This window comes from Pseudenemella bisphenolivorans, from assembly GCF_051133435.1.
Classification (GTDB): Bacteria; Actinomycetota; Actinomycetes; order Propionibacteriales; family Propionibacteriaceae; genus JAAYAO01.
Genome location: NZ_JBPGNY010000002.1, coordinates 285687 through 343357, shown reverse-complemented (window position 1 = coordinate 343357; position 57671 = coordinate 285687). Strand labels below are relative to the sequence as shown.

Annotated in this window: 47 protein-coding genes, 1 tRNA gene and 1 pseudogene (2 of these 49 cut by a window edge); 14 read left to right on the top strand and 35 right to left on the bottom strand. The window is 67.7% G+C overall.

What is annotated here, in order from left to right; translation table 11 throughout:
- Together ACR4XW_RS06435 and ACR4XW_RS06430 are read right to left on the bottom strand one after the other, a co-directional pair.
- Positions 1-210, bottom strand: partial view of an ABC transporter substrate-binding protein gene (locus ACR4XW_RS06435; RefSeq protein ID WP_434759708.1) — the start only. Its footprint begins 1392 nt before the window's first position; the window shows 210 of its 1602 coding nt (coding positions 1-210); it begins with the start codon at positions 208-210; its stop codon lies off the left edge, out of view.
- A gap of 22 nt (positions 211-232) precedes the next feature.
- Positions 233-1411: a hypothetical protein gene (locus ACR4XW_RS06430; protein WP_434759707.1), complete on the bottom strand. Its 1179-nt coding sequence runs from the start codon at positions 1409-1411 to the stop codon at positions 233-235.
- Between the two features lie 160 nt (positions 1412-1571).
- Between ACR4XW_RS06430 and ACR4XW_RS06425 the strand changes: the two genes are divergently transcribed.
- The gene (locus tag ACR4XW_RS06425) at positions 1572-2165 is read left to right on the top strand and encodes a contact-dependent growth inhibition system immunity protein (RefSeq protein ID WP_434759706.1); all 594 of its coding nucleotides are present in this window, start codon (positions 1572-1574) and stop codon (positions 2163-2165) included.
- A gap of 120 nt (positions 2166-2285) precedes the next feature.
- Here ACR4XW_RS06425 and ACR4XW_RS06420 read toward each other — a convergent pair whose 3' ends face one another.
- From ACR4XW_RS06420 to ACR4XW_RS06400, 5 genes are read right to left on the bottom strand one after another with little or no spacing between them, the layout of a single operon-like run.
- Positions 2286-3089, bottom strand: coding sequence for a uracil-DNA glycosylase (locus ACR4XW_RS06420; protein WP_434759705.1), 804 nt, complete (start codon positions 3087-3089; stop codon positions 2286-2288).
- 32 nt (positions 3090-3121) lie between these two features.
- A complete protein-coding gene (locus ACR4XW_RS06415; protein ID WP_434759704.1) occupies positions 3122-4153 on the bottom strand; it encodes a dihydroorotate dehydrogenase-like protein in 1032 nt (343 codons plus the stop codon).
- Between the two features lies 1 nt (position 4154).
- Positions 4155-7721 (bottom strand): pyruvate:ferredoxin (flavodoxin) oxidoreductase, encoded by a 3567-nt coding sequence (nifJ, locus tag ACR4XW_RS06410; RefSeq protein ID WP_434759703.1) that lies wholly within the window; start codon positions 7719-7721, stop codon positions 4155-4157.
- Positions 7718-9346, bottom strand: a complete 1629-nt coding sequence (locus tag ACR4XW_RS06405; protein WP_434759702.1) for an NAD(P)-binding protein — start codon at positions 9344-9346, stop codon at positions 7718-7720. Before ACR4XW_RS06405 ends, nifJ begins: the two co-directional genes overlap by 4 nt.
- A gap of 34 nt (positions 9347-9380) precedes the next feature.
- Entirely contained in the window at positions 9381-9950 is a 570-nt protein-coding gene (locus ACR4XW_RS06400) for a GNAT family N-acetyltransferase (RefSeq protein ID WP_434759701.1), read from the bottom strand.
- Between the two features lie 108 nt (positions 9951-10058).
- Between ACR4XW_RS06400 and ACR4XW_RS06395 the strand changes: the two genes are divergently transcribed.
- Positions 10059-10235 (top strand): DUF5302 domain-containing protein, encoded by a 177-nt coding sequence (locus tag ACR4XW_RS06395; protein ID WP_434759700.1) that lies wholly within the window; start codon positions 10059-10061, stop codon positions 10233-10235.
- 397 nt (positions 10236-10632) lie between these two features.
- Here the strand turns inward: ACR4XW_RS06395 and ACR4XW_RS06390 are convergent, their stop codons facing one another.
- Complete coding sequence (locus ACR4XW_RS06390) at positions 10633-11673, bottom strand: YeiH family protein (RefSeq protein ID WP_434759699.1); 1041 nt, start codon at positions 11671-11673, stop codon at positions 10633-10635.
- Positions 11674-11835: 162 nt separating this feature from the next.
- Between ACR4XW_RS06390 and ACR4XW_RS06385 the strand changes: the two genes are divergently transcribed.
- Positions 11836-13029: an outer membrane protein assembly factor BamB family protein gene (locus tag ACR4XW_RS06385; RefSeq protein ID WP_434759698.1), complete on the top strand. Its 1194-nt coding sequence runs from the start codon at positions 11836-11838 to the stop codon at positions 13027-13029.
- Positions 13030-13043: 14 nt separating this feature from the next.
- Here the strand turns inward: ACR4XW_RS06385 and ACR4XW_RS06380 are convergent, their stop codons facing one another.
- The 5 genes from ACR4XW_RS06380 to ACR4XW_RS06360 are packed head-to-tail and all read right to left on the bottom strand — an operon-like array spanning position 13044 to position 20391.
- Complete coding sequence (locus ACR4XW_RS06380) at positions 13044-15113, bottom strand: CocE/NonD family hydrolase (RefSeq protein WP_434759697.1); 2070 nt, start codon at positions 15111-15113, stop codon at positions 13044-13046.
- Positions 15110-16957 carry an ABC transporter ATP-binding protein gene (locus ACR4XW_RS06375; RefSeq protein WP_434759696.1) on the bottom strand — a complete coding sequence of 616 codons (1848 nt, stop codon included), beginning with the start codon at positions 16955-16957 and terminating at the stop codon, positions 15110-15112. Before ACR4XW_RS06375 ends, ACR4XW_RS06380 begins: the two co-directional genes overlap by 4 nt.
- Complete coding sequence (locus tag ACR4XW_RS06370; RefSeq protein ID WP_434759695.1) at positions 16954-17868, bottom strand: ABC transporter permease; 915 nt, start codon at positions 17866-17868, stop codon at positions 16954-16956. Before ACR4XW_RS06370 ends, ACR4XW_RS06375 begins: the two co-directional genes overlap by 4 nt.
- Positions 17868-18821, bottom strand: coding sequence for an ABC transporter permease (locus ACR4XW_RS06365; RefSeq protein ID WP_434759694.1), 954 nt, complete (start codon positions 18819-18821; stop codon positions 17868-17870). The genes ACR4XW_RS06370 and ACR4XW_RS06365 overlap by 1 nt, the downstream gene beginning before the upstream one ends.
- Before the next feature lie 4 nt (positions 18822-18825).
- Positions 18826-20391 (bottom strand): ABC transporter substrate-binding protein, encoded by a 1566-nt coding sequence (locus ACR4XW_RS06360; RefSeq protein WP_434759693.1) that lies wholly within the window; start codon positions 20389-20391, stop codon positions 18826-18828.
- Between the two features lie 188 nt (positions 20392-20579).
- On the opposite strand from ACR4XW_RS06360, the gene ACR4XW_RS06355 reads away from it, so the two are divergent.
- From ACR4XW_RS06355 to ACR4XW_RS06340, 4 genes are all read left to right on the top strand, one after another.
- Positions 20580-20912 carry a hypothetical protein gene (locus ACR4XW_RS06355; RefSeq protein ID WP_434759692.1) on the top strand — a complete coding sequence of 111 codons (333 nt, stop codon included), beginning with the start codon at positions 20580-20582 and terminating at the stop codon, positions 20910-20912.
- Positions 20913-21019: 107 nt separating this feature from the next.
- Positions 21020-21646: a PaaI family thioesterase gene (locus ACR4XW_RS06350; protein ID WP_434759691.1), complete on the top strand. Its 627-nt coding sequence runs from the start codon at positions 21020-21022 to the stop codon at positions 21644-21646.
- Positions 21643-22266, top strand: coding sequence for a PaaI family thioesterase (locus ACR4XW_RS06345; protein ID WP_434759690.1), 624 nt, complete (start codon positions 21643-21645; stop codon positions 22264-22266). Before ACR4XW_RS06350 ends, ACR4XW_RS06345 begins: the two co-directional genes overlap by 4 nt.
- Complete coding sequence (locus ACR4XW_RS06340; RefSeq protein WP_434759689.1) at positions 22266-22928, top strand: dihydrofolate reductase family protein; 663 nt, start codon at positions 22266-22268, stop codon at positions 22926-22928. Before ACR4XW_RS06345 ends, ACR4XW_RS06340 begins: the two co-directional genes overlap by 1 nt.
- Before the next feature lie 27 nt (positions 22929-22955).
- Here the strand turns inward: ACR4XW_RS06340 and ACR4XW_RS06335 are convergent, their stop codons facing one another.
- Genes ACR4XW_RS06335 through ACR4XW_RS06315 form a run of 5 tightly spaced genes read right to left on the bottom strand, consistent with a single transcriptional unit; the run spans position 22956 to position 31430 of the window.
- Positions 22956-25556 carry a PEP/pyruvate-binding domain-containing protein gene (locus ACR4XW_RS06335; protein ID WP_434759688.1) on the bottom strand — a complete coding sequence of 867 codons (2601 nt, stop codon included), beginning with the start codon at positions 25554-25556 and terminating at the stop codon, positions 22956-22958.
- 47 nt (positions 25557-25603) lie between these two features.
- Positions 25604-27169: a thiol reductant ABC exporter subunit CydC gene (cydC, locus tag ACR4XW_RS06330; RefSeq protein ID WP_434759687.1), complete on the bottom strand. Its 1566-nt coding sequence runs from the start codon at positions 27167-27169 to the stop codon at positions 25604-25606.
- Positions 27166-28881: a thiol reductant ABC exporter subunit CydD gene (gene cydD / locus ACR4XW_RS06325; protein ID WP_434759686.1), complete on the bottom strand. Its 1716-nt coding sequence runs from the start codon at positions 28879-28881 to the stop codon at positions 27166-27168. The genes cydC and cydD overlap by 4 nt, the downstream gene beginning before the upstream one ends.
- Positions 28881-29915, bottom strand: coding sequence for a cytochrome d ubiquinol oxidase subunit II (gene cydB / locus ACR4XW_RS06320; protein WP_434759685.1), 1035 nt, complete (start codon positions 29913-29915; stop codon positions 28881-28883). Before cydB ends, cydD begins: the two co-directional genes overlap by 1 nt.
- Positions 29916-29933: 18 nt before the next feature.
- Positions 29934-31430 carry a cytochrome ubiquinol oxidase subunit I gene (locus ACR4XW_RS06315; RefSeq protein ID WP_434759684.1) on the bottom strand — a complete coding sequence of 499 codons (1497 nt, stop codon included), beginning with the start codon at positions 31428-31430 and terminating at the stop codon, positions 29934-29936.
- Between the two features lie 119 nt (positions 31431-31549).
- Here ACR4XW_RS06315 and ACR4XW_RS06310 point away from each other — a divergent pair, with 119 nt between their 5' ends.
- Positions 31550-31933: a BlaI/MecI/CopY family transcriptional regulator gene (locus tag ACR4XW_RS06310; RefSeq protein WP_434759683.1), complete on the top strand. Its 384-nt coding sequence runs from the start codon at positions 31550-31552 to the stop codon at positions 31931-31933.
- Positions 31934-31966: 33 nt separating this feature from the next.
- Here the strand turns inward: ACR4XW_RS06310 and ACR4XW_RS06305 are convergent, their stop codons facing one another.
- The 5 genes from ACR4XW_RS06305 to ACR4XW_RS06285 all read right to left on the bottom strand — a co-directional run bounded on the left by ACR4XW_RS06305 (position 31967) and on the right by ACR4XW_RS06285 (position 37407).
- Positions 31967-33388 carry a MinD/ParA family ATP-binding protein gene (locus ACR4XW_RS06305; RefSeq protein ID WP_434759682.1) on the bottom strand — a complete coding sequence of 474 codons (1422 nt, stop codon included), beginning with the start codon at positions 33386-33388 and terminating at the stop codon, positions 31967-31969.
- Positions 33389-33505: 117 nt separating this feature from the next.
- Entirely contained in the window at positions 33506-34162 is a 657-nt protein-coding gene (locus ACR4XW_RS06300; protein ID WP_434759681.1) for an HAD-IA family hydrolase, read from the bottom strand.
- Positions 34159-35370 carry a YbjQ family protein gene (locus tag ACR4XW_RS06295; protein ID WP_434759680.1) on the bottom strand — a complete coding sequence of 404 codons (1212 nt, stop codon included), beginning with the start codon at positions 35368-35370 and terminating at the stop codon, positions 34159-34161. Before ACR4XW_RS06295 ends, ACR4XW_RS06300 begins: the two co-directional genes overlap by 4 nt.
- Positions 35371-35446: 76 nt before the next feature.
- A complete protein-coding gene (locus ACR4XW_RS06290) occupies positions 35447-35614 on the bottom strand; it encodes a hypothetical protein (RefSeq protein ID WP_434759679.1) in 168 nt (55 codons plus the stop codon).
- An 83-nt stretch (positions 35615-35697) separates the two neighbouring features.
- Positions 35698-37407, bottom strand: coding sequence for a DUF885 domain-containing protein (locus tag ACR4XW_RS06285; protein ID WP_434759678.1), 1710 nt, complete (start codon positions 37405-37407; stop codon positions 35698-35700).
- Positions 37408-37735: 328 nt separating this feature from the next.
- Between ACR4XW_RS06285 and ACR4XW_RS06280 the strand changes: the two genes are divergently transcribed.
- Positions 37736-39472, top strand: coding sequence for a hypothetical protein (locus ACR4XW_RS06280; protein WP_434759677.1), 1737 nt, complete (start codon positions 37736-37738; stop codon positions 39470-39472).
- Positions 39473-39690: 218 nt separating this feature from the next.
- Here ACR4XW_RS06280 and lysS read toward each other — a convergent pair whose 3' ends face one another.
- Both lysS and ACR4XW_RS06270 read right to left on the bottom strand, forming a co-directional pair.
- Complete coding sequence (lysS, locus tag ACR4XW_RS06275) at positions 39691-41193, bottom strand: lysine--tRNA ligase (RefSeq protein ID WP_434759676.1); 1503 nt, start codon at positions 41191-41193, stop codon at positions 39691-39693.
- Positions 41194-41270: 77 nt separating this feature from the next.
- Positions 41271-41954 carry a DUF881 domain-containing protein gene (locus tag ACR4XW_RS06270; RefSeq protein ID WP_434759675.1) on the bottom strand — a complete coding sequence of 228 codons (684 nt, stop codon included), beginning with the start codon at positions 41952-41954 and terminating at the stop codon, positions 41271-41273.
- Between the two features lie 130 nt (positions 41955-42084).
- Here ACR4XW_RS06270 and ACR4XW_RS06265 point away from each other — a divergent pair, with 130 nt between their 5' ends.
- Positions 42085-42375: a cell division protein CrgA gene (locus ACR4XW_RS06265; RefSeq protein ID WP_434759674.1), complete on the top strand. Its 291-nt coding sequence runs from the start codon at positions 42085-42087 to the stop codon at positions 42373-42375.
- 22 nt (positions 42376-42397) lie between these two features.
- Here ACR4XW_RS06265 and ACR4XW_RS06260 read toward each other — a convergent pair whose 3' ends face one another.
- The 7 genes and pseudogenes from ACR4XW_RS06260 to ACR4XW_RS06230 form a co-directional block, all read right to left on the bottom strand.
- Entirely contained in the window at positions 42398-43042 is a 645-nt protein-coding gene (locus ACR4XW_RS06260; RefSeq protein ID WP_434759673.1) for an anthranilate synthase component II, read from the bottom strand.
- Between the two features lie 12 nt (positions 43043-43054).
- Positions 43055-45037 (bottom strand): Stk1 family PASTA domain-containing Ser/Thr kinase, encoded by a 1983-nt coding sequence (gene pknB / locus ACR4XW_RS06255; protein ID WP_434759672.1) that lies wholly within the window; start codon positions 45035-45037, stop codon positions 43055-43057.
- Between the two features lie 49 nt (positions 45038-45086).
- Positions 45087-46523: a peptidoglycan D,D-transpeptidase FtsI family protein gene (locus ACR4XW_RS06250; RefSeq protein WP_434759671.1), complete on the bottom strand. Its 1437-nt coding sequence runs from the start codon at positions 46521-46523 to the stop codon at positions 45087-45089.
- Positions 46520-47911: an FtsW/RodA/SpoVE family cell cycle protein gene (locus ACR4XW_RS06245; RefSeq protein WP_434759670.1), complete on the bottom strand. Its 1392-nt coding sequence runs from the start codon at positions 47909-47911 to the stop codon at positions 46520-46522. The genes ACR4XW_RS06250 and ACR4XW_RS06245 overlap by 4 nt, the downstream gene beginning before the upstream one ends.
- A 968-nt stretch (positions 47912-48879) precedes the next feature.
- Positions 48880-49608, bottom strand: a pseudogene (locus ACR4XW_RS06240) (PP2C family protein-serine/threonine phosphatase); the annotation flags it as partial.
- A 1-nt stretch (position 49609) separates the two neighbouring features.
- A complete protein-coding gene (locus ACR4XW_RS06235) occupies positions 49610-50083 on the bottom strand; it encodes an FHA domain-containing protein FhaB/FipA (RefSeq protein ID WP_434759669.1) in 474 nt (157 codons plus the stop codon).
- Positions 50083-50784, bottom strand: a complete 702-nt coding sequence (locus ACR4XW_RS06230) for an FHA domain-containing protein (protein ID WP_434759668.1) — start codon at positions 50782-50784, stop codon at positions 50083-50085. The genes ACR4XW_RS06235 and ACR4XW_RS06230 overlap by 1 nt, the downstream gene beginning before the upstream one ends.
- Positions 50785-51035: 251 nt before the next feature.
- Here ACR4XW_RS06230 and ACR4XW_RS06225 point away from each other — a divergent pair, with 251 nt between their 5' ends.
- Both ACR4XW_RS06225 and ACR4XW_RS06220 read left to right on the top strand, forming a co-directional pair.
- Entirely contained in the window at positions 51036-52109 is a 1074-nt protein-coding gene (locus ACR4XW_RS06225) for a zinc ribbon domain-containing protein (RefSeq protein WP_434759667.1), read from the top strand.
- A 78-nt stretch (positions 52110-52187) separates the two neighbouring features.
- A tRNA-Leu gene (locus ACR4XW_RS06220) sits at positions 52188-52270 on the top strand.
- A 36-nt stretch (positions 52271-52306) separates the two neighbouring features.
- On the opposite strand, the gene ACR4XW_RS06215 is transcribed toward ACR4XW_RS06220, so the two are convergent.
- The 3 genes from ACR4XW_RS06215 to ACR4XW_RS06205 form a co-directional block, all read right to left on the bottom strand.
- Complete coding sequence (locus ACR4XW_RS06215) at positions 52307-53503, bottom strand: IS481 family transposase (protein ID WP_434759666.1); 1197 nt, start codon at positions 53501-53503, stop codon at positions 52307-52309.
- A gap of 226 nt (positions 53504-53729) precedes the next feature.
- Complete coding sequence (locus tag ACR4XW_RS06210) at positions 53730-54236, bottom strand: hypothetical protein (protein WP_434759665.1); 507 nt, start codon at positions 54234-54236, stop codon at positions 53730-53732.
- A gap of 151 nt (positions 54237-54387) precedes the next feature.
- Positions 54388-55227, bottom strand: coding sequence for an SDR family oxidoreductase (locus ACR4XW_RS06205; RefSeq protein WP_434759664.1), 840 nt, complete (start codon positions 55225-55227; stop codon positions 54388-54390).
- Positions 55228-55374: 147 nt separating this feature from the next.
- On the opposite strand from ACR4XW_RS06205, the gene ACR4XW_RS06200 reads away from it, so the two are divergent.
- A complete protein-coding gene (locus ACR4XW_RS06200; protein ID WP_434759663.1) occupies positions 55375-56574 on the top strand; it encodes an MFS transporter in 1200 nt (399 codons plus the stop codon).
- Positions 56575-56614: 40 nt separating this feature from the next.
- Positions 56615-57671, top strand: the 5' portion of a protein-coding gene (locus tag ACR4XW_RS06195; RefSeq protein WP_434759662.1) for a serine hydrolase domain-containing protein. It continues 272 nt past the right edge of the window; only the first 1057 of its 1329 coding nucleotides appear in the window; its start codon is at positions 56615-56617; its stop codon lies off the right edge, out of view.

The following is a 57671-nucleotide window of genomic DNA, read 5'->3' as shown; positions in this document are numbered from 1 at the left end:
GCGACTCTCCGCGAAGTCGGCCAACGTCAACGTGCCGCCGCTGACGGGCTCGCCCGGGTCCTGCTGTCGGAAGACGCCGGGAGCCAAGACCGCGTTCTTGTCCGGATTCTCCGTCGGCTCATCCCGGTCTTCACGCGATACCCCGCAGGCCGACAGGGCCAATGCGGCGACAGCGGTGAGCGAAATGAGCTTGGCCAAACGATGTTTCATGGTGCCTCCGGGTATCCGCTGATCAGCAGCCGTATCGACGTTGTACATGCGCCCGGCGTCGAGCGATCTGGGCGGCGCGTTCCTCATCGCTCACCGTGGGGCTGTCGGCCGGCAACTCCTCGGCGAGTTCACCGAGCGTGGTCTTGACCATCCGCGGCGAATGGTCGTCCGGAAGGGGCCCCGATGTTCCGTCCCAGCGCAGCAGGATGTCACCGGTGCGCAGTCCGCACGTGTCGAGCCAGTTCGGATGCCCCGGGTCCTCGGCGCAGATGACGAAGCGGTACAGGCCGTCCTGATCGGCGACCGCTTGATCGGAGGTGAGGCTGCTCTGGCGGTTGGCGTACTCGAGTGAGGAGAACCAGTTGTCGGACAGTTGGATGCCGAAGTAGTGGGCATCCGCCGCGCCGAGCGTGACCACCAGACACTCGTCATCGCGAAGGTCGAAGTTCGCCCGGCACATCCATCGTCCGGGCACTCCACCCAACGACCCGGGATCCATCGGCACACCCATCTCATTCGGCGCTCGCCGCTGGGAGCTCTGCAGGGTACTGGCCGGCCACGCCCGAGCCTGGACGAGCAAGTCCTGGGCGGCCGCATTCAAACGCTCCGCCAGTTCGTCCGCGCTCACCTCGGGTTTCAGCTCGCCGGCAGCCCCGACCCGGTCGATGTGCACTTCGCCCGGATCCCGCATGGTGTCCCAGTCGCTGTAGACCTGCCGCACGAGAATCTTGGTCGAGTCGGTGGGGTTCTGCAGCCAGTTGGCCCTGGCGGGTCCATCGTCAACAAAGACCTCGAAGGTGCCGTCGGGGTTGACTTCCAGGTCCTCGAAGCTGAGGTAGGACGCCATCCGACCGTTCAGATAGGGGTCGCCGGCATACACCTGGAATTCGAGCCGATGCGCGTCCCCGAGACGCCCCCAGACCTTGTAGGCCACCCCGGGCAGCAATTGGCTGATCAGATAGCGCTGATCGGGGTTGTCCCCGCCCTCCCGAACTCGGTGATCGAGCACCCGGAAATAGGGGAATGCGGGATCGAAGATGACGTGTTCCTCGAGCCGGGCAATGAGCATGGAGGTGAGGAACATGTGGCCTCGGGCCCGGTTCTGCTCATCTTCGTAGTACTCATGGCCGCGCATTTCGCCCGTCGCCCGACGGATGCTGTCCAGCAGGCCGTCGAAAGCCTTTTCGAGGTTGTTCGTCATCAGTTCCTCCGGTACCGGTTTGGTCAACTGTGGACGAGGTACCCGCGGCCCGGGGGATCGACTTCCGCTGTTCGGGAGCACCTCGGAGTACGCTGTGGCGGCACGACAATGCCGCGTGGTCACCGGATCCTCCCACCCGTCACCATCAGAAAGAGGGCAGGTGCAACTCACCTCAGCGTTCCCCGAGCTCGCCCAACTCGTCGGCGGGGGCTTCAACCAGGACTACGAGGATGTCTTCGGCACACCCCATGAGGTCATCTCGCAGTTCACCTCGAGCCCGGTGTTCTGCGCCCGGCTGCCGCAGGAGGTGGAGCGGCTCGAGGCCGAACACTCCGACGACATCGACGAGGTGTTGGCGGCGCTCGGCAACGGCTATGACTACGAGGCGGCCGGGCTCAGCGCGAAGGAGTGGCTCGACGAGGTGCTGGCCCAGGTGCGCAGCGAGGCCCCGCCGGTCGATCAGCGGTATTCCGGGCTGCTGGGGCAGCAGGTGCTGGGGGTCAGCAGCGATTCGGTGCCGACGCTCGTCCTGGAGCGCGATGTCGTGGAGTTCCCCCTCGGCGTGAGCTGCGCGGCTCCCGGCGGAGTCGATGAAATCCGCCCGCATGGCGCCCCGGCGCTGCTGCGCGAGCTCGTCGGTGAGCGGGTCGTGTGCGCAGTCGAAACCCGGGGCCGGCTCACCGTGGCGACGCCCCACGTGCGGGTGTACTCCCTGACCGGCGAGGGCGAAGGATTCATCGTCCGCCCGGCGTGAGCGCCGATCGCGCCCCCAACGCCACCCAACCAGCGCGAAGTCGTTTCCTGTGCCGACGCCACGTCGGCCACTGGGGAGGCCCGCAGGATGGGCACAACATCGGTCAATACTCGGTCCGGCTCAGAGCCGGGCGATCACCTCGTCCAGCATCTGCTCGGTGAGCCGGCCGGTGAAGGTGTTCTGCTGCGACACGTGGTAGCTGCCGACCAGCCGCAGCACCGAGCCGTCGGGCCGGGTGAAGGCGGTTTCGGCGCCGTGGCCGAACTTGGCGCGGGGACGGGGTACCTGCCAACCGATCCGGACGGCCGCGGCGTGTGCGGCCTGCCAGGCGATCGTGCCCAGGGCCAGCGCCGACTCCGCACGGTCGGCCAGCACCAGTTCGCGATCCAGCCAGGTGCCGCAGGTGGCGAGTTCTGCGGGGGTGGGCTTGTTGTCCGGTGGGGCGCAGTGCACCGGGGCGACGATCCGTACCTCGCTCAGTTCGGCGACCAGCGCATCGGGGTGGTCGGCATAGCCGGCCCGGTGCAGGGCGCCGATGATCCAGGTGCCGGAGTTGTCCCCGGAGAACATCAACCCGGTGCGATTACCACCATGGGCCGCCGGGGCCAGCCCGATCACCAGAATCCGCGGATCGGCCACCCCGCGGCTGGGCACCGCACGACCCCAGTACGGCTGCTCGGCGAATTGCCTCCGCTTCTCGACCGCCACCTTCTCCCGCCACCGCACCAGCCGCGGACAGGCTCGGCAGACACTGACGTACTCGTCCACTTCGGGCAAGGACTTCGACCGGGCCGCGAACCGGCGCACCCCACCCGCCGACGCCGCGCGCGGAGTTCCGGCATCGGCCGGGTCACCCGGCCAACCGGTACCCGGCGGTGCGGGGGAGTCGAAGGGCTGCCCGGTGACCGGATGCGGAAACTGCATACCGGCCAGTCAAACAGACCGCGCAACCGGGCTCAGAGCCAGGTTTCCCGGGCCAGCGGGCCGTAGGTCTGCTTCGCCTGCTCCAAAGCAGCGACGTACCCGGCCCGTTCGTAGGCCGAGGCATCGGCATCGGCCGGGACGGCAAGCATGCCCCGCGCCTGATCCAGAGAGGTGAACTGGCGACGTTCCAGCCAATCGCGGAACCCGTCCAGCAGCATCCGGGTGTGCCCGGCCCCGTGCCGCACCAGGGCCGAGGTGGTACCGACCACGTCGGCGCCGGCCAGGATGTAGCGGGCCACGTCCTCCCAGGTCTCCACCCCACCGGAGGCACACAGCGAGGTCGTGCCGAGTTTGCCGTGCAGGGCCGCGATCCAGGTGCGCGGCAGCCGTCCGTCGGAGGAGTGCGAGAGCCCGATCCCGGGTTCGACGGTCAACCGTTCCACGTCCACCTCCGGCTGCAGGAAGCGGTTGAACAGCACCAGCCCGTCGGCATCGGCCTGCGACAGGGTCAGCGCGAAGGCACCGAAGGACGAGAAATAGGGGCTCAGCTTCACCGCCACCGGAATGGTCACCGCATCCTTCACCGCGGCCAGGATCTCGCGGTGGGTGTCCTCGACCCAGCGGGCGTCGGTGCTGATCTCGCCGGGCACCTGGTAGATGTTCAACTCCACCGCGGCCGCCCCGGCGTTCTGCAGATCGCGGGCCACCCCGGTCCAGCCACCCATCGTGGAACCGTTGATCGACCCGATCACCGGCACCGACACCGCCTCGGCGGCCTTCTCCACCAGCGACAGGTAGGTCTTGGTCGGGCTGATATTGGACGTCGGCACCTGCGGGAAATAACTCAGCGCCTCACCGTACGACTCGGCCGGCTCCTCGGTGAGCATCGCGTCGTGGAACTCCTCGTGACGCACCTGCTCCTCGAACAGCGAATACATCACCACCGCCGCCGCACCACCGTCGGCCAGTGCCCGCACGCCGTCCACGGTCTGCGACAGGGGCCCGGCCGAGGCGATGATCGGGTGGGCCAGTTCCAGGCCCAGGTAGTTCGTCGTGAGGTCCATCTCAGGAATCCCTTCTTGCGTCGGCGGCGAACTCCTCGGCGCCCCGACTGGCCATTTCCTCGTAGTCCTGCCACCGCTGCAGCACCTGTTCCTGGGCCAACATCACCAACCGGTCGGCCTCGTCGGGGTCGGCATTGCGCAGCATCCGGTACCGCAGCTCCTGGTAGATGTACTCGTGCAACGGCACCCGCGGACGGGGCGAGTCGAGCAGGAACGGGTTGCCGCCGGCACTGCGCAGCACCGGGTTGTACCGCATCAGCGGGAAGTGCCCGGAGTTCACCGCCAGGTATTGCTGCCGGTTGCCCTGCCGCATGTCGATGCCGTGGGCGATGCAGTGCGAGTAGGCGATGATCAGCGACGGCCCGTCATAGGCCTCGGCCTCGCGGAAGGCGTCGATGGTCTGCTGCGGGTCGGCGCCCATCGCCACCCGGGCGACATAGACGTTGCCGTAGGCGATCGCCTGCATCGCCAGGTCTTTCTTGTTGGTGGTCTTGCCGGCCGCGGCGAACTTCGCCACCGCGCCCAGCGGCGTCGACTTCGACGACTGGCCACCGGTGTTGGAGTACACCTCGGTGTCGAGCACCAGAATGTTCACGTCGCGGCCCGAGGCCAGCACATGGTCCAACCCGCCCGAGCCGATGTCGTAGGCCCAACCGTCACCACCGACGATCCACACCGAGCGGCGCAACAGATGGTCCATCACCGAGCGCAGATCCTTCGCCCGGGCCCCGTCGAGCTGGTCGAGCTTCTCGGCAAGCTTCTCGATCCGGGCGTGCTGGGCGGCCAACTCCGATTCGGCAACCTGCGGGGCGTCCAGAATCGAGTCGACCAGGTCGTCGCCGACCTCGGCACGCAACTGCGACAGCCGCTCCCGGGCCATCTCGGTGTGCAGGTCGGCGGCCATTCGCAGCCCCAGCCCGAACTCGGCGTTGTCCTCGAACAACGAGTTCGACCAGGCCGGGCCGCGTCCCAGTTCGTTCTTCGCCCACGGGGTGGTCGGCAGGTTGCCGCCGTAGATGGACGAGCAGCCGGTGGCGTTGGCGATGGTCAGCCGGTCACCGAAGAGCTGGCTGAGCAGCTTCAGGTACGGGGTCTCACCGCATCCGGAGCAGGCCCCCGAGAACTCGAACAGCGGCAGCAGGAACTGGGTGCCGCGCACGGTGCCGAAGTCGACCCGGGTGCGGTCGTTGTTGGGCAACTGATGGAAGAAGTCGACATTGGCCTTCTCCTGTTCCAGCCGCTCGGCGACCGGGGACAGGTTGATCGCCTTCAGATGCGGGCTCAGCGGCGGCGACACCGGGCAGGCCTCCACGCACAGACCACAGCCGGTGCAGTCCTCGGCATAGATCTGCAGGGTGAACCGGGTGTTCGGCACCCCCGCGGCGTTCAACGGGGCGGACGCGAAACCCTCCGGCGCACCGTCCAGAGCCTCGGGGGAGTAGAACTTCGACCGGATCACCGCATGGGGGCACACCAATGAACAGTTGCCGCACTGGATGCAGGTGTCGGGATCCCATTCGGCGACGATCTCGGAGATATTGCGCTTCTCGTACTGGGTGGTCGCCGACGGATACGTCCCGTCGATCGGCAGGGCACTGACCGGCAGGTTGTCGCCGTGGCCCGACATCATCGCCGCGGTGACCGTGCGGACGAACTCGGGGGCGTGGTCGGGTACCGGGGCGCGCAGCCCGTGGTCGGCGGTCACCGACCCGGGCACCTCGACCTGATGCAGCTCGTCGATCGAGGCGTCCACCGCATTCTGGTTGCGGCGCACCACCTCGTCACCCTTGCGGGCGTAGGTCTTGCGGATCGAGTCCTTGACCGCGGCGATCGCCTCATCGCGGGGCAGCACCCCGGAAATCGCGAAGAAGCAGGTCTGCAGGATCGTGTTGGTGCGATTGCCCATGCCGGACGAGCGGGCCACCGCGGTCGCATCGATCACCCACAACTTGATGTCGAGTTCCAGGATCCGTTCCTGCAGCGGTTTCGGCAGGTGCTCCCAAACCTCGTCCGGCCCGTGCGGGGAGTTCAACAACAAGGTGGCGCCGGCACCGGCGAACTCGGTGATGTCGACCTGTTCCAGGATCGACCAGTGGTGGCAGCCGATGAAATCGGCCCGGCCGACCAGATAGGGCGCCTCGATCGGGTTCGGTCCGAACCGCAGGTGCGACACGGTGCGCGAACCGGACTTCTTCGAGTCGTAGACGAAGTAGCCCTGGGCATTGCGGTCGGCGCCGATGATCTTGATGGTGTTCTTGTTCGCCCCGACGGTGCCGTCGGAGCCGAGCCCGTAGAAGACCGCGCTGTGGGTCTGCGGGTCGGTGATGTCGATGCTCGGGTCGTAATCCAGCGACAGGTGGGTGACGTCGTCGGTGATGCCGACGGTGAACCGCGGACGGGGTGAGTCGGTGGCCAGTTCGTCGTAGATCGCGATCGCCATCGCCGGGGTGAACTCCTTCGACGACAGCCCGTAGCGTCCACCGATGATCAGCGGCAGCCGGTCGCGGGTGCCGCGGGCGTAGGCCTCCGACATCGCCGAGGTGATGTCCAGGAACAGCGGTTCACCACCGGCGCCGGGTTCCTTGGTGCGGTCCAACACCGCGACCCGTTCGGCCGTGGTGGGGATCGCCGCGACCAGGTCTTCGACCGGCAGCGGACGGTACAACCGCACCTGCACCATGCCGACTCGCTGCCCCTGGGCGTTGAGGTGGTCGACGGTGGCCCGGACGGTTTCGGCCCCCGAGCCCATCACCACGATCACCCGGTCGGCGTCGGCCGCACCGTGGTAATCGACCAGCCGGTAGCGCCGTCCGGTGAGGTCGGCGAACTGGTCCATCACCTCGGCGACGATGCCGGGGGTGGCGTTGTAGAAGGAGTTCACGGTCTCGCGGGACTGGAAATAGGTGTCGGGGTTCTGCGCGGTACCGCGGATGAACGGGTTGGCCGGCGACAGTGCCCGGGAGCGGTGTTCCAGAATCAGATCGGTCGGAATGAAGGAACGCAGTTCCTCGTCCGACAGTCGGTGCACCACGTTCAGTTCGTGGCTGGTGCGGAAACCGTCGAAGAAGTGGACGAACGGCACCCGGGAACGCAGGGTCGCCAACTGGGCGATCGCGGCGAAGTCGTGGGCCTCCTGTACCGAGGCGCTCGACAGCAGGGCGAAACCGGTTTGGCGTACCGCCATCACGTCCTGATGGTCGCCGAAAATCGACAGCCCCTGGGCGGCCAGCGAGCGGGCCGCGACATGGAAGACCGTCGAGGTCAACTCACCGGCGATCTTGTACATGTTCGGGATCATCAGCAGCAGACCCTGGGAGGCGGTGAAGGTGGTGCTCAGCGCGCCACCTTGCAGGGCGCCGTGCATCGCACCGGCCGCACCACCCTCGGACTGCATCTCGATCACCGTCGGGACGGTGCCCCACACGTTCTGGATCGCATGGGCCGACCACTCGTCGGCCAGTTCGGCCATCGTCGAACTCGGGGTGATCGGGTAGATCGAGCAGAGTTCGTTCAGCCGGTAGGCCACCGACGCCGCGGCGGTGTTGCCGTCGATGATCTGGCGGGTCATTCGTGCTCCTTGATCATTTCGATCGCGTGCACCGGGCATTGCTCGTAGCAGGTACCGCATCCGGTGCATTTGGTGTAGTCGTAGCGGTAGCCACGACCGGGGCCGAGTTTGATGATCGCGTCCTCGGGGCAGGAGCCCAGGCAGCCGTCGCATTCGAAGCAGTTGCCGCACGACAGGCACCGTTGGGCCTCGAAGTTGGCCTGATCGGTGTCGAAGCCGCCGACCACCTCGCCGAAGTCGAGGACCCGTTCGCTGGGCAACAGTTCGGGTTGGTCGCGGCGGGAGTGGTCACCGAAGTACCAGGGGTTGAGCTTGTCGAAGGTTGCCAGCGGGTTCTTCTCCCGATCGACCAGCGGCACCTGGCTGAGGTAGGCGTCGATCGAGCGGGCCGCCTTCTTGCCGTGACCGACGCCGATGGTGACGGTGCGCTCGGAGGGCACCGCGTCGCCGCCGGCGAAGATGCCCGGCACGGCACTCATCAGGGTGCGCGGGTCGACCTGCAGCACGTCGTCGACGAACTCCAACCCCCGGATATTGCGCAGGAACTCGGTTTCGGGTTTCTGACCCACGGCCATGATCACGGTGTCGGCCTCGAGTTTCTCGAACCGTCCGGTGCCGCGGGGTTTGCCGTCCTCGTCCAGTTCCATCACCTCGACGGTCAGCTCGTCGGAGACTTCGGTGATGGTGCGCAGCCAGTTGAGTTTCACGCCCTCGCGTTCGGCGTCGGAGGCCTCGATCTCGTGGGCCGGCATCTGTTCGCGGGTGCGCCGGTACACCACCAGGGCTTCCTCGGCACCCAGCCGACGGGCGGTGCGGGCGGCGTCCATCGCGGTGTTGCCGCCACCGTAGACCGCGACCCGCCGTCCGATCACCGGTTTGTCACCGGAGGCGACATCGCGCAGGAAGTCGACCGCGTCCACGATCTTGGACGCGTCGGAGGCCGGGATGTCGACCTTCTTCGACAGGTGCGCGCCGATCGCGATGAACACCGCATCGAAATTGCCGCGTGCGCGTTCGGCCTGCAGATCCTTGATCGGGTGCTTGCAGTGGATGATCACGTCCAGGTCCTGCAGGCGGTTGATCTCGGCATCGAGCACATCGCGGGGCAGGCGGTACTCGGGGATGCCGTACCGCATCATGCCGCCGGGGGCGTCGGAGGCGTCGAAGATCTCGACGTGATGGCCGTGCCGGGCCAGGTGGTAGGCCGCCGAGAGTCCGGACGGGCCGGCGCCGATGATCATCACCCGGCGTCCCGAAGCACCCCGGGCGGGACGTTCGAAGCGCCAGCCCTGTTTGATCGCCTCGTCGCCGAGCCAGCGTTCGACACCGTGGATGGACACGGCCGAATCGAGCTCGGCCCGGTTACAGACCGACTCGCAGGGGTGATAGCAGACCCGGCCGTGGATCGCCGGGAACGGATTGTCCAAGGTGAGCTGGCGCCAAGCGTCCTCGGCCCGGCCGGCCTTGATCAGCCGCAGCCATTCCTGGATGTTCTCGCCGGCGGGGCAGCCGGCATTGCACGGTGGCAACAGGTTGACGTACACCGGCATTCGAGTTCTGGTGGCACCCGCCCGGCCCAGGCTGCTGGCGAGGTCGGGCAGGGGCGTGACATCACGGCGGGCCATGGAATCTCCTTGCGGGCAGGCGTTGCCATAGATACTACGACTCGTCGTCGGATTCCGCTCGTCGGTGCATCCGGAACATTCGGCGGTGGAACCACATCGGGCCGCAGGTCACCTCGGTGCCCTCGTCCACGAAGCCGTGTTTGCGGTAGAAGGCTTCGGCCCTCGGGTTGTTGCGCAGGATCCACAGATGCGCGTCGCGATCGCCGATCGCGGCTTCGAGCAGGGCGGCCCCCACCCCGGTGCCGTGTACCCCGGGCAGGGCGTAAAGGTGTTGCAGTTGGTAGGGCACGATCGGCGGCGGAAAGCCGAGTTCACGTTCCCAATCGGCAATGCCCGGCCCGGACGCGGCCACCGCGATGATCTCGCCGGCCTGGTCCACCGCCACCCAATGCCGCCGGAAGGGTTCGACCCCGGCGGCTTCGTCGGCCTCGGCCCGGGTGATTGCCTCGGCCAGGGCCGCGGCCCGTTCGTCCACCTCGGCCAGCCGGGCCTCGGCGAACTCCGGCGGCATGATGTGGGTGTAGGTGGCCGCGACCGCCCGGGCATGGGTGAGCGCGGCGGCCGGGGCGTCATCAACCGTGGTGCGGCGGATGGTGAACTCCATGGCGGGAAAGCTACCAAGCTCGACCGCCGGAGTCGTCCGAAAACCAATGGCGTCGCGTGGTTCTGAAGCGCACAGTGGAGGCACTGTTCCCAACAGAAGGGAGACGCCATGACTGACGACACGTTGGGCGCGTCGGAGGACACCAAGCGCAAGATGCGCGAGGCCCTGGAGCGCAAGCAGGCCCACGCCGGGCCGGATGTGTCCGATCACAGCCGGCACGGCAAGGTCGACGGTGCCCAGCGCTCGGAGACCGGCCCCCAGATGTTCCGCCGCAAGAGCGGTTGACCACGGCGACGCATCGAAATCCGCGCCCATGATGAAGGCTCGGCCTCACTGCGGGGTCGGGTCTTCATCTTTTGGGGCATCGCGCCGCGCCGCTCCGGCCCCCGAGGGATGCCGGTGGCGGGTACCCACATCTCAGCTCAGCCGCCCGATGGCCGAAAACGCATCCAGGAGCTCCCGATAGCGCCCGAACGCACCGGATAGGCCCTTCCGGGGTGCGTTTTCATCCATCCCGCGCCGAGACCGGCTCCGCTGAGCACCAGCTTCCCGAGCTGGATACCTGCGTCGGGTGCGGGCCAGCCCTTGGCGAGATCGGACCCGCCTCGCGGGACCCCGGGGCCCGGTGCAGAGCTGGCCGGCACCTTTCAGCTCGGCGGTCAGGTCGGCGAGGAGGACGGGGTCAGCCGAGCATGTTCCATTGGCCGGTGGCCCACTGCAATGCGATCGAGGCCGCGATGATCGCCAGCCACAAAATCCCACCCAGGGCCAGCGGACGCCACCCGGCGTCGCGGATCTGCCGGAAGGAGCTCGACATACCCACTGCGGTCATCGCCACGGTGGTGCCGTAGTGGGCGATGAACTTGATCACCGGGGCGGCCGATTCGGGTATCACCCCGAGCGAGTTGATCGCGGCGGCAATCAGGAACAGCACCAGGAAGGGCGGCACCAGCCGGTACCACTTCGTGTTGGGGTGGGCGTCGGGGTTGCGGCGGCGGGTGAGCCACTGCTCGAACAGTGACAGCGGAATCAGCCCCAGGGTTCGGGTCAGCTTGACCACCACCGCGGTACCGGCGGCGACCCCGCCACCGATGCCCATGTGCAACAGGATCTGGTCGTAGCTGGTCGAGGCGGCAACCACCGAGGAGGTGTCGTTGACCGCGGTACCGGCCCACAGGCCGAAGCTCTCCGGGCTCAGCCCGATCAGATGACCCAGATAGGGAAAGAGGATCGCCGCCGCCACGTTGTAGACCACGATCACCGCGATCGACACCGCCACCGCGGTGGGGGCGGCCCCCATCACCTGGCTCATCGTGGCGATGGCCGAGGCGCCACAGATCGAGGTGCCGTAGGTGACCAGCTTGCCGGTCTCCTCCTCGACCTTCAGCAGGCGGGTGAGCGGCAGCCCGAGTCCGACGACCACGATGATCGTGCCGATCAGCACCGGCAACCCGGCCAGCCCGACCCGGGCGATCACCGGCAGCGACAGGCCGGCGCCGAGCAGCACGATCGAGGCCTGCAGGACGCGCTTGGCACAGAACTTGGTGCCGGTGGCGATGGCTGCGGGCTGACCCAGAAACTGCCCGATGATGAGACCGAGGATGATCCCGACCACCGGCGCACCCAGGGTTGGCGCCACCCGTCCAACCCCGGTGGCGACCAGGCCGATGACGAACGGCGGCAGTAGTCCGAGCCAGAAAGCACGGTCGCGGAGAATTTTCACGTCGGCACACTACGCCTCAATTCCACCGGAGTCCCAATGGAGCCGAGAGAGCGCGGCACCCCGCGTTCTGCGGGGGTTCTCAGCGGGGCGGCGCGGACATGATGGTCGTGCCGTTGCGCTCAGCCCCCGCCCGGGACACGGCCGGCCCGTACAGTGAGCCGCATGTCCCGACTTCGTCTTGGCGCGATCGCCCTCATTGCGGCGTTGATCTCGACCGGGTGCACTTCGACCCCGGAAGACGAACCGGAGAAGTACGGGCCGGTGAAGCTGGCTGTGGCACACACCCCGGACACCTGGCTCAGCGACGACTACGAGCACGGTTTCGGTGAGGTGTGGAAGCTCGATCGCTCGGAGGAAGTCTGCGGTATCCACGACGATGTGGTGTTGCTCGGCCGGGACGGTGACCTGGTGGCGGTGCGGATGGCGGACAAGTCGACCGTGTGGCAGAGCGAGGGCCAGGGGTGCATCTCGAACAGCGTTGTCGATGGGGACGTCTACATCTCCACCAAGACCGGCGCATCCGAACAACGTTGGGAGCGGGTGGAGATCAGCACCGGTGAGCGAACCCCCGTCACCGGTGAGATCCCCGCGGTGGGCAGGTTCCGACCGGTGGCCCATGCCGACGGCAGGTCCTGGGTACTGATGTTGTCGCAAACAGGCGGTATGCAACTGCGGGCCAGTGACGCCGATGGACGGGAGCTCTGGCGGGCCGACACCGATGACCTCAGTTACTGCAAGGTGCTCGACGGCGGCGCTGCCGGCACGCCGAAGCGCTTCGGTTGCTGGTCGCGCACCGACAAGTTCGTGTTGATCGACGCCGAGACCGGCCGGGTGGTCACCGAGCTGGAGGTGGCCCCGCCCACCGCGAAACAGGGTTCGGTGGTGCTCGCGGCCCGAGATGGCTACATCGTGATTCCGCGTGATCCGGAGCCCGGTATCGAAGCGCTCGAACAATTCGATCTGGACGGCGAACCGGCCGGCACGAACACGGTCACCGAGTATCCCCGGGTACCGGATGGGGTGATGTTCACCTTGGCCGACCTGCAGATCGCCACCGACCGCAGGGTGGAGACGGTGTCGGCCGACGGACGGTGGGTCACCCGGCGCGAGGACGGTCGACGCTCGGTGCTGGTCGGCGAGGAGGCCCACCCCGTGGACGGCACCCCCCGGTTCGTCACCGAATCGGGTGGTGCGCTGGTGATCAGCCCCGACGCCAAGGGGCTGCTGTTGCTGAGCACCGAGGACGCCTCACAGCTCGGCAGCATCGATCGGTCGGCCCATGACCTGGAGGTGATGGGCGGGTACCTCGTCCGACCCGACCGGGGCGAGGCCGAAATCCACCTTCCCGGACGGTGACGCGAGCCCGAGGATCAGCCGCCGTTGCGGGGAATCCGTTCCTCCCAGCTGCGCTGGGCGAGCACCTCGGCATCCGACTGACCGTCGGCGCTCAACACCACGGCCTGGACGTGGGCCCGCACCAGGAAGTCGTCGGCATCGCACTGCACCTGTTGTTCGGTGCGCACCTCGACCTGCCATTCGCCGCGGGCCAGTCCGACCCGCCACCTGGAGGTCGCCAACGGTGACAGCGGATCGTCCTCGGTGATCGCGTAGGTCTCGAAGGCTTCCTCGTCGTAGACCAGGCCGTTCGGGTAGGTGCGCGAACCGCCGTAGGCGGGGTCGACCAACAGCGTCCACCGCTTCGCCCCGACATCGTGACGCACCTCGCGTTCGGCCATGTTCAACCCCTGCGGACCCCGCGCCCGGGTCTGGTGAAAGGTGACCGGTTCGAGCTGCAGTGCCTGTTCCGGGTCGGCCCAGGTGGTCTCGTCGGCCGACGGGACGCGGCCGGGGTCGAGCACCGGCAGCTCCACCGAACTCGACGGCAGATGTACCCGCAGGAAGCCGTTGTCGGCCTGCGGCCAGACCCATGGCCAGTAGGTTGACGACAACACCAGCCGCAATGCATGCCCGGGGGCCAGCCGCACCCCCAGGCCGGTCATCCTGATCTCCACCTGCTCGGGTGAACCCGGCACGAAGTCGTCGTTGCGGTCGCGTCCGTGCCTGGTCGACAGGTTCAACACCCCACGCGAGATCAGTCGGGACGAGCCGTCCGGGCCGACATCACACAGCCGGGCGATCACCTGCCCGCGGGGGGTGGAACTGTCCAGCTGTAGCCGTACCTTCGGCCAGCCCACCACGGTGAGCGGTTCCTCGGCGACATGGAGGGTGAACGACACCCCGCGGCCGTCCTCGGCCCGTTGGTCGGGCGGCAGGTCGGTGATATTGCCGTAGGGGAAGAACTTGCCCGAATCCGCACCCAGATGTTGTGGGGTATCGACGATCACCCAGCCGTCGCGCGCCGGCACCGATGCGGCCGGCAGTTCGTACTCCACCTCGGCGACCTCGGGTGCCGGCCAGTCGGTGGCCAGCCACACCCCGGGCACATTGCCCGGTGCGGGTTCGGGTGGACGGGAGTCCTCCAGGAAGACCCGCAGCTTCGGGTCGTCCAGCACCCCGGTCGGCTGGTCCTTCAGCCAGTGATCCCACCAGCGCAGGGTCTCCTGCAGAAAGCCGATCGCCCGTCCCGGACGGTTGGCCCGGTCGGGGTAGTGATGGGCCCAGGGCCCGAGGATGCCGCGCACCGGCCCGGGCAGGTTCTGCACCAGCCGCAGCACCGCATCGTGGTAGGGGTCGGCCCAGCCGCCCACGGCCAGCACGGCCGCCTCGATCGCGGAGTAGTCCTCACACACCGAACCGCGCCGCCAGTACTCGTCGCGGGTCTGGTGCGACAGCCAGTTCAGCAGCGGTGGGGTGAGGTGTTCGATCCGTTCCAGCCACATCTCGCGCCACCGATCCCCGACCTGCAGTGGGTCGGGGGGTCTGGACGAGAAGGCCAGCATGGTCGCGGCCCACGCGGTCATGTCGATGCCGAGCACCGATCCGCCGACGTAGTGCACGTCGTTGTCGAACCGGTCGTCGGTGGAGCACACCGTGACGATCGCCTTCAACGCCGGCGGGCGCAGGGCGGCCAGTTGCAGGGAGTTGAACCCACCCCACGAGATTCCGAACATGCCGACCTTGCCGGTGCACCAGGACTGGTCGGCCAGCCAGGCGATCACCGCCAGCCCGTCTTCGAGTTCCTGTTCGGAGTACTCGTCGTCGAAGACCCCCTCCGAGTCCCCGGTGCCGCGGATGTCGACCCGCACCGAGGCGTAGCCGTGTCCGGCATACCAGGGGTGGCGTTCGGCATCACGCACCGCGGTCCAGTCGGATTTGCGGTAGGGCAGGTACTCCAACAGAGCCGGGACGGGCTGGTGCTCGGCATTCACCGGAAGCCAGATCCGGGCATGCAACTTCACCCCGTCCGGCATCTCGATCCACTCGTGGCGCACCTCGGTGCGATGGTGCAGTTCGTCGGGGTGGACGAGTCTGAGGGTCACTTTCCTCCTTCGGGCGTGTGCCATCCGCGCCAGCGGTGTCCGTCCCCGGCCTCGTGCCAACCGTCACTGTCATCGGTGACCCAGGTGCGTTCCTCGACCACCGAGGTCAAGGGGTCGTCACGGTCTTCACCCTCACCGGGGGCAGCCAGCGTAGCGCCGAGCAATTCCTTGGTGTAGGGGTGTCGGGGGTCGGCGAAGACCGCCTCCACCGGACCTTCCTCGACCACTCGGGCGGCGTGCATCACCATCACCCGGTCGGCCACCCCGTGCACGACGGCCAGATCGTGGCTGATGAACAGGCAGGACAAGTTGTTCTCGCGGCGAATGTCGTCGAGCAGTTGCAGCACCTGGGCCTGCACCGACACGTCCAGGGCGGTGGTGATCTCGTCGGCGATGATGATCGACGGATCACCGGCCAGGGCCCGGGCGATGCCGACCCGCTGCCGCTGCCCACCGGAGAGTTGCCCGGGCAGCCGGCGCAGGAACTCGGCCGGCAGATCGACCTGCTCCATCAGTTCGCGCTGCCGTTCCCCGACGCGCTCGCGCGGCACGGTGCGGAACAACTTCAGCGGACGGGCCAGTGAGGTGGCGATGCTGACCCGCGGGTTGAGCGCGGTGTCGGCGTTCTGGAAGGCCAACTGGATGCGGCGGCGCAGCCCCACGGGGCGTTTGCGCACCGGCTGGGAAAGATCGTGGTCGGTCGGCCGATCGCCGACATCCTCGACATCCGAGCCGGCGGGGGTGTAGGTCAGGGTGCCGTCGCTGATCGGGTTCAACCCGGCCACCGCCCAGGCCAGGGTCGATTTGCCCGACCCCGATTCGCCGACCAGGGCCAGAATCTCCCCGCGCCGCACGGTCAGGTCGACCCCGTTCACCGCCCGGTTCGCGTGTTTGCCGCGACCGTAGGTGACAGATACGTCCTCACCGGTGACGACCACTTCCGGGTCGGACAGGTCGGGCCGGGCCCGGATCGTGCGGGTGCCGTCGTCGTGCACCTCGACGATGCCGTTGTCGTCCAGCCGCGGTGCCGAGGCCAGCAGTTGGCGGGTGTAGCTGTGGCTGGGGGAGCGCAGCACCTGGCGCACCCCGGAGCGTTCCACCACCCGGCCCTGGCGCATCACCGCGACCTCGTCGGCCATTCCGGCGACCACGCCGAGGTCGTGGGAGACCAGCACGGTGGCCGATTGCAGTTCCTCCGACAGGTCGCGCAGCAGCCGCAGCACACTGGCCTGGGTGAGCACGTCCAGGGCGGTGGTGGGCTCGTCGAGCACCAACACCTTGGGTCGGGCGGCCACCGCCATCGCGATCGCGACCCGCTGCTGCTGCCCACCCGACAGTTGGTGCGGGTAAGCACGGACGGCCCGGGCGGGCATGCTCACGTGTTCCAGCAGTTCCCGGATCTGTTCCTCACTGGCGCTGTGCCCGTGCACCTCCAGGGCCTCGGCGATCTGCCGGCCGACCCGCATGGACGGGGTGAGCGCCTGGCCGGCGTTCTGGGCGACCAGGGCGACGGTGCTGCCACGGTGGGCGCGCAGGGCCTCGCCCTTCAGCGAGAACACCTCGGTGTCGCCGACGAACACCTGCCCGGTGCGGATGAACGACCCGCCCCGCAGGTAGGCGAGCAGGGTGCGGGCGACCGTCGATTTGCCCGACCCGGATTCGCCGACGATGGCCAGGGTCTGCCCGGTGTCGACCTCCAAGTCGACGTTGTGGGTGACGTCGATGGCCGGCCGGTCGTGCCCGGTGCGGTACGAGATGGACAGGTCCTCGATCCGGACGAAGGGACCGGTGCCGGTTTCGGGCGCGCCGTTGTCGGGCGTGCCGGTCTCGGGCTTCTCGCTCATCCCGCACCTCGCTGCAACCGGTCGACCCCGAGCCGTCCGGATAGCCCGTCGGCCAGCGACGACATCCCGATCACCAGAGTCGCCAGGGCCACGATCGGGGCGATCGTCGCCAGCGGCACCACGGTCAGCGCGGTGCGTCCCTCCGAGATCATCAGCCCCCAGTCGGGGGTCGGCGGGTTGGCGCCGAAGCCGAGGAAGGACAGCGTCGACACCAGCAGAATCACCCAGGTCGACCGCATCGCATACTCGACCAGAATCACCCCGGGAATCGACGGCAGCACTTCCCGGAAGGCGATCGACGGAGCACCCTCACCACGGGCCCGGGCCGCGGTGACGAAGTCGAGGGTGACGATCGTGGACGCCGCCCCGCGCACCACCCGGGTCACCGCCGGGGTGTAGATGATGGTCACCGCCAGCACGATCACCGGCAGTCCGGTGCCGAAGACGGTCACGATCACCAGCAGCGACAGAATCGTCGGCACCGACAACATCGCGTCCACGATGCGCATCAGCACCAGGTCGAACCAGCCGCGCAGGTAGGCGGTGAGCACGCCGATGATGGTGCCCAGGGCGACCGCGACGGTGGTGGCCAGAAAGGCCACGGTCAACGCATAGCGGCCACCCCAGATGGTTCGGGTGAGCACGTCTCGTCCGTATTGGTCGGTGCCCAGCCAGTGCTCGCCGGTGATGCCGTAGAGCGCCTTGTCGGGTACCGAGACGGTCGGGTCGTATGTGGTGATCAGCGGGGCCAGCAGGGCGATCACGATGTGCAGGCCGACCAGGATCAGGCCCAGGGTGAGGGTGCGCGATTCGCGCAGCGCTCGCCGCAGGCGCACCCAGAACGACTCCCGCTCCCGGGTCACCTCCGGCTCGGTGCCGCCGGCCGGGGGGACGGCTGAGGTCTGACTCATCAGTGGAACCTCCCTGCCCGTTGTCTCGGGTCGAGCCCCATCGCGACGAGGTCGGCGGCCAGGTTGGTCAGGGCGTAGACCGAGGCCGACAGCACCGCGATCGCCTGGATTACCGGCAGGTCGCGGTTGTGCACCGACTCGATCATCAAGGTGCCCATGCCGGGGTAGTTGAACACCGCTTCGACCACCACGACGCCACCGATCAGCCAGGCCACGTTGATCGCGATCACGTTCAGCGTCGGCAGGATCGCGCTGGGCAGGGCGTGGCGCAGCACCACCCGTCCGGGTTTCACACCCTTGAGCTGGGCGGTGGTGACGAACTCCGAGGCCAGCGCGTCGATCACCCCGGCGCGGGTCATCCGGATGATGTAGGCGGCCATCGAAATGGTCAGCACGATCACCGGCAGGATCGTGAACGGCAGCAGGTCGGCGACCCGGGCCTCGGCCCCGTCGATCACCACCGCCGGAAAGATCGGGATCGCGATCGCGAACACCAGCACCAGCACCGTGGCGGTGACGAACTCCGGAATGGACATGCCGACCAGGGCCAGGCCCGAGATCGTCCGGTCGGTGGTGCGGTCGCGGTACAGCCCGGCGAGCAGGCCGAGCACGATCGACAGGGTGATGCCCAGAATGATCGTCGGAATCGCGATCATCAGGGTGTTGCGGGCATGGGTGAGCAGGGTGTCGGCGACCGGTTCGCCCGACACCAGGGAGGTGCCCATGTCACCGGTGACCATCCCGCCCAGCCAGGAGAAATACCGGGAGATGATCGGCTCGTTCAGGCCGAGTTTCTCGCGCAGCGCGGCCACCGCCTCGGGGGTGGCGTCCTGACCGAGGATCTGCTGGGCGACGTCACCGGGCAGAGCCTGCACGGCGATGAACACGAACAGTGAGGCCAACCACACGGTGACCACCGCGGTGCCGAGGCGAAGCAGAATCAGGCGCAGCATGTGATCACCTCAGCCCGATCCGCAGGTAGTCGAACTCGAAGCCGTATTCCTTGTAGTTGAGTACGTCGCGGCTCAGCCCGACCAGCCGGTCGGCGAACATCGGGGTGATGGTGGCGCCGTCGGCGATGATCAGCTCCTGGGCGTCCTGGTAGTGCTTGACCCGGTGGTCGGGGTCGATCTCGGCCCGGGCGGCGTCCAGCACACGATCGAACTTCTCGTTGGCCCAGGCCGATTCGTTGTACGAACTGCCCGAACGGAAGATCTGGTTCAGCAACTGGTCGATCGGACGGCCGGTGTACCAGTAGGTCACCATCGCCGGCTTTACCATCCACACCTGGGTGTAGTACGAGTCGGCCGATTCGTTGCGCACCCGCACCCGGAAGCCCGCCTCCCGCACCGCATTGGCGAACGACACCGCCATCGGGGTGAACACCGGGTCGAGGGTGGAGGTGGACAGTTCGAAGTCGAAACCGTTCGGGTGCCCGGCCTTGGCGAGCAGGGCCCGGGCCTGTTCCGGGTCGCGAATGTGCGCCGATTCCAGGTGGGCCGCGTCGGTGGGCACCACCGGGTTGTCGTTGCCGATCGTCCCGGCCCCCTGCACGGCCACGCTGAGGATGCGCTGGGGGTCGTAGGCGAGTTTCAGGGCCTTGCGCACCCGCACATCGGAGAACTCCTCCGAGGTGGCCAGGGTCGGGATGGTGTACCACTGGCCGTTCTTCACCCGCGCGATGGTGGCCGCCGCCGAGGCCGCAACCACCTGGGCGGTGGCGAAGTCGAGGTTGGTCTGCGAGATCAGGTCGACCTGTTTGGCCATCAACGCGTTGACCCGGGCCTGGGTGTCCTGGATCGAGAAGAAGTCGATCCCGTCCAACACCGGACGGCCGGCGAAGTGGTCGTCGAAGGCCTCGACACTGCCGCGTCCGCCGGGCCGGAAACTGGACAACCGGAACGGCCCGGTGCCGTTGCCGGAGGTCTGGATCTCGGCCATCGTCGAGTCCTCGGGCACCACGTAACACTGGTAGGCCGTCAGCAGCGAGGGCAGATCCGAATGCGGGTTGTCCAGGTTGATCACCAGGGTGGTGGGGTCGGGCGTCGAGATACCGGACGCCGACATCACGGGGGTGAGCACCCCGGCCTGCGGGGAGCCGACATCGGGGTCGAGGATGTGCTTCAGGGTGAAGGCGGCATCGCGGGAGGTGAACCGTTGACCGCCGTGGAAGCGGACGTCGTCACGCATCCGGAAGGTCCAGCGCCGCGCGTCGGACGACACCTCCCAGTCGGCGGCCAGGTCGGGTACCGGCTGCCCGCTCTCGTCCAGGCGCACCAGCCGGTTGTACAGCGCGCCGAGGTATTCGTAGGCCGACAGGGACGCGGCCGAGTCGAGGGTCTCGGCCTTGGAGTTCGCCGGCCGGGCGATCCGCAACCGCCCACCCGCGCTGGGATCACCGGTGGCCGCATCGTCGGGCAGCGACACCGGGCCCTGGGCCTGGGAACATCCGGTCAGGGCGGCGAGCCCACCGAGGCCCAACGCGCCGGCTCCGGCCAACTGCAGAAAGCTCCGTCTGGACACGCCCGACCGGTGGCCCGTGCCTTCGGTCGGAGCCAACGGCGGCAGGGGCTTACCGTGTTCAGGGTCTGCCATGTCCGACCCAACCTAGGCCGTCCGGGCAATAAATGGCCATGACATCCCGACGAATGACCGGAATCCGGAAAAGATCCACCCGGCTTCCAGACCCTGCCGACACGCACAATGGAGCCATGGCAAGGCCCTCCTCGACCACCGCAGAGCTCCCACTGCGGAAGCGGTACCCGGTGCTGACCCGGCTGGCTGCGCTGCCGGGTTTGGCGGTGTGCCTCTGGGGCATCGTCGTGAGCGTCCCGATGGTGTTGCAGTTCGACCCGAAGAACGACTTCAGTGGTTTCGGGCTGATCTTCGGCGCAATCCTGCTCGCCTGGGCGGTACCGGCGGCGATCCCGCTGCTGGTCGGGGTGATCCGTGGCGGCTGGGTGCCCCACCTGTTGGGCTATGCCTGGCTGTTGCTGGGTGTGCTCGCGCTCTTCGCTTTCCGGCTGCTGTCGGGGTCGTGGTGAGGACGCGACTCTTGCGGTTCGAGACCTCATAGTTGGGTGGGGACCCCGAGCCCGGTACCTTGCCCCTTGCCGCGCAACACGTGGGCGGCAGCGTCGGGGGGACAACCGTGGACGAGCAGGATCTGCATGAGAAATACGGGATCATGCCCTCGCCCAGGGTGCCGGTGGCCGGGGCGACTCGCTCGCTGGCCGCGAACCTGGTCACCAAACAGCACGACGCCGAAACCCTCGCCAAGGCCCAGGAACTTATCGAGCAGGCCCGCGACCTGCTCGGCAACAACGGCACCCCACTGCCCTGCGACACCTTGCTGCCCGAGGAGTTCACCGCCCACATCGACTACCTGGAACGGCAGATGGTCGCCGGCCGCGGCAATCCCTTCGCCCCGCCGTCCCCGCTGTTCGAACTCTCCGAGGGACGGGCCCGCGGCAAGGCGAACCTGAGCGCGCTGTACCAGGGCCCGCCGGGCCGGGTGCACGGCGGCTACGTCTCGGTGTTGCTCGACCACATCGTCGGCGCGGCCGTGGCCACCGTGCTCACCCCACCGTTCTTCACCCGGACGTTGCAGGTGGACTTCCTGGACGGGGTGCCGCTGAACACCGACCTGCAGTTGAACGGCTGGGTCGACGAGTTGGACGGACGCAAGGCGTGGATGATCGGCACCGTGCACGACGGTGACCGACTCCTGGCCCGCGGCCGGGCCCTGATGGTGCAGCCGAAGAGGAGCAAGGAATGACCGATCAGCCGACCGAGCGAGCCAGTTGGGAGCCGGTGGCCACCCAGATGAAGGCGCTGACCAACACCGTGCTGTGGGCCGACCTGCCGGCCGAGGACATCCAGCACGTCGCCGACACCCTGGCCGAGGTCAACCGGTACCTCGACGAGCGGGCCGGGCCCGAACCGGCCCTGGCCACCACCTTCACCTCGGGTCGTCCGGTACGTGATCAGGTCGCCCACAACTTCCGTCGCCGCTCGCTGGTGTCCAGCCCCGAGCACCCGTTCTCACCGCCGCTGAACTTCGAGGTGGACGACGAGGGCAATGCCACCGGCCACGTCCGGTTGAGCCGGGCCTTCCAGGGCCCGCCCGGACGTTGCCACGGCGGCTATGTCGCGGTGCTGCTCGACCACATCTTCGGGGCGACCGGGGCCTGGACGATGCCCGGCCCGTTCTTCACCAAGGCCCTCGAGGTGGTCTACGACGCGGGCGTGCCGCTGCTGGTCGACCTGGTGGTGACCAGCCGGGTCGACCGGATCGAGGGACGCAAGGCCTTCGTCACCGGTGAGATCACCGCCGACGGTCAGGTCTGTGCCCGCGGCAACGCGGTGTTGGTGATGCCGAAGGAGTTCGTGTCCTGATGTTCCGCCGCCTGCACCCCACCCCCGGGCACAATGTCGATCCGGCCCGCGAATACGCCGGCACCGAGTACCTGCGCGCCAACATGATCTCCAGCCTGGACGGCGCGGCCACCGTGCGCGGCCGGGTCGGCGGGCTGACCGGCGATACCGACCAGAAGATCCTCACCCTGCTGCGCGAGCTGGCCGATGTGCTGCTGGTCGGCGCCGGCACGATCCGCGGCGAGGGCTACGGCCCGATCCCCGGCCTGCCGATCGCGATCGTCACCGACTCGGTCGAACTCGACCTGTCGGCCTTCGCCGACGTGCCCGAGGACGAACGTCCCTGGGTGATCACCCACCGGCGCGCCCCGGTCGACACGCTGCCCGACTTCGTCCGGGTGATCACCGCCGGTGAGGGGGCGGTGCACCTGCACTCGGCCCTGGGTGAGCTGCGCCGGGCCGGTTACAAGAAGATCCTCACCGAGGGTGGCCCGCAACTGCTCGGGGAACTGATCAACCTGAACCTGGTCACCGAGGTCTGCCTGACCATCACCCCCCAGTTCATCGGCGGGGAGGGCAAGCGGATCATCGATCACCCCCAACTGCTGCGCGAGCAGCGATGGAAACTCGCCGGACTGCTCGAAGCCGACGGCGAACTGTTCTCGCGCTACGTACGGCGCTGATCCGGCCCGTGCGTCAGGCCCGCGCGGTCAGGCCCGCGCGCTCTGGGACGGGGCGTCCTGGCCGAGTTCGGCCAACACCGCCCGCTGGGTGGCGATATCGGACCACAACACCAGATGCTCGAACCAGGCCACGTGCACCGCATCGGCCAACGCCCCGGCCGTCGGCACCAGGTCGGTCAACTCGTTGGGCCGGTCCAGAATCAGGCTCGGGTTGAACTCCACCCCCGGCCGCTCGTCGAACACCGCCAGATAGAAGCACCCCGACTCGACCAGATCCTGGAAGAAGTGTGACCCGTACGACAGTTCGGGCAGGAAACCGCCGGCCGAATAGGTGATCTCGCACAGCACCCCGGCATGGTTCACCTCGGTGAACCGCACCGGAATGCCCAGCGACTGGGTGCTGGTACCCCACCTTCCGGGCCCGACCAACATGAACCGGCCGTCGGGCAGCACCTGGTTCAACTCCCCGATCAGCCGGGCCACCGCATGCCGGTCCTGAGCTCCCATCGCCAGGTAGGCCTCGGGGCGCACCAGCACCACGAACTCCAACGGCAGCCGCACATTGCCACCCATGAAACCGCCGTTGTTGAGTTGGATCACCGGGTTGTGCACCTGGTCGGGTTCGGGCATCGGCACCGCCGGGCCGAGCCCGCGGGTCTGCAGGGGCCGGCACTGCACCAGGTTCAGTCGGGGCTGGCCCGAAGGGGTGAAGTTCAAGGTGAACTCGACATCGACCGGATGGTCGTAGGCCGCCGACAGGGTGGCCAACATCTCGCGCAGCATCGCCGGCACCTCGGTGCGGCGCAGCAGGGTGTCGAAGTCGACCACCCGCGGGTTCTGAGTGCCCGGACGCCGGGAGCCGAGTTCGCGCAGCCGGCGGATCGTTTCGTGGTCGGGGGAGATGAACAGCGACCAGTCGGTGCCGATGTCCAGATCGGCCAGTTCGGCCATCGCCATGGTGTGCAGCGAGTTGGCCGGCAGGCACAGCACATCGGCCTGGTGCTGGGAGAACCTGCCCAGGTCGGCCGGATCGGCCAGCCACCGGCGGGTGGGTTTGTCCAGGGCCACGATCCGGGCGTAGTCGTGCACCGTCCGGTCGACCGCCCGGGTGCCCAGGCCGACGACCAGCCGCACCATCCCGGCCGAGGAGTCGATCTCCGGGTCGTAGACGTACAGGTTGGACGAGTTGCCCACCCCGGCGGCGTGCGGAAAGAACAGGCTGCCGTGGTGGTCGCCGGAGACCCGTTGCACCAGCACCGCCATCTGCTCGTCGCTGTCGGCCAGCCCCCGGTCGCGGCGGTAGGACAGTGCGTCGGGGCTCATCGACGAGGCGTAGACCACCCGCACCGCGTCCTCGAAGGCGGCCAGCCGTTCCTCGGGGGTGCCCTGGTTGGCGCAGAACATCGACTCGTACTTGCCGGCGAAGGCGTTGCCGTAGTTGTCCTCCAGCAGTGAGCTGGAGCGCACGATGATCGGGGATTGGCCGAAGTGTTCCAGCATCTGCCGGAACTGTTCGCGCACCGGTTCGGGGAACCGTCCGGTACCCAGGAGTTCGTACAGTTCGGCACCGGCGCTGAAGTACTGCTCGGGGGTGCGTTGGGCGGTGCGGATCGGCCACCACCCGTTGTTGACGATGTAGGTGTAGAACAGGTCGGCGCCCAGGTAGAACGAGTCGTGGGCTTCCAGGAAGTCGAAGCGGTCGGGTTCGGTGGCCAGAATCGCGCGGGCCACCAGCATGCCGATCGACTTGCCGCCGACCAGACCGGTGCCGATCTCACGGGTGGCGATACCGAGCAGGTCGGCCAGGGTGAGGTAGGTGTTGCACAGGTCGCCCATCCGTTCGTCGGCCCCGACCAGCATCCGCAACAGCAGCCGGCGGGATTCCTCCTGGGCGTCGGAACTGCCGCTGATCAGCGCGTCGTTGGCCTGGTCGACCACCACCCGCCAGTAATCGGGCGGGTTGAGGTTGTGGGCGAGTTTGGCGAACAGCCGGGTGGAGGCCTCGCTGGAGGTGATCGCGACCGCCTCACCGTTGGTGATCCGGTGCGGGAAGTACATCGTGGGGGAGTACCGGTCGAAGACCTTGACCGGGTGGATGTAGTACTCGTCGTCGACCCGGTGCAGGTCGAACAGCACCTGGGTGGTTTCGCGGATCGCGGCGATCGTGGCGAAGGTGTGCCGGTTGCGCAGGATCGCGAAGTAGGCGACCGTGTCGAGGTCGTACAGCAGCGGGCAGGTGACCCGGAAGAAGTTCTGCACGATCAGGTCGGAATACCAGGCCGGTTGCAGGTCGGTGAGCGAGTCGAACACCCAGTAGGCACCGACCCCGGCCTCCTCGATCAAATGATGCAGGGTGGTGGTGAACCCCTCGAAACCGATGTTGGCGTTCAGCTCGTGCACCGTCACCTGCTCGGCCAGGTTCTCCGGCAGCAGGTGGGGGTGGATCCCGAAGCGGGCGTAGTGCACATCGCGGCCGTCCCGCAGGGCCTGTTGCACGAAGGCGGCGGCCACCTGCCGGTAGGCGCCGATCACGTCGACCTGCCAGACCACGTTGTCGCCGGCGCGCAGTTCGTCGACGATGCCGTCCAAACCCGGGATGCCGGTACTAACCCTGGTGAAGGTCGCCATGGGTCGATTGTCCCAACCCCGGTGGGTGGACGAAAGACCCGGCCCGTTCAGCGGCCGAGGTGCACCACCCGATCACAGGCGGCGACCACCAACGGGTCGTGGGTGATCACCAACACCGGCGCCCCGGCGGTGGCCTGCCAGACATCGGCCATCAGCGCCTCGGCGGTTTCGGCATCGAGGTGTTCGGTGGGCTCGTCCAGCACATAGACCTGGAAGTCACCGACCAGCAGCCGGGCCAGCGCCAGGCGGCGTCCCTCACCACCGGAGAGTCGCCCCCCGTGTTCGCCGACCATCCGGCGCGGGTCGAGGTCGAGCCCGGCACGGGTCAGCGCGGTGGTGATCTGGTCGTCGGTGGCGTCCCGGTTACCGATGCGGACGTTCTCGGCCACCGTGGTGTCGAAGACGTGCGCGTCCTGGGCCAGGTAGCCGACCCGGCCGCGGGCCTCGACGGTGCCGGCCATCGGCGGGATCATCCCCAACACGGTGGCGGCCAGGGTGGTCTTGCCGACCCCCGAGCGTCCGGTCACCGCCACCCGTTCGCCCGGGTCGACCCGCAGCGAGATGTCACGCAGAACCGGCGGGTGACCGGGCCAGCCGAGGGTGACCGCCTCGGCGGCCAGCCCGGGGTCCGGCGCCGGGTCGGCCAGTTCGCGGTCGCCCACCCCGACCTGATCGGCCTCCAGGACATCGGAGACCCGGGCCAGGGCGGCACCGGCGCGGGTGGCGGTCTGGGCGGCCTCGGCCAGGGCGGCCAGGGCTTCGTGCAGGGCCAGCGGGGTGAGCACCAGCACCGCCAGCATGGTGCGGTCGAGTTCGCCGGCGACCACGGCCTGGCCACCGACGAGCAGCGCGACGAGAATCGCGAAGGCGGCGGCCAGCACCTGGGCCCCGTCGGCCAGGGCCCGGACGGCGGTGGTGCGTTCCTCGGCCTTGCGCAGTTGGGTGTCGAGCACCATCAGCCGGTCGAGGTGGGCCCCGCCGGCCCCGTAGGCGGTCAGGTCGGTGGCCGCGCGAGCCATCTCGTGGGCTTGTTCGCCGAGTTCACCGCGGGCCGGGGCCAGGGCGGTATCGGCGCGCCGGGAGGCCATCCGGGCCAGCCAGGGCACCACCGCACCGGCGAGCACCGCCGACAGCAGCAGGGCCAGACCACTGATCGGGTTGAACACCGCGATGATGGTGCTGGCCGCGATCGCCACGATGGCGCTGGACACGAACGGCAGCGCGACCCGCACCACCAGGTCCATCACCGCTTCGACGTCGGTGATCACCCGCACCAGCAGGTCGCCGCGGTGTCGGCCCAGCCAACTGGTGCGGCTCAGCCGGTCGTAGCTGCGCAGCCGCAGTGCCGACTGCATCCGCAGGGCCAGGTCGTGGCTGACCAGCCGTTCGACGTAGCGGAAGACCGCCCGGGACACACCGAAGGCGCGCACGCTGGTGATCACCACCAGCAGGTAGAGCACCGGGGGCATCTCTGCCGCCCGCGACAGCAGGTAGGCCGACGAGCCCATCAACCCGACCGAGGCGCCGGTGGCGCAGACCGCGAACAGAATCGACAGCCCGACCCGCATCGGGTACTGCGGAATCGCGCGCAGCAGTTGTTTCAGCAGGTTCATCGCTCACCGCCCGATGCGTCGGCGGCCTCGGACGCTGCCGGTTCGGCAGCCGGGCTGAGCCGGATCACCCGGTCGGCCGCGGCCAAGAGGGCCGGACGGTGGGTGACCACGATCGCCCCGACGCCGGTGGCGCGCAGGGTGTTGATCACCCGGGCCTCGGTGTCGGCATCCATGCCGGCGGTCGGCTCGTCCAGCACCAGCAGCCGGCCACCGTCGTGTTCCAGCCGCACCAGCGCCCGGGCCAGAGCCACCCGGCGTCGTTCACCCGACGACAGCCCGGCCCCGGCCTCACCGACCTCACGGTCCAGGGCCAGATCCTGACCACCGGCCGCGTCCAGGGTGGTGCGCAGAATCTGCTGCGAGACCGCCGGACGGTCGGGCGTCGAGGTTCCCAGCGCGATCGTGTCGGCCACGGTGCCGTCGAGCATGCCGGGGTGTTGGCCGACCCAGGCGATCTGACGGCGCCAGGAGTCGAGGTCCACCTCGTCCAGGCCCACTGCTTCGGCATCGGCGCCGGTGATCGTGATGCGGCCCCGGTCGGGTGGGATGAACCCGAGCAGCACGGCCAGGGCGGTCGACTTGCCGCCACCGGAGGTTCCGGCGATGGCGACCACGTCGCCGGGTGACCACTCGAAGCTGAGCCCGCGCAGGGCGGGGGTGTCGCTGCCGGGCCAGGTGGCGCCGACGTCGTCGAAGCGGATCGTGGCGGCTGCCAGGTCGGGGGCGGGACGGGTGCGTCGGGCGTCCCCGGCGGTGACCGCATCGCCGGCTTCGATCTCGGCGAAGGCCTCCTCGGCGGCGGCGACCCCGTTGGCGGAGTCGTGGAAGTGCACCCCGACCTGCCGCACCGGCAGGTAGGCCTCCGGGGCCAGGATCAGGATGAACAGCGACGAGGTGAGGTCCATGTCGCCGGCCACCACTCGCAGGCCGACGGTCACCGCGACGATCGCCACCGACAGGGTGGACAGCAGCTCCAGGGCCATCGCCGAGAGGAAGGCGACCCGCAGGGTGCCCATCGTTTCGCGGCGGTGCTTCTTCTCGGTGAGTTCCAGGCCCTTGAGCTGTGCCCTGGCCCGGCCGAAGACCTGCAGGGTCGGCAGGCCGGCGACCAGGTCGGCGAAGTGATGCGCCAGCCGGGTCTGCACCCGCCAGCGGCGTTGCACGTACTTCTCGGTGGCCCACCCGATCAGAGCCATGAAGATCGGGATCAGCGGGATGGTGACCGCGATGATCACCGCCGAGAGCAGGTCTTCGGTGAGAATCGCCACTCCCACGATCAGTGGGACGGTGGCGGCCAGCAGCAACTGCGGCAGGTATTTGGAGAAGTAGCCGTCGAGGTTGTCCAGGCCCTGGGTGATCAGGGTGACCAGGGTCGAGGCGGAGGCGCGGGGGTTCACCGGCTGGGCGAGCCGGGCGGCCATGATGTCGCGGCGGAGCTGGGATTTCACCTCGGCGGCGGCCCGCTGGGCGAGCCAGGTGTTGAACCAGGCCAGCAGGGCCCGTCCGCCGAAAATGGCCAGCAGCAGGGGCAGCCAGCGCAGTACCGGGTCGAAGCTACCCGTGTAGAAAACTCCAGAGACCTGACGCGACAACAGCCATGCCTGGCCGATGACCAGGATGGCTGTTGCACATCCGACCGCTGCCCCGGCGACCAGGTAGCGCCTGGTCGCGCGGGCGCGGCGCAGCAGGCCCGGGTGAACCGGACCCGCCATCAGGTGGTGACGGTCTCGTCAACCGGGTCGGGAATGTTCTTCACGCTGATCCGCTTGCGGAACACCCAGTAGGTCCAGGCCGTGTAGGCCAGCACGATCGGGGTGAACACACCGGCGGCCACCGTCATGATCGTCAGCGTGTAGCTGCTGGACGATGCATCCCAGATGCTCAACGACCAGTCGGGGTTGAGCGAGGACGGGATGACGTTGGGCCACATCGCGACGAAGAAGCTGGCCGTCAACGCCAAGGTGGCGACCGCGGAGGAGATGAAGGCCAGGCCCTCGCGGTCCTTGGAGTTGAAGAACAGTGCGGCGACCATCGCGGCGATCGCGAGGATGGCGCACACCCAGCTCAGGATGCCGTTGCCGAAGGAGATGGCGGTCCACACGGTGAACAGGGCCATCGCCACGGCGGCGACGATGCCGACCTTGCCGGCCAGCGCCCGGGCCCGTACCCGGATGTCACCGGTGGTCTTCAGCGAGATGAAGATCGCACCGTGCATCAGGAACAGGGTCAGGGTGAGGATGCCGCCGAGCAGGGCGAAGGGCATGAACAGACCGAAGAAGTTTCCGACGGTCAGGTCCATGATCTTGTTGCCGTCCAGCGGCAGGCCGCGGACGAAGTTCGCGAAGCCCACGCCCCAGACCAGGGCCGGCACGAAGGAACCGAAGATGATGCACCAGTCCCACTTGCGGCGGGTGGCCGCGGTGGAGGCCTTGCTGCGGTATTCGAAGGCGACCCCTCGCACGATCAGTGCGAGCAGGATCAGGAACAACGGAATGTACAGGCCGCTGAACAGGGAGGCGTACCACTCGGGGAAGGCGGCGAAGATCGCACCGCCGGCGGTCAGCAACCAGACCTCGTTGCCGTCCCAGACCGGGCCGATCGTGTTGATCATGACCCGGCGTTCCTTCTCGGATTTGCCCAGGATGGGCAGCAGCATACCGACACCGAAGTCGAAGCCTTCGAGAACGAAGTACCCGATCCACAGCACGGCGATGAGGATGAACCAGACGATTGGCAGGATTTCCATGATCTACTCCTCAGCCCCTCAGTACGCGAACGACAACGGTTCGTCGTCGTCCTCATGTAGTTCGACCGGGGTGGGCTCGGGTAGCCCGATCTTGATGTACTTCAGCAGCAGCTTGACCTCGACCACCGCGAGGATGCCGTAGACGAGCGTGAACAGGATCATCGTCGCCAGCACCACGGCGGCCGGCACGCCCGGGGAGACGCCCATGATGGTGGGCATCAGGGTGTGCACGATCCAGGGCTGACGGCCCATTTCGGTGAAGATCCAGCCGAACGAGTTCGCGAACAGGGGCAGCAGCGGTAGCAGCACCATGGCCGCGGTGAGCAGCGGGGAGGCCTTCGGCAGCTTGTCCTTGCGCAGGGCCGCCAGCATGATGATTCCGCCGACCATCGAGATCAGACCCAGGCCCATCATCAGACGGAACGACCAGTAGGTGATCGGGATGTTCGGGGCGAAGGTGATCCGATCGGCGACCTCGTCACCGTATTCGGAGCGGATCTGCTCGACCAGCTCGCCGTATTCGGCGGCGTACTTCTCCTTCAGCGGGTTGATGCCCTCCACGGTGCCGTTCAGCGAGCCGGTGGCCAGGAAGGCGGTCACGTAGGGCACCCGCAGCGACCAGACCTCTTCGGTGCCGTCCAGGGTGCCGATGGTGAACAGCGAGAAGGACGCGTCCTTGCCGGAGGCGGTCTCGTACTGGGCCTCGGCGGCGGCCATCTTCATCGGCTGGGCGTCGGTCATCACCTTGCCCTGAATGTCGCCGGTGACGACGGTGAGCAGGCCGGCCGCGATCAGCACCCAGGCGCCGAACTTGGCACCCCAGCGGTAGCTGCGCAGGTCGGAGTTCTCATCGGCCAGTGCGGCGCTGAGCTGCTCGTCGCTGTGGCTGGACTTGATCCGGGCCAGGTGCCAGAAGGCGATGGCTGCGACCAGGGCGCCGGCCACCATGTAGGCGGCGGTCAGGGTGTGCGCGATCGTGATCAATGCGACCGGGTTGAACAGCACCGCGGCGAAGTCGACCATCTCGGCGCGGCCACCGACCATTTCGTAGCCGACCGGGTTCTGCATGAACGAGTTCGCGATCAGGATGAAGAACGCGCTGACCATGGTGCCGATGGCTGCGAGCCAGATGCTCAGCAGGTGAATCTTCTTCGGCAGGCGGTCCCACCCGAAGATCCACAGGCCCAGGAAGGTTGATTCGAGGAAGAAGGCCAGCAACGCTTCGAGCGCAAGGGGCGCACCGAAAATGTCACCGACGAAGCGGGAGTACTCCGACCAGTTCATACCGAACTGGAATTCTTGAACAATGCCTGTCACTACACCCATGGCGAAGTTGATCAGGAACAACTTGCCGTAGAATTTGGTGAGTTTGAGATACTTGTCCTTGCGGGTCTTGTACCACGCCGTCTGCATCACCGCCACCATCAACGAAAGAGCGATGGTGATCGGGACAAAGAAGAAGTGGTAGACCGTGGTAATTCCGAATTGCCATCGGGCTATGGTCTCCTGGCTCATGCCAGCAAGGTACTACGGCCGGTCGTAATCCGCGACCTGGTTCCGTACTGGGGAACGTTTCAGAGGTCGATTCGTTAAAAGTAACGACATCACGTAGTAGAAAGGGTAGGGTGTGAGGTATGCCTACTGCCCTCGGTGACCTCGAACTTCGCGTCATGGAAGCGTTGTGGGCGCAGGACGAACCGGTATCGGTTCGCGCGGTGCACGCCGACATCACCACCGAGCGTGATCTTGCTTACACGACCATCCTGACCGTGCTCGACCGGCTGGCCAAGAAGGGCCGGGTCAAGCGCAAGCGTTCGGGACGCGCGTGGCTGTATTACCCCGCCGCCTCCCGGGCGGTGATGGTCGCCGACACCATGATGGAAGAACTGGCCGACGCCGGTGGCGACCGCGCGGTTGCCCTGGCGGAGTTCGCCGACCGGCTCGGCAAGGCCGACCTGCTGGCGCTGGCGCCGGCGATCGACCGGGCGATGCACAGCTCGGCCCCGCGTACCGCCTGAGCCGCTACTACCCGGCCCGCCCCCTGCTCGAACTCAGTCGAGCATCTTGACGATCGCGGCCGCGATCACCTGCACCGCCCGTCGTGTGGCCGGCAGCAACTTGTCGTAGTTCAACACGTCGCCCTCGGCGATGTGCGGGTCGGTCGGAATCTCGAAGACCTGATGGCGGGTACCGAACCACTTGGACGCGGTGCGCCGCGACTCCTTCTGCGCCTCGGCCGGGGCATTGGTCGCCACCACCAAGGTGCGATCGAGCAATTCGGGGTTGATGTCCTGCATCGACTCCAACATCCGGGCGGCCGGAATCAGACTGTCCTTGCGCCACTTGGTGGGCACCACCAGGCAATCGGCCTTGGCGGCCGCGGCCAGCCAGTTGGGGGCGGCCTCGTTGTTGCCGGTGTCGACCACAATCAACTCGAAGAATCGTCCGAGAATCTCGTGTACCGCCTCGAACTCGGTGCGGCTGATCGAGTTGCCCGAGGTTTGGGTCGAGCCCAGGGTGTGGAAGTTGCCGGCCGCCTGATGGTTCAGCAGCTTGGCCACATCGGTGAACCCGGCCCCGGAGGTGCGGAGCTTCTCGGAGTTCGCCAGCAGGTCACGGACGTTGAGGCGATGCTGGGAGACCGAACGGTCGGGCATCGTGCCGCGCAGTTCGTTGTTGTCCCAGGCCACCACCCCGCCACCACGGGCGGTGCCGAAGGTGGCCGCCAGCAGCAGGGACACCGGGGTCTTGCCGACCCCACCCTTGGGGTTGGCCACCATGATCGTGATCGGCCGTTCGAAGGTGCGCCGGAGCCGGGCCTGATCGGCCATCTCGGCCTGTTCCTTCGCCGAAGGGGCCATATTGAACAGGGCCCGCAGACCCCGGGTGGCCTTGGGGGCCGGGGGTTCGTTGAGTTTGTCGACCAGTTCTCCGGCGGCGATCCGATTGCTCGGGTCGATATCGGATCGCGGGGGCCGTACTGGTTCGGGTTCTTCGCCGGCGGCAGGACGGGCATAGGGATTCGCCTCGGCCGGATCGGCGTCCTGCGCGGCGGCATCACTCGGCCGCGGCTCAGCCGCGGTGTCGAGCTCGTCGGCGCGCTTGTCGTCGGCAGGGTGCTTGCCTTCGGGGCGGGGCTTGTCTACGGCACGGGGCTTGTCTTCGAGACGAGGCTTGTCGTCGGCACTGTGCTTGTCGTCCGCCCGGGGCTTGTCGTCCGCCCGGGGCTTGTCATCGTCCGGCTCGGCCGCGTCCCGTTCGTCCGCCTCCCCGGTTTGCTGCAGGCCGGTGGTGGGATCCACCGGGATTCCGCGTCGGGGCGGCTGCATCGTGATGCCCACCGGTTGCGGAGCTTCCACCACCGGACGGGGCACCACGGGGTCGCCGTCGTCGCGTCGAATCGGCTGGTAGCCCTCGTCGCCGGGCGCTTGCTGGGGGGAGCCCGGGGTTTGCGGGCTGGAAGGTGTGCTCATTTCATGCCCACGCTAACACCGGGAGTCGACATTTCTGAGGATTTCTTGGGCAGCGGGAGTATCCGCCGATGATCGTTGCCCTGTCGATACCGGGTCGCGGCGGCCCGGCCGGACGCCTCAGGAGTTCGGCTCCACCCGTACGCCGCCATCGGTGATCACCCAGTTCACCCGGGACAGATCCTCAACCACCAGTTCGGCGGCGAGTTCCTCGCGCGGGGTCGTGGTGAGCACCGCCAGGCACTCGGTCGGCACCGCGTGCGCAGCGGTCACCCCGGCCACCGCGTCCTCGACCACCAGCACCTCGCTGGGCTCCAGGCCGAGCTGCTCGGCGGCCAGCCGGAACGGTTCGGGGTCGGGCTTGCCACGGGTGACATCGTCGGCGGTCACCACCACCTCGGGACGGAAGATGCCCGCCCCGATGATCCGGGCCTCGGCCAGGTCGCGGGTGCACGAGGTGGCGATCGCGATCGGAATGCCGTTGGCGCGCAGTACGTGGAGGGCGTCCTCGGCACCGGGCAGGGTGACCACGGTGTGGGCGTCGGCCACCTCGAGTGCCTTGATCCGTTCCACGCCCTCGTGCACCCGGGAGGCGGGCAGCAGGTGGCTGACCAGATCGGTGGCCGGGCGGCCGTGCCAGTTGCCCTGGAACTGCCCCTCGGTCAGCTCGAACTCCTCGGCCCATTGCCGCCACGAGCGTTGGATCGATTCGGTGGAGTCAACGAGCGTGCCGTCCATGTCGAAGACAACACCGCGGTAGGTGCGCGGCAGGGTCATCGAGAATCACCACCTCCCTGGTGAGGTTCACCGGGCGGGGGACCATAAGGATTGTGCGGCTGCTGCCCGTAGGGGGCCGACGGTTCCTGCCCGTACGGGGGTGCCGACTGCTGCCCGTACGGCTGGCTCGGCTGCTGGCCGTAGGGCTGATGGGGCTGCTGGCCGTAAGGCTCCGACTGGCCGGCCGACTGGAAGGGCCAGCCACCGGGGCCGGGATCCGGCGGTGCCGGCGCCGCGGGCGGTTCGTGGCTCCACGAGGGGGCCGAATCGGAGGAGGCCGGCTGCTGCGGCTCGTCGGAGTGCTCGGTACTCCAGGACGGCGCTTCGGGTGCTTCGGGGGTGGGCTCGGGAGCATCGACCCCGGCCGGGGCGTCATCGGACGGTGCAGTGTCCGAGGCGTCCTCGCCCGGCTGTCCGTCCGCGGGCCGATCGTCGCTCGGCTCGGTATCGGACCCTTCGGACTCCTCGCCGGCGACCGGGAAGATGTCGGTGGCCGGTTCGACGGCGCCGAACCCGCTGCCGGGATCGTCGGAGTGTTCCTGAGCGTGCTCGGTGAGCAATGAGTGACTCGCCGTGGGATCACCGGACGTCTGCTCGGTACCCGACTGCCCGGGTAGATCCACCGACTCGTCGGCGTCGTCGACCATCAACACGTCATGCTCGTCGTCCTCGGAGGTCTTGGCCCGGGCCGGCCGCAGGGTGACCGCGGTGCCGTAGGCGATGATCTCCCACACCGGGCCGGCCTCGGCGGTTTCCAACCGCCAACCGACCACGGCATCGGCGCCGGCCTCGTCGGCCATCCGCACCATCGCCTCCACGGCATCCTGACGGCTGGTGGTGGCCAGGGCGGCATTCGGCGGACCCTTCGGCCGCAACGCCACACCGATCACGTCACCGATGTGCTTGCCGACGGTGGCCCCGGGAATGTCATCGGTGCTGCTGACCGGCAGCAGGTGATCGCGCCGCACCGGGCCGGTGGCCGCCGGGGGCGGTGGCATCGGCGGACGGAAGCCCTCCTGCTGCTGCGGCGCCGACGGGTAGCCCTGAGGTTGCTGGGGCTGTTGGGGCTGCTGCTGGTAAGGAGGCTGCTGGGGGTACTGCCCCGGCCCCGGCCCCTGCGGGGGCTGCGGCGGCTGCCCATAGGGCTGGGGTTGCCCGTAAGGGGCACCGTACGGTTGACCGGGCGGCGGGTTCTGGCCGTAGCTCATGGGTTCACTCTAGGGCCGCGACCCCAATAAATAAGCACCCGGGGGCGCTTCGCCCCGCGACCGGACGCCGGACAGCTCAGCCGAAGGCGAGCATCACCATGCCGCCGACCCCGAGCAGCAGCCCGGTGATCAGCCCGAACACCACGGTCGCCACTGCCAACCGCAGCCAGCTGGAACGCGGTGAGAGGTCATCGGATTCCTCCCAGCTGAACTCCTCGGGCAGGTGTTGGTCGACGTGGCTCATGGGATCCAGTCTTCCACGGGTTCTCGGGGCGTGAGGGTGAAAGAATCCATCAGGCGCGTCGTCGCGCTCGTCCGGGGAGAGGCTCATGGCCCCGGTGCCAGGGCGCGGCGCAGGGTGTCCAGACCGAGCCCGCCGAGCTTCAGGGCCCGGGTGTGGAAGGCCTTGGCGGAGAACCTGCCGGCGCGGGATTCGGCCAGCGCGCGGGCCTCGTCGCGGATCTGTTCCCAGACCCGTTGGCCGACCGAATAGGACGGGGCCTGCCCCGGCCAGCCCAGATAGCGATCCAGCTCGAAGCGCAGCACCGGCTCGTCCATGCTCACCTGGGAGTTCAGGAACTCCCAGGCCTGTTCGGCGTCCCACACCCCGCCGCCGGTCCAGGTGCCGCCGGCGAAGGGTTCGGGCATCGGCTTGCCCAGATGCACCCCGATGTCGAGCACCACCCGGGCCGCTCGCAACCGTTGGGCGTCCAGCATGCCCATCCGGTCGCCGGGGTGATCCAGGAAGCCGAGGTCGGCCATCAGGCGTTCGGCGTACAGTGCCCAGCCCTCACCGTGCCCGGAGGTCCAGCACAGATTGCGCCGCCAATCGTTGAGCTCACCCGATTGGGCGGTGGCGTAACCGACCTGAAGGTGATGACCGGGTACGCCCTCGTGGTAAACCGTGGTGGTCTCCCGCCAGGTGGTGAACTCGGTGCTGCCTGCCGGTACCGCCCACCACATCCGTCCCGGACGGGTGAAGTCGTCGCTGGGGCCGGTGTAGTAGATGCCGCCGGTGCCCGAGGTGGAGATCCGCGCCTCCAGCCGGTGCAGCGGTTCGGGAATGTCGAAGTGGGTACCGTCCAGGGCCGCGATCGCGGCATCGCCGAGTTGCTGCATCCACTGTTGCAGGGCCTCGGTGCCGTGCAGTTTCAGTGCCGGGTCGGCGTCCAGGGCGGCGATGGCGGCGTCGATGTCGGGTGAGCCGGTGATCTCGCGGGCCACCTGTTGTTGTTCGTCGATGATGCCGCGCAGCAGGTCGAGCCCCCATTCGTAGGTCTCGTCCAGGTCGACCGAGGTACCCAGGAAACGTCGGCTGGCGAGCTGGTATTCGTCGCGGCCGCAGGCGTCCTCGGCGCGGGCCCCGTCGAGCACCTCGGTCAGCAGCCGGTCTCCGGCGGCGCCGAATGCCCGTCGGGCGACCGCGGTCTGTTCGGCCAGTCGAGTGGCGAGGGTGTCGGGCAGGCCGGGGTGGTTGCCGGTGATCTCGGTCAGCCGGCGGGCCAGGGCCCCGTCGTCGGAAGCGGCTGCGTGGGCCTGTTCGGCGACCTTGCGCACCTGCCGTTCGGCGGGGCGGCGCCCGATCGCCAGTCCGGCGGCGATGGCCTCGAAGTGTCCCTCGATCGCGGTCGGTACTTCGGCCAGCCGGTTCGCCAGTGACTCGAGATCTCCGATGGTGTCGGTGGGGACGAGTTCGAAGGTGTCGCGGATCTCGGGCAGCGCGGAGGCGATCACGTTGACATCGCCCAGATGCAGGCCCCATTCGTGGCTCTCGACGGCGACCTCGAGGCGTTCGTGCATCGCGTCCATCGTGACGCGGTCGACCTCGTCCACTGCCTCGACGGTGTCGAGTTCACGCAGGGTGTCCACGGCCAGGTCGTTGCGCCTCGCGGCCCCGTCGGGGGAGTGGTCGTCCAGCAAGGGGGCGCCCGGCGGATCGGGGTGCCCCAGCGCGATCCGGACCCCCGGTGACAGGGCGGAGAGTTCGCGCACGTACTGGTTGGCAACGCGGTCGACGGCTGATTCCGGACGGCTCATGGGTTCGATTCTGGCATCGCCGGCACGTGGCCGACAGGGTCGCACCCGGTGACCCACCCAAGACCGGTTATTGAAAGATCAATAGGGTTACCGGATCGTAGCTGAGACGATTCCTCGATAACCCCCACGCGGGGCCGGGAACTAATAAAGTGACAAGTACGTTGGGATGGGCTCGCGATGGGAACGGGCCCGCATTCAAAGGGGAATCGTTATGCGTAAGCCCGCATTCGTGGCACTCTCCGCCCTGCTGGGCGCGACGTGCCTGATGGGGCCCGCCGCGTTCGCAGACGACGGGGCAGGGTCCGACACACCAGAAGACGCCATCGTGGTGACGCAAAACGACGCGTCTGCCGAAGAAGAGGCTGCCAAGAAGGCGGCTGAGGAAGAGGCTGCGAAGAAGGCCGCCGAGGAAGAAGCCGCGAAGAAGGCCGCCGAAGAAGAGACTGCCAAGAAGGCGGCTGAGGAAGAGGCTGCGAAGAAGGCCGCCGAGGAAGAAGCCGCGAAGAAGGCCGCCGAAGAAGAGGCTGCCAAGAAGGCCGCCGAAGAAGAGGCTGCCAAGAAGGCCGCTGCGGGAGAGTCTGCCGAGAAGCGCGCGACAACGGACGCGGCTCCGCTGGCCGAGCCCGACGCCGACCAGACCCAGGATGATGCCGACCAGACCCAGGATGATGGTGGCGCCTCGATCCAGCAGGCCTTGGTGCCGTCCACGATCGACGAGATCACTGTGGACGGATGCGTCATCAACCCTCGGATCACGGCCGGCAATGATGGCGTGAGCTGGCGGGTGATCAAGGACAGTCACGGCGAGATTTCTCGTACTCAGTACAGCTTCGTCGAGGGTGAAACCACATATCCCGACTTCCTGTTGACGGCGGGTCATCGTGCCATCGGTGGTGCCGAGCAAACGATCACCGTCGAGTTGCTGGATGGGGATGGCAGAATCCTCGCCAGCCAAGACCACACGAATGACTTCGCCGCCATCAATGAACGTTGTGGGTTGCTCGCCCCTGAACCGCCGGTCGATACCACGGTCAACACCAGTGTCGAGGGATGCACGGTCACCGCCAATGTCACCCCCGGTACTGATAGGGCGGACGCCGTGGCGTTCTTCGATGAGGGCGGCCAGAAGCATCGCGTTACTGCCGACGAGAATGCGGCGATCGCCGGAGGCGACCCCTTCACCGTGGAATGGGAAATCACTGAGCCGGTCGTCGGTCAGAACGTGGTGGTCAGGGTCCTGTCCGGTTCTGAACAACTTGCCGAAGAGGCGCTGAACAGTGCCGATCTCGCGAACTGCCCCGCTGCCGACGATGAGGGCGGCCTGGGTGGTACCGCTGACATCCAGAGGGACAAGATCACCCGTGATGGCTGCACGGTGACCATTCCGGTGCAGCGTGGCAGCGACGAGAAGTTGACGCTGTGGGTCTTCGATGAAGGCAACTCGATCTATGAGGCTGCGGTGCCGGCCGGTAAGGCGGGTTCGGTGGTGAACGTCACCTGGACGATCAAGGCCGAGATCGGGGCCGACGCTCCGGGTGTGGCCTTCGGTGTTGGCCCCGATGAGGGTGACTTCCAGTCCTTCCTGGACGGGTGGGATTTCCCGGGTTCGGCCGAGGTGTCGGCGGCCTGTGCCGAAACCGACGGCCAGTCCGACCAGCCTCCGCCCTACGACCCGCTGCCGTCGAAGATCTTGGCCGACGAGATCACCCGTGATGGCTGTGAGGTGACGATCTGGGTCGAGCACGGTGATAACCAGCAGAAGACCGTGCAGATCTGGGACGACGGCGAGTTGATCGATGAGGCCTCGGTGCTCGGAAGCGGTGATTCGATCACCTTCGCCAAGTGGACGATCAAGCACGACTTCATGACCGGTGCTCCGGGTGTGGGGATGGTGCTGGTCACCGAGGACGGCATGGTCACCTACGACGAGGTCGGGGTGTGGGACTTCCCCGGCTCGAGCGAGGTCGCCAAGGCCTGTGCGCTGAGCGGTGGCAAGTCCGACAAGCTGCCGCCCAAGCCGGTCAAGCACAAGAAGGTGACCGGATTGCCCGACACGGGTAACTGATCACCCGGCCTTCGGGCCCTGACGAATAGCGGCTCCGCCACCGATGGGTGACGGAGCCGCTTTCGTTCGACCGAATGGATGAAAACGCACCCCACCGTGGCCGATAGGGCCCGAAAGCACCGGATACCCCGCTCCGGGGTGCGTTTTCAGCCATGACACGAAGCTTCATGACACGAAACGGCCCCGCCACCACTCGGTGACGGGGCCGCTATCGGTCTTCAGCCCTGCGGTTTCAACAGCGGGAAGAGAATCGTTTCGCGAATCCCGACATTGGTGAACAGCATCACCAGCCGGTCGACCCCCAACCCGAGTCCACCCATCGGCGGCGCCCCGAGTTCCAGGGCGGCCAGGAAGTCCTCGTCCAACTGCATTGCCTCGGGGTCACCGGCGGCCGCGGCCAACGACTGGGCTGTCAACCGCTCGCGCTGAATCACCGGGTCGATCAGCTCGGAGAAGCCGGTGCCGCGTTCCATGCCACCGATGATCAGGTCCCAGGCCTCGATCAGATTCGGATCCGTTCGGTGCGGCCGGGCCAGCGGCTGGGCGGCCGGCGGGTAGTCGCACACGAAGGTGGGTTGCAGCAGGTGCGGTTCGACCAGTTCGCCGAACAGCTCGATCACCAGCTTCTGATCCGACCAGGCCGGGTCGTACTCCACCTCGTGGCGGTCGGCCAGACGTTGCAGATCGGCCAGCGACGTCTCGGGGGTGATCTCTTCACCGACCACCTCCGACAGGCCCGGGTAGACCCCGAGCCAGCGCCACTCCCCGTCCAGATCGATCACCCCGTCCGGGGTTTCGATCTGCCGGGAGCCGAGCTGATCGGCCACGTCGACGATCAGTCGCTGAATCAACCCCGCGATCGTGCGCTGATCACCCCAGGCCTGGTAGGCCTCGAGCATGGTGAACTCGGCCGAGTGGGTCGAGTCGATGCCCTCATTGCGGAAGATCCGGCCGATCTCGTACACCTTGTCGGCGCCACCGACCATCGTCCGCTTCAAATACAGCTCCAGGGCGATCCGCAGCGTCATGTCGATGTCGAAAGCGTTGAGGTGGGTGTGGAAGGGACGGGCCGCCGCGCCACCATGAATCAACTGCAGGACGGGCGTCTCCACCTCCAGGTAGCCCTCCCGGTGCAGGGTTTCGCGCATCGACCGGGTGATCGCCGCCCGGGTGCGCAGCAGCTCCCGGGCCTCGGGACGGGCGGTCAGGTCGGCATGACGCTGCCGCACCCGCGCCTCCTCCGACAGCTCGTGGTGCAGGGTCGGCAACGGCCGCAGCGCCTTGGAGGCCAACTGCCAGCGGGTCGCCATCACCGACAACTCACCGCGTTTGGAGCAGATCACCCGGCCCTCGACGAACACGTGGTCACCCAGGTCGACATCGGATTTCCACGCCGCCAGCGCTTCCTCACCGACCTCGGCCAGCGAGATCATCACCTGCAACCGCACGCTGTCGCGGTCGGGGGTGAACCCACCCTGCAGGGTCGCGAAACACAGCTTGCCGGTATTGCGCAGGAACACCACCCGGCCGGCCACCCCGACCACCTCGGCGGTTTCCTCGCCGGCCTCCAAATGGCCCCAGGCATCGCGCACCTCGGCCAGCGAATGGGTGCGGTCGACCGAAACCGGGTACGGCTCGGTTCCCTCACTCAGCAGGCGGGCACGCTTCTCGAGGCGAATGCGGAGCTGTTCGGGCAGGTCGGAGGCATCAACGTCGGTCACGGGCTAAAGGGTATCCCGTCGGGCACGATCCGGGCGGGCATCCTGAACGCGCGCAGCCGCAAGCGGTGAGCCGGGCTTCAGGAGGTGGTGCGCGGACGGGCGTACTTCAACTCGGTGCTGCGCTCGAAGGGCGGCATCTCGATCTTGTCCTCGGTCTTCACCGAATAGCCCAAGCCGTAGGCGGCCACGTACTGCTGGTAGATCCGGATCGGTTCGGACGAATCCAGTGCGGCCTGCAACCGCACCGGATCCCCGATCGCGGTGATCCGGTAGGGCGGGGCATAGGGAATGCCGTGCAGCACCACGGTGTTGCCGACACATTTCACCCCGGTGGTCGAGATCACCCGCTGCCCCTGAATCGTCATCGCCTCGGCCCCACCGGACCACAGCGCGTTCACCACCGCCTGGATGTCCTGCTGATGCACCACCAACAGGTCGTCGTCCACCCCGGGTACCTCCACCGAGGAGGGGGCATCGTCCAGGGTGACGGTCAGCCCCGGCCCGCGCATCGCCGACATCTGGGCCCGATCGGCCTCCTCGGTGAGCCCGGGAACCTCACCGGGCTGCTTGGCCCGGCTGAGTTCGTCCACCTCACGTTGCAGGTCGCTGACCCGCCCGGCGAGTTCGTTGTTGCGCGCCGACTCGGCGGCCAGCAACTGGGTCAGGTCGGTATTGCGGTCGGGACGCAGGTCGTCGCCGCGGGAGGTGAGGGCACTGATCGCGACCATCGCCCCGGCCAGCACGAGCACCGCGAAGGTCATCCAGCGCGCGGATATCCTCCGGCGGGACGAATTCTCGGTCACGGTTTCCTCGCGTGCTTGGGAGTTCAATGTGTCAATAGTTAGGCTACCCGGGACGTAACACCCGTTGCGCCGGTGAAAAGGAGTGGGCGTGCCTGAATCGAAGGTCCGCAAGGCTGCTGCAGACAAGAAGAAGCTGAAGCGGCAGAACCAGTTGGTCGAGCGACGCGAGGAGCGCCAGCGCATCTCCCCCGACGCCGGCAGCGGCAAATGGGTCGTACCCGCCTTCGTCACCTGCGGCCTGCTCGGTGTTGCCTGGCTGGTGGTGTACTACCTCGCCGGCCAGTCGGTTCCCGGCATGAGCTCCCTGGGCGACTGGAACATCCTGATCGGCATGGGCATGATGGCCGCCGCCTTCGTGATCGCCACCTTCTGGAAGTAACGACCGCGCACCGCAGTGATGATCACTGCGCCGACATCAGCGGGCTGAGCCCGGCGGCGCGCTCGGGGGCTGCGGCGTCCCCGCAGGCCACCAACCAGTTCGCCAACATCTGATAGCCACCCTCGGTGAGCACCGACTCGGGGTGGAATTGCACCGCCTCGATCGGCAACTCACGGTGCCGCACCCCCATCACCAGGTCCTCACGGGCACCGTCGGCATCGACCACCCATGAGGTCACCACCAACTCGTCCGGTACCTCGACCGCCACCAGGGAGTGATAGCGGGTCGCGGTGAACGGGTTCGCCAACCCGGCGAACACCCCGGCCCCGTCGTGGCCGATCGGTGAGGTCTTGCCGTGGCGCAGTTCGTCGGCCCGATCGACACGTCCGCCGAAGGCCACGCAGATCGCCTGCAGCCCCAGGCAGACCCCGAACACCGGCAGTACACCGGCCATCGACCGGGCCACCTCAATGCACACCCCGGCGTCCTCGGGCGCCCCGGGGCCCGGCGACAGCAGGATGCCGTCGTAACCCTCCTGCCAGCCCGGCTCGGCGAAGCGCGGGTCGTCATTGCGCCACACATCCACCTCGGCGCCGATCTGGGCCAGGTACTGCACCAGGTTGTAAACGAACGAGTCGTAGTTGTCGATCACCAGAATGCGGGTCATCGCGGGTTCAACTCACGGGGTCGGTTCGTCGGTCGGATCGCCGGTCGGGTCCTCGCTCGGCGTCGGGTCCTCCGGCGGCTCCTGTTTCGGAATCGCCAGCACAACCTTCACCGTGCTGCCCTTGTCGACCTGGGCACCGCTTTCGGGCTCGGTGCGGATCACCGTGCCGGCCGGGGCGTCGCTCTCCTCCTCGGCGAACTCCACCTTCAGCCCGAGCTCATTGGCCTGGTTCTGCACCGCATTGCGGGTCTGCCCGATCCAGTTCGGCACCGCGACGGTCTTCGGCTCGACCGCCACCGTTGCCTTGACGCTGCTGCCCTTCGGTACCTGGGTGCCCGCGCCCGGGTCGGTCTTGACCACCGTGCCGGGCGGCTGCTCGCTCTCGGCCTCCTCGAAGGTCACCTCCAACCCGGCCTCGGCGGCCTGCGACTCGACCTCGTCGCGGCTCTTGCCGACCCAGTTCGGTACCTGGGTCATGCCGGTGGCGTAGACCACGGTGAACTCGGTGTCCTTGGTGACCGACCCGCTGGACGGATCGACCGACAGCACCTCGTCCTTCTTGGCCTCGGCGGGCTCACTGGTCGAGGCCTCCTCCTTGATGTTGGTGAACCCGGCCTCGTTGAGGATCTTGCGCACTTCCTCACGTGACTTGCCCACCAAACCGCCCGGAATCTCGAACTTCTCCGGGCCGACGTTGACCGTGATGGTGACGGTGGAGCCCTCCTCGACCTCCTGCTGGGCGGCCGGCTGCTGGTCGATCACCTGACCCACCGAGGAGTCGTCGGCCTCCTGCACCTGTTCGACCTTCACCTTCAGCCCCACCCCCTCGAGGGTGTTGGTGGCCTGCTGTTCGGTCTGCCCGATCACCGCCGGCACCGCGACCATCTTGGCCGGCGGCGGCTCGGCCGGACGGGTGAACATGTAGAGCGCGAACACCAGACCGGCGACCAACAGGACGGCGAGGATGCCCAGCCCGACCCACAGGCCGGTACGGCTCTTGCCCTCTTCCTCCTCGTCCTCGTCGTCGAGGTCTTCGTCGATCTCCTCCTCGTGCACCACCGGGGCGGGCTCGGGGGAGACCACCCGGGTCGGCTGCTCGGGAACCGGCACCGGAACCACCGGGGACGGCGGCAGGGCGGTGGTGACCGCCTCACCGGCCAGCACCCGGGCGATGTCGTCGCGCATCTCGCGGGCGCTCTGGTAGCGCTCGGCAGGATCCTTGGCCAGCGACTTCAGCACCACCGCGTCGATCGACCGGTCGATCACCGGGTCGATCTGGCTCGGCGGCACCGGCTCCTCACGCACATGCTGGTAGGCCACCGACACCGGCGAATCCCCGACGAAGGGGGGCCGTCCGGTGAGCAGTTCGAACAACAGGCAGCCGGCCGAGTACAGGTCGGAACGCGCGTCCACCTTCTCGCCGCGGGCCTGCTCGGGCGACAGGTACTGCGCCGTGCCGATCACCGCCGCGGTCTGGGTCATCGTCGCCGAGGTGTCGGCCACCGCCCGGGCGATACCGAAGTCCATCACCTTGACCTGACCCGAGGGGGTCAGCATCACGTTCGCGGGCTTGATGTCGCGGTGCACGATGCCGGCGCGGTGGGAATAATCCAACGCGTCCAGCACGCCCTGGGCCAGCTCCAAGGCCCGCTCGGGCAGGATCTTGCGGCCCTGGCGCAGGATGTCGCGCAGGGTGTGGCCCTCGACCAACTCCATCACGATGTAGGGCACCGACACCCCGGTGCTCGGGTCGGGCTCCTCGCCGGTGTCGTAGACCGACACGATGTTCGGGTGGTTCAGCCCGGCGGCCGACTGGGCCTCACGGCGGAACCGCGCCTGGAAGGTGGAATCACCGGCCAGGTCGACCCGCAGCCGCTTGACCGCGACCTGGCGGCCCAGGCGGGTGTCCAGGGCACGACGAACCTCCGCCATGCCTCCTCTGCCGAGTTGGTCCCCGACCTCGTAGCGGCCGCCCAACACTGTGGGTTCGGTCATCGGGCTTCCCTCCTCGGAAGTTGCACTGACACTGAATGGTAACGGCGGTTCACTGCAGCAGCTCCTGTATCACGGCGCGGGCGATGGGCGCGGCCAGGCGCCCGCCGGCGATGTCGTTGCGGGGAATGTCGGCCTCTTCCACGAACACCGCCACCGCGACCTTGCGGCCGTCGACCTCACCGAAGGCGACGAACCAGGCGTAGGGCGGACGTTCCGGGGCCGACTGGGCGGTACCGGTCTTGCCACCGACCCGCACCCCGGACAACCGGGCGTTGGTGCCGGTGCCCGACTCGACCACGTTGACCATCATGTCCTGCAGTTTGCGGGCGTTGTCGGTGGTCATCGCCCGCGGCATCTCGCGGGGCTGGTGGGTGTACAGCGGGGTCAGGTTGGGGGCCCGGACGGTGTTCACCACGTACGGCTCCATCACCACCCCGTCGTTGGCGATCCCGGCGGTGACCATCGCCATCTGCAGGGGGCTGGTGGCCACCTCGTACTGGCCGATCGAACTCATCGCCAACTGGGCGCCGTCCATGTCGTCGGGAAAGCGGCTGGCCACCGCGTCCAGGTCGGGCAGCGGTTCTTTGCCGAAGCCGAACTTGATCGCCTGCTCGCGCAGCGCGTCGGCACCCAGGTCGAGGCCGATATTGGCGAAGGCGGTATTGCACGAGGTCTGCAGGGCCTTGTCGATGGTGACCTTCGACCCGCCGCAGTTGGTGGAGTTACCGAGTTGGGTGTTGGTGTTCGGCAGGGTGAGTGAGGCCGGCGATTCGACCTGGGTGTTCGGCTCCATGCCGTTCTCGAGGGCCGCGGCGGCGGTGACCAGTTTGAACACCGAACCCGGCGGGTAGATCTCGCGGGTCGCCCGGTTCGCCATCGGACGTCCCGGATCGTCGGCCAACTTGCGGTAGTTCTCGTCGGCGGTGGCGATGTCGTGGCCGGCGATGGCGTTCGGGTCGTAGCTGGGGTGGGTGACCATCGCCAGCACCGCGCCGGTGTCGGGATCGATCGCGACCACCGCCCCCTTGCGGTTGCCGAGACGTTCGGCGGCGACCCGCTGGGCGCCGGGCACGATCGTGGTCTCCACGCTGGCGCCCTTGGGTTTGCGTCCGGTGACCAGGTCGACCATCCGGCGGACGAACAGCGACGAGGCGGTGCCGGCCAATTCTTCGGTGTAGGCGGCCTCCAGCCCGACCGAGGCGTGGTCGTAGGAGAAGTAGCCGGTCACCGGGGCGTACAGCGGGCCGTTGGGGTAGGTGCGCTGGAAGGCGAAGCGGGAGTCGACCTTCACCGATTCGGCGATCGGCTCGCCGCCGGCGATGATCGGGCCGCGGTCCTGGGCGAACTCGGCGTCGCGGGCCCGGCGGTTCATCGGGTGGGCGTTGAGCCCCGGTGCCTGGAAGACCGAGATCTGGGTGACGTTGATCAGCAACGCCAGGAACATGATCATCGCGACGATCGCGACGCGGCGGATGGGTACGTTCATGAGGCCGCCCTCGACACGATCTGGGTGGTGTCGCCGGCCAGGTCGGCCGACGAGGCGACCGCCACCGGTTTGCGGGCGTGGTGCGAGATCACCATCAGCAGCGCCACGATCACCCAGTTCGCGATCAGCGAGGAGCCGCCCTGGGACATGAACGGGGTGGTCAGACCGGTCAGCGGCAACAGCCGGGTGACCCCGCCGACGATGATGAACACCTGCAGCGCGAAGGTGAACGACAAACCGGCCGCCAGCAGCTTGCCGAAGTCGTCCTTGGACGCCAGCGCGGTGCGCAGGCCGCGGGCCACGATCACCCCGTACAGGACGATCACCGCCATCAGGCCGATGATGCCGAGTTCCTCACCGATCGCCGCGGCGATCATGTCCGACTTGGCGAAGGTGGTCAGGCCCGGCCGTCCCATCCCCAGGCCGGCGCCCAGCAGGCCGCCCCAGGCCAAGCCGAATTGGGCGTTGATCACCTGCCGGTTGCCGTCGAAATCGGAGAACGGGTCGAGCCAGGAACTGAACCGCCGGGTGATGTGGTTGAACTGGTCGACACCGGCCTGGGCCATGAAATACACCGCCAGCGCGCCGCCGATGAACAGCAGCGCACCCAGAATCGCCCAGCCCGGACGTTCGGTGGAGACGTATAGCATCACCACGAACAAGCCGAAGAACAACAGTGAGGTGCCCAGGTCCTTCTGGAACACCAACACCACCAGACTGGCCGCCCACATCAGCAGGATCGGGCCCAGGTCGCGGGCCCGCGGCAGGTCGATGCCGAGGATGCGTTTGCCGGCCAGCGCCAGCACGTCCCGTTTCTCGTTCAGGTAGGCCGCGAAGGCCAGCGTCAGCACGACCTTGGCCACCTCGGCGGGCTGGAAGCTGAACGGGCCGACCTGGATCCAGATGCGGGCGCCGTAGATCTCCGAGCCGATGAACGGCAGCAGCGGCAGCAGCATCAGGCCCATACCGGCCAGGAACAGCAGATAGGTGAACCCCTGCAGGGGACGGTGGTCGCGGATGAACACCAGTACCGCGATGAACAGCGCGACCCCCAGTACCGCCCACAGCAGTTGTTTCTCGGCGTCGTGGGTGGCCGGTTCGTTGATCAGGTCGATCCGGTGGATCATCACCAGCCCGAACCCGTGCAGGGCGATCACCACCGGCAGGAAAACCGGGTCGGCATAGGGCAGGCGCCAACGCACGATGATGTTCAGCACCACCGGCACGGCCAGCCAGATCGCGGCCACCACCGGCAGGTTGTCGGGCACCGCACCGGTGAGGTTCAGGTACAGCACCGTGTAGCAGGCCAATCCCAAAGCGGCAGCCAGAACCATCATCAACAACTCGATGTTGCGACGTTTGCGATACACCACCACCGAATCAGGCATCAGCAGTCGCTCTTGTCCAGATAGGGCGGCGGGCCGCCGGTGGGGGACGGTTCGGGCTTCTGGCTGGGGCCGGCCGAGGGGCTGCCGGACGGCTGTGGGCTCCCGGACGGCTGCGGCGTCGAGGGGGAGGTGGACGCCTGCGGGGTGCCGCTGGGGCTACCGGTCGGGCTGGTGGACGGGCTGCCGGTCGGACTGTTCGTCGGGCTCTTGGTGGGGGTGCTTTCCCGTTCGGCCCGCACCTGGCGGCAGAAATCGGCCGCGCTGCGCAGTTCGTCGACCGTGGCCCGGGCGCCGTCCAGGTTGTCGGCGGCGATCCCGCCGTCCAACTGGTTGCGGAACCGGTTCGGCAGGTCGGCGATGTTGATGTCGTGCGACTCGTGCAGTTCATTCAGCCGGTAGGAGCCGAACTGCTCGTTCAGGCCCCGGTAGATGCCCACCCGCTCCTGGTCGGGGGCGACGAAGTACTGGGTGCGGGCCCAGGCGTAGGTGCCGCCGACGCCACCGCCGATCACCAGCACGATCGCCAGAATCACCAACACCGCCCGGCCCCAGCGCCGACGCCAGGATGGGGCGCGCCGGGGGGCGTAACGCTCCTCCTCGGGGTCGCCGCGGCGCTTCGGGGCGGGTGCGGCCGGTATCGGATTGCCCTGTTCGTCCAGGGTCGGTGGTGCTCCGGGACGGTCGTCGCCGAGATCGACCTTCGGCCGGGCCCCCACGCTGGGAATGTCCCGGTCGATGGCCGCGCCCAACACCACCGGTTCCAGGGCGCCGGCCGGTTCGTCGACCAGGTCGGCGAGGATGATCGTGATGTTGTCGGAGCCACCGGCCAGGTGGGCGTCCTTGACCAGCCGGGTCATCGCCTCGTCCGGATCGGCCTCCAACAGCCGGTCTTCGAGCACCTCGTCGGGGACGAAGCCGCACAACCCGTCCGAACAGATCAGCAGCCGGTCACCCAACTGGGCCTCGTGCAGGCTGAGGTCGGGGTCGTACTGCGGTTGGCCGTTCAGCACCCGCAACAGCAGCGAGCGGTGCGGGTGATAGGTGGCCTCCTCCTCGGTCAGACGGCCTTCGTCGACCAGCGACTGCACCCAGGAATGGTCGTGGGTGAGCCGGTGCAGGGTGCCGTCACGCAACAGGTAGATGCGCGAGTCGCCGATGTGGGCGACCGCGTACTGCCGATCGGTCAGCATCACCGCCGACACCGTGGTGCCCATCCCGTCCAGGGCGTGGTCGTCGGCGATCAGGTCGGCCAGGCTGTCGTTGGCCCGGCTGATCGCCCCGGCCAGCAGCACCAGGGTCTGCTCGGCGGCCGAAGCGTCGCGGTCGGTGGCCCAGGGGTTGGGGCGGTCTTCCTTGCTCTCGCCGTCTTCGTCCTCGTCGGCGTCGGTCAGTTCTGTTTCGGCCTGTGCTGCACCTGTCGGCTCTGCGGAGGCGGTCTCGGTGGTGTCGGACGGTTCGTCCTCGGTATCGAGCGGGTCGTCGGTGGCCTCGGGTTCGTCCGCGGTGCCGGTGGCTTCGCGGGCCGTGATCCGGCGGATCCGGTCGACCGCGGCAGCCGAGGCCAGGTCACCGGCGGCCGCACCGCCCATTCCGTCGGCCACCACCAACAGCGACTCGGTGGCATACCCCGAGTCCTGATTGTTCTTGCGGACCAAGCCGATCTCGGAATGGGCCACGAACTGAAACCGCCACGCCATTTCAGGCCTCGAGTTTCATCGTGGTGCGCCCGATCCGCACCGTGTCGTCCGGGCTGATCAGGGTGGGGACGGTGATGCGCTGGCCGTTGACGTAGGTGCCGTTGGTCGAGCCGAGGTCTTCGATGTACCAGCCGTCGGTGCTGTTGTTGACCCGCGCGTGTCTGGTCGAGACGTAGTCGTCGGCATCGAGTTTGATCTGGCACTCGTTGTTGCGGCCGATCAGAATCGGTGCCGAACTCAGGTCGGCGCGTTGACCGGTGCCGCTGGTGACCACCAGCTCGGTGGCGCGGTTCTTGCGGCCGCGGCGTTTACGGGATCGGCCGGACCCCTTCGGCGCCTCGATCTCGGGTAGGTCGGAGCGCGGCACGGTCCGTCCGAACAAGTCGGTACGGATCACCCCGCCGACCGACAAAATGAATGCCCAGATCAGCGCCAGAAGCAGCACTTTCAGTGCCGTGACGGCCAGCTCGCTCATTAAGCTCCCGCAGGTGCGTGGACCAGCATCCGGGTCGAGCCGATCTCGATGCGCGACCCCTCGCGCAGGTCGACCCGCGTGACCCGCTGACCGTCGACCGTAATGCCGTTGGTGGAGCCCAGGTCGACGATCTCGATCCGCAGGCGTCCGTCGTCCTCACCCACCTCGATGCGGGCGTGCTCGCGCGAAATGCCCGGATCGTTGACCCGCAGGTCGGCCGCCGAACCACGTCCGATGGTGAACCCGGGTGGGGTGAGCGGATGGCGCATGCCGTTGACCTCGAGCACCAGACGGGCGCGCTGGGTGCCGGCTTCGGGTGCACCCGACACCCCGGCGACGGCCTCGGAGGCGACGGTGAATCGCCCGGTGGGCAACTGATCGTCGTACTCGAAGTGGATCATGATCGGGCCGTTGAAGACGTAGCCGTTGCGGTTGGCGTGGGCCCGGAGTTCGGGGATGATCTCGCTGGTCAGCGTCTTGCCGTACGGGGTCAGTCGGTCGTAGTCGGCCGGTGACAGCCCGACGATGAACTCGTTCGGCACCAGTCGGCGATCGCGAGACAGCAAACGGGCCTCTGCGTCCAATTCACGGGTCAATCGGGCGGCGATCTCCACCGGTTCGACCTCACCCTTGAAGGCGCGCGCGAAGACGCCGCTGACGGCCCCCTCGAGGCGTTTTTCGAACTTGTCGAAAACCCCCATAGCCCCTCCTTCCGCAGGTATCCGCATCGAATCTTATGCGCCAAGTGCCGTCCGATGCCCAATCGGCCCCGGTGCGCTGGACATGAAGTCGTCGCGGTGCCATTACACCCGCACGGCCCAAGACCGCCGAGTCAGGCGTGAATCCGGCCCCGTCGGGCTTATGGATTCAACGCCGGGGCGGAGCATGATGGGGTGCATGACGACATGTGGTCCACGACAGGGCAGACTGTGGGGTTGAGGGGGAATCAGGCATGAACGAAGCGGGCCCGCTGCCGTGTCCCAACTGCGGCACACGCACCGAGGCGAACGCCGCTGCCTGCCCGCGCTGCGGACTGCCGCGCAACAACCCCGTCTTCGGCCCCGACAACTCCTATCTGGGCACGACCTTCGCCCCCGTCCGGCAGGCCCGGCCGACGCCGCCGGCTTCTCGGGGTGGGGCTGGTGGGCCCGGGTACGGGGCAGCACCGGCGTATGGGCCGCCCCCGGAGCACACCCCGTCGACGGTGCCCGAGCCGATGTCGACCGGGTCGCTGTCACCGGAGCAACAGTCACGGAAGAGCAGCCAGCGCAGGTTCGCCATCCTGCTGGGCGCGGTGGTGGTGATTCTGCTCGGGGTTGCCGCCGGCCTGATCATCGCCAACCTGCCCTCGGGTGACGACACCGTGGCCGTCCCGGCCAGCCAATCGGCCGTCGAACCGACCGCCGCCCCTTCACGCAGTGACGAGCCCCAGCCGACGGAATCGGAATCGGCCAGTAGTACGCCGACACCGTCGGCTTCGCTCAGCGAGTCTTCCGAGCCCAGCAGTTCTCCGGAGAGTTCGCCGACCAGCACGCCGGTCGAACCGGACCCCACCCCCATCCCGACGTCGGTGCCCGCCCCGAGCACCAAGGCGCCGCCGCCCCCGCGGCGGGACCCGGGAGACAGCGGACCGGTCTCGGGCACCGAGGAGTACGTCGCCCCCGGGTCGGGCGCCCGGTGCATCGGCCCGGCCGGTTGGGACAAGCAGGACTACGAGGGTGGTCTGCAGTGGTACACCGACGATGGTGAGGTGCTCTGCGGTGCGACTGACGGGGGTACCGACCGGGTGCGCGCGATGGTCGAGCAGGAGTGGGCGCAGAACTGGAAGATCACCCTGAGTCGAGGCGACGCCCGTCAGTACCGCGCGAGTGGGTATACCGACGACGGCCGGATCTTCTGGCTCGGCGCCAAGAACCGTCCCGGATCGGCCAAAACAGCGCTGACCTACTGGATCTACCCGAAGAGTGACAAAAAGGCCTACGACTCCTATGTCGAGCAGGCCTGGCAGCGGTTGACCCCGCCCTGAGCGGCGGAATCTCGCGAATGTGAGAGCCCGCGGGCCTTGTGCTAGGGTATCCCGGTTGGTTCACGCGAGTGAGCCCACGCGCGAGTGGCGGAACGGCAGACGCGCTGGCTTCAGGTGCCAGTGTCCCTTGGGACGTGGAGGTTCAAATCCTCTCTCGCGCACTTTGTGATGTCTCAGGACATCTGAAACCCCCGAACTTATGGTTTCGGGGGTTTTGTCGTGTTCGGGCGGGCTTGTAATGGCTGGTAGTTGCGGTTGGGGTTGAGGGTGAGTTCGCGGATGAGTTCGCCGGTTTGGGCGTGGATGACGGTGATGTCCAGGTCGTGGATGAGTAGTAGGACGGGTTGGCCGTTGTGTGCGCGTGGGATGCCGATGTGGTGGAGGCGGCCGGCGTGGCGCAGGGTGACGGCGCCTTCGTTGACTTTGTCGGTGCGGACGCGGTTGTGGGTTCGGTCTGTGGGTTCGGCGGTTGGGGTTGCCTTGGGTCGGGCCTGGTAGGCGGCGGCGGGGGTGCGTCTGTCCAGGGCGCGGTGTGGTCGTTGGTGGTTGTACTCGTGTCGGAACTGGTCGAGTAGGTGTTGTAGGTCGTCGGTGGTGGCGGGTTGGGTGTGTTGTCGGGTCAGCCATTTTTTGAGGGTTTGTTGGAAGCGTTCGACTTTGCCCTGGGTTTGGGGGTGGTTGCCTCGCCCGTTCTTCTGGGTGATGCCGAGGTTGGCCAGGGCGTGTTCGAAGGCGTTGCGTCCGCCGCGGACTCCGATCGAGGAGTGCCGGACGGTGTAGACCATGCCGTTGTCGGTGAGTGTGCTTGCTGGTGGTCCGTATGCGGTGATGGTTGCGTGGAAGGTGTCGAGCACGATGTGGCCGGTGATGCGGGGGTGGGCGCTGATGTGCAGCGCCATGCGGGAGTGGTCATCGAGCCAGGTGATGACCTCGGCCTGGGTGCCGGTGGTGAGGTGGTAGTGGGTGAAGTCGGATTGCCAGCACTCGTTGGGTTGCTCGGCGGCGAAGCGGGTGTAGGAGGCTTTGGGGCGTTTGGCCGGTTCGGGGTAGACCCGGTTGTGGCGGGTCAGGATCCGGGCGATCGTGGCTCGCGATGGTGGGTCGATCCCGGCCCGGGCCAGGTGCCAGGCGATCGTGTCCGGGCCGGCGTCGTGTCCGGCGGTGGTGAGCCGGTCGCGTTGGTCCAGGACCGCGTGAATGATTGGGGGTGGGGTGGTGCGGGGGTTGCTGCGGGGCCGTGTGGAGCGGGGTTCGAACGCCGCGGTGCCCTCGGTCCGGTACCGCGCCATCCAACGCGAGACCGTTGGTTCGGAGACTCCGTAGCGGCGGGCTGCCTCGGCTTGAGAGATACCCATCTGCACGACTGCGGTGATGACCAGCTTCGCCTTCGACACTCCAGCATCCGAACCGATACCGGTCTTTCACATGTCGTGAGACATGCCTTTCACATGTCATGAGACTCAACACTCTCTCGCGCACTTTGTGATGTCTCAGGACATCGGAATAGTCCGGACCTGCGTTGTGCAGGTTCGGACTCTTTGTTTTCCGCAGGTTTGCCGATGGGTCGCCGGTAGCGGGTGGGGTAGATGGCCTGGTCGGCACTGCTGGGCAGGGCCACCGTCAGAGGGTCATCGACACCAAGCTAGATATCAGAGTCGGAATCGGCAGCGTGAAGGAGGTTGCCGCATAGTCACCGGAAAACTGACACGTGTAGTTTCCCGGCCACGAAAAGACCACATATGGTTTGGCGTCCCAATCGTTCGGCCAGTCGAAGTCGTCGTCCGGATCCAGGTGCAGCCCGGCCGCCGCATGGCATACGTCGGTGGGTCGCTTCTGCGTCACGGCTACGAACTGCCAGGCCCAGAAGCCCGCAATGAGGCCGGTGATTACCGCAGCGGTCACCACCCGTTTTCGCCAGATGTTTGCCCGCCCCCACGCCAACGAAGCAACGACGAGAACCAATAGCACCGCACCGTGGGCGAGCACGGGTGGAAGCGCTCGAGCGGTTACCGGGAATACGAAAGCCACGAGTGGTTCCAACGCGAACAGCACCAAGGCGACCAGGGTAACTTTTCGTAGCCGCTCAGGGCCCTTGGGTGAGGTGTCGACGACTTGGTCCTGATCCATGTGTCGTCCAATCTCCACTTGCCTCCGACGAATACCTCGGTCCACACCGGCAGGTATTCGGCGCCATCAACTCTACTCCAGACGTTGGCCGTTGCGCCGATCCTGGCGACTCCGGCTGATTGTTGGCCTGCGTGCCGACCCGCCTCCTGACCTACTCGGTGACGCCCCGATCGGTGGGATCGGGCAAGTCGAGCTTCAGCAGATCCGTACTCCCGGCCCCGTCGACCGCGATCACCTGGCCGGAGATGAACCGGGCCGCGGGAGTGGCCAGGAACAGCACCGCGGCGGCGATGTCGGCACCATGACCGACCATGCCCAGCGGGTTCTTCCGCCGCGGACGTGGGCCCGGCACGGATTCGGCGAAGCGGCGGCCTCCCTCGGTGGCGCCGATCGCACCGGGCGCGACCGCATTCACCCGAATCCCGTACGGGCCCCACTCCACCGCGGCCGTGCGAGTCAAGGAATCCACACCCGCCTTCGCAGCAGCCACATGGGATTGCATCGCCACGCCCTTCAACTCGAAGGGCGCGCTGATGTTCACGATCACCCCGCCGTGCTCGCCGAGCCAGGCATCGAAGCAGGCCTTGGACACGTTGTAGGTGCCCATCAGGTCGATGTCGACCACGGTGCGAAAGCCGTTCGGTGAGATCCCGGTGATGGGGGCCGGAAAGTTGCCGGCTGCGTTGTTGACCACGATGTCGATTCGGCCGAAGCGTTCGACCACCCCGGCCATCACCCGCTGCACGGCCTCGGCATCGCGAACATCACAGACATCGACATGCACCGTGATGCCCTCGGCGCGCAGTTCGGCGGCCGTCGCCTCCAGGACCTCCTGCTTGCGACTGCAGATGGCGATCGACGCCCCGTGCGCGCCGAGCATCCGGCAGATCTCCTTGCCGATTCCGGTGCCGCCGCCGGTGACCACCGCCACCTGTCCGGCCAACACATCGGGACGAAACGGTGAGGCGGGAGGTGTTGCCGGCTCGTTCACGAATGGTCCTTCGCTCAACCGCCGCCCCGGGCCGGGACGACTCCGTCCCGGCAATCTAACCGCCCGACCGAACTCAGCCGTACTCCCGGTTCGTCCAGCGACCCCACCGACACCTGCCACACCTCTGGCAAGGCTTATCCTGCGCTGATGACCGAGCGCCTGTGGACCCCGACCTTCGTGGGGCTGTCGCTGGCCGGGCTGTGCAGTTCGATGATCTTCTACCTGCTCGTGCCGACGATGGCCGGCTACGCCATGGAGCGCTTCGGATCCGGCCCGACCGCCGCCGGTGCGCTGGCCTCGGTGTTCTTCATCGGCGCCCTGCTGGCCCGGCTGGTCTCGGGTTGGCTGGTGGAACGACTCGGCACCCGCCTGATGGCGCTGGTCGCGGTGTCGTTCTACCTGCTCACCACCGCCGGCTACCTGATCACCCCCACCATCGAAACCACGATGGGTCTGCGCCTGCTGAACGGGGTCGGCTTCGGCCTGTTCAGCTCCGCCCTGGCCACCGGCGTGATGATGATCGTGCCCGCCCGGCGCCGGGCCGAGGGGGCCGGCTGGTTCGGGGTGTCGCTCTCCCTGGCGATCGGGCTCGGCCCGTTTCTGGCTCTGCAACTCAAGTCGACCCCGTGGGGCATGCAGGCGGTCTTCGTCGCCGCTCTCGGCTGCGCCCTGGTGGCTTTCGTCCTGATCCTCACCGCCGGAGGGGGCCTGCCCGGCCACACCGCCCCCGAACCCGGCCACGAAAGTGGTGGGTGGCGCAACATGCTGGAAGGTCGCGCCGTGGGCATCGGCGTGGCGATGCTCTTCGGTGGTTTCACCTATGCCGCAATCCTCACCTTCCTGGACGAGGCCACCTCGGGCACGCATCTGGCCGCCGCCGCCGCCTGGTTCTTCCTGGTCTACTCGATCGGGGTGATGGTGGTCCGTCCGGTGGCCGGCCGGTTGCAGGACGCCCGGGGTGAGCGCATCGTGTTGATCCCTGCCTGGATCTTCAACGTGATAGCGGTGGCCATGGTGGCGTTCGCCAACCACGGTGCGGTGCTGCTGGCCGCGGCCGCGATCCTGGCGCTGGGCTGGGGGAGTATCACCACCGGCGCCCAGGCGGCAACGGTGAACCGGGTGCCGCCCGCTCGCACCGGTGCGGCCATCGCCACCTATTACTTCTTGCTCGACCTGGGCACCGGTATCGGCCCGATCGTCCTCGGCACACTGGTCGGCCCCTTCGGTTACCGGGGTGTCTTCATCGCGGCGGTGCTGGCCTGCGTGACCGGCTTCGTGGCCTATCTGGTGCACCTGCGCCGCCGGCCCCCGAGCCCCGGTATCGCTTCGGCATCGAACCCGGGATGACGCCTTCCCGTTCGCGCCGTCCGCTGGCTACCGTGCAGTAATGAAGCGAAAACTGCGCATCGGCGGGCTCGTACTGCTGGGGGTGCTGGTTCTGGCCGTGGTGGGTGGCTTCTGGTACGTGCGTCCGTTGCTGCTGACCGGCACCGGCTACGCCGCGCACAATGCCTGCGCCCTGGCCCACCTGGCCGACCGCGACCACAACAGCGATCTGCCCCCGAACCCGCTGGTGCCGCACCTGCGCGTCTCGTTGTCGCGCGACGGGGCGAGCGCCTCGATCTGGGGCTTCCTGGCCACCCAGAAAGCCTGGTACGAGGAAGGCGCCGGCTGCACGCTCCATTCGGGCAAGCGTGGTTCGCACGGCACGCTGACCCCGGTGACGTCCGGGCCCGGTCTGCCGGACGGGCCGCAAACCCCCGAGATCGACGAGGCCGTCACCCGTGCCTTCGGTGACGACCTGCCGGCCGACGAGCGCGAAACCCTCGGCACCCGCGCGGTGATCGTGGTGCACAAGGGCAAGATCGTGGCCGAACGCTATGCCGACGGTTTCGACGCCGAGACCCCGCAACTGGGCTGGTCGATGGCGAAATCGGTGACCAATCTGTTCGCCGGCATCCTGGTCGAACAGGGCCGGATCTCCCTCGACGACGACCACCTGCGTCCCGAATGGACCGACGAGCGCGCCGAGATCACTGTCGACGACCTGCTGCGAATGACCAGCGGTCTGGAATGGGACGAAACCTACGACCTCGGCACCCCGATCACCCGGATGCTCTACCTCGAACCCGACATGGCCGGATACGTCGCCGGCCTTCCGCCGGCGCACAAGCCCGGCGAATACCAGCAGTACTCCTCGGGCAGCACCAACGTGTTGTGCTCGGTGCTGGCCGAACGCAGCCGCCTCCTCGGGGTCGACATGCCCCGGCAGTTGCTCTTCGCCCCGCTCGGCCTGGGCTCGGCGGTGTTGGAGGCCGACACCACCGGCAACCCGGTGTGCTCGTCCTATCTGTGGGCGACCCCGCGCGATTGGGCGGTGATCGGCCAGTTCGCCCTGCAGGACGGGGTCTGGGAGGGAAAACGGATGCTGCCCGAGAACTGGA

Coding starts and splice junctions, on each gene's coding strand:
- ACR4XW_RS06430 (WP_434759707.1), bottom strand. CDS start 1,411: ATGACGAACAACCTCGAAAAGGCTTTCGACGGCCTGCTGGACAGCATC.
- ACR4XW_RS06420 (WP_434759705.1), bottom strand. CDS start 3,089: ATGCAGTTTCCGCATCCGGTCACCGGGCAGCCCTTCGACTCCCCCGCA.
- ACR4XW_RS06415 (WP_434759704.1), bottom strand. CDS start 4,153: ATGGACCTCACGACGAACTACCTGGGCCTGGAACTGGCCCACCCGATC.
- nifJ (WP_434759703.1), bottom strand. CDS start 7,721: ATGACCCGCCAGATCATCGACGGCAACACCGCCGCGGCGTCGGTGGCC.
- ACR4XW_RS06405 (WP_434759702.1), bottom strand. CDS start 9,346: ATGGCCCGCCGTGATGTCACGCCCCTGCCCGACCTCGCCAGCAGCCTG.
- ACR4XW_RS06400 (WP_434759701.1), bottom strand. CDS start 9,950: ATGGAGTTCACCATCCGCCGCACCACGGTTGATGACGCCCCGGCCGCC.
- ACR4XW_RS06395 (WP_434759700.1), top strand. CDS start 10,059: ATGACTGACGACACGTTGGGCGCGTCGGAGGACACCAAGCGCAAGATG.
- ACR4XW_RS06385 (WP_434759698.1), top strand. CDS start 11,836: ATGTCCCGACTTCGTCTTGGCGCGATCGCCCTCATTGCGGCGTTGATC.
- ACR4XW_RS06375 (WP_434759696.1), bottom strand. CDS start 16,957: ATGAGCGAGAAGCCCGAGACCGGCACGCCCGACAACGGCGCGCCCGAA.
- ACR4XW_RS06370 (WP_434759695.1), bottom strand. CDS start 17,868: ATGAGTCAGACCTCAGCCGTCCCCCCGGCCGGCGGCACCGAGCCGGAG.
- ACR4XW_RS06365 (WP_434759694.1), bottom strand. CDS start 18,821: ATGCTGCGCCTGATTCTGCTTCGCCTCGGCACCGCGGTGGTCACCGTG.
- ACR4XW_RS06355 (WP_434759692.1), top strand. CDS start 20,580: ATGGCAAGGCCCTCCTCGACCACCGCAGAGCTCCCACTGCGGAAGCGG.
- ACR4XW_RS06345 (WP_434759690.1), top strand. CDS start 21,643: ATGACCGATCAGCCGACCGAGCGAGCCAGTTGGGAGCCGGTGGCCACC.
- ACR4XW_RS06340 (WP_434759689.1), top strand. CDS start 22,266: ATGTTCCGCCGCCTGCACCCCACCCCCGGGCACAATGTCGATCCGGCC.
- ACR4XW_RS06335 (WP_434759688.1), bottom strand. CDS start 25,556: ATGGCGACCTTCACCAGGGTTAGTACCGGCATCCCGGGTTTGGACGGC.
- cydC (WP_434759687.1), bottom strand. CDS start 27,169: ATGAACCTGCTGAAACAACTGCTGCGCGCGATTCCGCAGTACCCGATG.
- cydD (WP_434759686.1), bottom strand. CDS start 28,881: ATGGCGGGTCCGGTTCACCCGGGCCTGCTGCGCCGCGCCCGCGCGACC.
- cydB (WP_434759685.1), bottom strand. CDS start 29,915: ATGGAAATCCTGCCAATCGTCTGGTTCATCCTCATCGCCGTGCTGTGG.
- ACR4XW_RS06315 (WP_434759684.1), bottom strand. CDS start 31,430: ATGAGCCAGGAGACCATAGCCCGATGGCAATTCGGAATTACCACGGTC.
- ACR4XW_RS06310 (WP_434759683.1), top strand. CDS start 31,550: ATGCCTACTGCCCTCGGTGACCTCGAACTTCGCGTCATGGAAGCGTTG.
- ACR4XW_RS06305 (WP_434759682.1), bottom strand. CDS start 33,388: ATGAGCACACCTTCCAGCCCGCAAACCCCGGGCTCCCCCCAGCAAGCG.
- ACR4XW_RS06300 (WP_434759681.1), bottom strand. CDS start 34,162: ATGACCCTGCCGCGCACCTACCGCGGTGTTGTCTTCGACATGGACGGC.
- ACR4XW_RS06295 (WP_434759680.1), bottom strand. CDS start 35,370: ATGAGCTACGGCCAGAACCCGCCGCCCGGTCAACCGTACGGTGCCCCT.
- ACR4XW_RS06290 (WP_434759679.1), bottom strand. CDS start 35,614: ATGAGCCACGTCGACCAACACCTGCCCGAGGAGTTCAGCTGGGAGGAA.
- ACR4XW_RS06285 (WP_434759678.1), bottom strand. CDS start 37,407: ATGAGCCGTCCGGAATCAGCCGTCGACCGCGTTGCCAACCAGTACGTG.
- ACR4XW_RS06270 (WP_434759675.1), bottom strand. CDS start 41,954: ATGACCTTCGCGGTGCTCGTGCTGGCCGGGGCGATGGTCGCGATCAGT.
- ACR4XW_RS06260 (WP_434759673.1), bottom strand. CDS start 43,042: ATGACCCGCATTCTGGTGATCGACAACTACGACTCGTTCGTTTACAAC.
- pknB (WP_434759672.1), bottom strand. CDS start 45,037: ATGACCGAACCCACAGTGTTGGGCGGCCGCTACGAGGTCGGGGACCAA.
- ACR4XW_RS06250 (WP_434759671.1), bottom strand. CDS start 46,523: ATGAACGTACCCATCCGCCGCGTCGCGATCGTCGCGATGATCATGTTC.
- ACR4XW_RS06245 (WP_434759670.1), bottom strand. CDS start 47,911: ATGCCTGATTCGGTGGTGGTGTATCGCAAACGTCGCAACATCGAGTTG.
- ACR4XW_RS06235 (WP_434759669.1), bottom strand. CDS start 50,083: ATGAGCGAGCTGGCCGTCACGGCACTGAAAGTGCTGCTTCTGGCGCTG.
- ACR4XW_RS06230 (WP_434759668.1), bottom strand. CDS start 50,784: ATGGGGGTTTTCGACAAGTTCGAAAAACGCCTCGAGGGGGCCGTCAGC.
- ACR4XW_RS06225 (WP_434759667.1), top strand. CDS start 51,036: ATGAACGAAGCGGGCCCGCTGCCGTGTCCCAACTGCGGCACACGCACC.
- ACR4XW_RS06210 (WP_434759665.1), bottom strand. CDS start 54,236: ATGGATCAGGACCAAGTCGTCGACACCTCACCCAAGGGCCCTGAGCGG.
- ACR4XW_RS06200 (WP_434759663.1), top strand. CDS start 55,375: ATGACCGAGCGCCTGTGGACCCCGACCTTCGTGGGGCTGTCGCTGGCC.